Origin of the sequence: Noviherbaspirillum aerium, assembly GCF_008929045.1 — a bacterium.
GTDB classification, from domain to species: Bacteria; Pseudomonadota; Gammaproteobacteria; order Burkholderiales; family Burkholderiaceae_D; genus Noviherbaspirillum; species Noviherbaspirillum aerium.
The window spans coordinates 57,284-113,845 of sequence record NZ_VFAH01000016.1 but is presented as its reverse complement, the minus strand read 5'-3'; the positions used below and the strand labels follow the sequence as shown (position 1 = coordinate 113,845).

Here is a 56,562-nt window from a genome sequence, read left to right as displayed (position 1 = left end):
TGCAGGATGCGGCCGGTGCTGCCCTTCTTGCGCGCGCCGGTGAAGGCGCCGTCTTCGTAGCCGAACAGTTCGGATTCGATCAGGGTCTCGGGAATCGATGCGCAGTTGACCGCGACGAAAGGCCCGTGCGCACGCGGCGAATCATTGTGCACCGCCTGCGCCAGCAGCTCCTTGCCGGTGCCTGTCTCGCCGGTGATCAGGATGGGTATGTCCCGTCCGTTCACCTTGTTGAGCTTGGTGATGATGGCGGCGACCTGCGGATCGCCGGTGTTGAGATAACGCAGGCTGGAGAGCCTGTGCGATGCATCGCCGTCGATCGCGGTCTGCTGTCCCGCCGGCGCGTTCCTATCGGCAGGAACCGCTCCTGCGGGCGGCATGGAAGGAACATGATCGGCGCCGTGGATCATGCTGTTGCTCAGTCTGACCGATGCGCGCGCATAGACGCGCACGCCGCTCGGCAGGCACATGTTGAGCAGGCCGGGCGCGGCGGTCCGGTAATGGTCGAACAGCGCCGAGACGCCGAGGCCGAACAGGGAATTGAGCGTATGCACGCTAAGCGCCTGCGGCGACAGGCCAAGCTGGAACATGGCGCTGCGGTTGGCGGAAATGAAGCGGCCTCCCGGCGTGAAGGAAGCGATGCCCTCCATCAGCGTGCCGATGAATTCCGGACGGCTGTGGAAATGCAGCGTGATGCCGTCCTGGTAGGCGGCGGCGAACAGCTGGTTCTCGATCATCTGCGCGGACATGCGCACCAGCGCCATCGTGTGGCGATGAAAGGTATTGCAGTCGCCGGTGACATCGAGCACGCCGATCACGGCGCCGCGCGGATCGAAGATGGGCGCGGCCGAACAGGTGAGGATGTGATTGGCGCGCAGGTAATGTTCATCGGCATTGACCAGCGTCGGCACGCCTTCGGCGATCGCGGTGCCGATCGCATTGGTGCCGCGCCGCTGTTCCGACCAGGCCACGCCCGGCGTCAGCGCGACGCGGTTGGCCTTTTCCAGAAAGTCGTCGTCGCCCAGCGTGTGCATGATGACGCCCTGCGCATCGGTCAGGATCACCATGTTATGGGTATTGACGATCTGCTCGTACAGCGTTTCCATGACCGGCAGCGCATAGGTATGCAATGCCTGGTTCTGCTCGATCACGACCGACAGATCGGATTTGTTCAGTGGATTGAAGTCGGGCTTGTCTACCGTGCTTAGTCCGTACGCAGCGGAACGCTCGTGTGATTTTTCTACCATGATGCCGTGGTCTTCAGCAGGAAGCATGCCAATTCCCGCTGCTGTGCCCCCGACGCGACGCGCCGGTCGCGCACCGTGTCCGGGGTGCGCAACGATATCGCCGGCCGCCATCGGCATTTCCGCATTTTTGTATTCCACCGTTGTCTCCTTCGCAGGATCGCATGCGCTGGTGTCTGCTTACCCGTTGTTCCAAATTGTGACGCTGTGCCAATTTGGAGCAGTCTTGCTGTTACACAATCCGCTGCCGGATGCAGACGTTTCTCATTAATACGCATGCGAAATAGATCATACACCGCACATTGCCGTTGAAACCGTCGAATTGTGCTCGCTGATTACGGTCTTCGGCCGATTGCGGGTGCGAATCATCCTTGTCTCTCTACCTGATGGTGTCGCAGCGGCAGATACGCGCCATGGATCATTGGAAAGCGTATCGTCCGTATCCGCTTGTGGAGCAAAACCCGTTCCTTCCTGGTTCCCCGGTTAAATCTTGCAAGAATGAAAATGCGGTCCGCTGTCCGTTGCTGCGGCTTGCGTTATGATCAAGCTCCCTTGCCAGCTGGCCTGCAGGACGATCGGCGGCTGGCTCGTGCTTTCACCATCCACGCCAGCGTGGCGGGTGGATCCAGATTCACTTCAAATCGTTCGTCATGGAAGACCAAACAATCCGATGCTGAGCTTTACCAAGACCATCCAGACCATCGACGCGCACACCGGCGGAGAGCCGCTGCGCATCCTGACCACGCCGATGCCGCCGGTGCCCGGCACTACCATTCTCGAAAAGCGCGCCTGGCTCAAGGCGCAGCGCGACGACCTGCGCCAGTTCCTGATGAACGAGCCGCGCGGGCACGCCGACATGTACGGCGCCTACCTGCTGCCGCCGGTCAGCGCGGGGGCAGACTTCGGCGTGATCTTCATTCACAACGAAGGCTACAGCGACATGTGCGGGCACGGCATCATCGCGCTCGGCAAGGTGCTGGTCGAGATGGGCTATGTGGAAAGGCAGGCGCCGCTGACCCGCATCGGCTTCGATGCGCCGGCCGGCTTCATCGAAGCCTTCGTGGAATGGGACGGCAGGCGCGCCGGCAAGGTCACCTTCAGGAACGTGCCTTCCTTCATCTATCGGCGCGATGTCGAAGTGGACACGCCATCCTTCGGCAGGCTGACTGGCGACATCGTGTTCGGCGGCGCTTTCTATTACTACATCAATGCCGCGCAGACCGGATTGCGCATCGTGCCCGAGCAGGTGCGTTCACTGATCCAGCTCGGCGCGGAAAGCAAGGCGGCGGTCAAGGCCGCCGTCGACATCGTCCATCCGCTCAACCCGGGCCTGAATGAACTTTACGGCACCATCATCGATGGCGAACCCAACCGCGCGGGCGTCGACCAGTCGAATGTCTGCATCTTCGCCGACCGCGAAGTCGACCGCTCGCCGACCGGCACCGGCACCTCGGGACGCGCCGCCCAGCTGTTCCTGCGCGGCAGGCTGGCGCTGAACCAGCCCTATGTCAACGGCAGCATCGTCGGCAGCAGCTTCACGGTGCGCGTCGTGGATACGCTGAAAGTCGGCGAGCTCGATGCGTTGCATACCGAAGTGTCGGGGTCGGCACACATCATGGGCATCAACCAGTGGGTGCTCGAAGAAGATGATCCTTTTCCCGCCGGTTTTTTCCTGCGATAGATACGGTAGACACCATGAAGATATTCGATGCAACCCGGACCGCGCAGGCCTTGCCTTATGCGCAACTTGTTCCCGCCGTCGCCCGCGCCGCCCGCGAGCTGGCCGCCGGCCTGATCCGCGCGCCGGAGCGGCAGGTGGTGCCGATCGACGGCGACAGCGTGCTGCTCAGCATGCCTGCCATTGGCAGCGATCTCGGCGTGACCAAGCTGATCACCGTTCATGCCCGCAACGGCGCGCATGGACTGCCGGCAATACAGGGCGAGGTGATCGTGTTCGATACCGCGACCGGCCTCAGGCGCGCCTTGCTGCATGGCCCCACCGTTACCGCCCGCCGTACCGCCGCCGTGACATTGCTTGGAATCGAGACGCTGGCGCCGCGCAAACCGGCGTCGGCCGTCATCATCGGCAGCGGCATCCAGGCCGAGGCGCATATTGAAGCCTTGTCCGATTACTTCGGCATCCGGGATTTCCGGGTAGCCGGGCGCAACCAGGAGCGTACGTCGGAATTCTGCAAGCGCCTGAGCGGCCGACTGCCCGGCATCAGCGCGTTGCCGATCGACATGGCCGCAGTGTTGCCGGCGGCCGAGCAAGCCGGCCTGGTGATTGCCCTGACCACCTCCCGCAGCCCGGTGATTCCGGCCGATCTGCCGCCGGATGTGCTGGCGGTCGGCGTCGGCGCGTTCAAGCCCGACATGGCCGAATTCCCGCCGGAGCTGCTGCACCGGCGCCGCATCGTCGTCGATGACATCGACGGCGCGCGGCACGAGGCGGGCGACCTGCTGCAGGCAGGCATTGACTGGAATCGGGTAACGCCTATTGCCGGCAATCTGGAACGCAAGGACGCGACAGAAGGGAGCGTGCCGGTGTTCAAGACCGTGGGGCAGGCGGCCTGGGATCTTGCAGCGGCACGTGTTGCCTCCATATTGTTCTGAACGAACCGGTTGCAACATCCGAAAGGCAATGTCCGGCCAAGTGTTGAAAAAGCCATCGTCGGGCAGGGAATTCGCTCCGCCAAACATGGACTAAATGCACACCGCGGCCAGGCATGGCTGCCGGCGGCCCGATTAGGCAAGTGGTACCATGGCGAGCCAATTTGGCAATATAGCTTGCCTATCAGTCTGATTCAGACTATTAATTTCACGCCGTGATTGATTCCGGCTATCATACAGCTACCTTAACTTCTTCAACCAAGAGAGAAAAACCATGTCTCTGATCAATACACAAGTCAAACCGTTCAACGCGACTGCTTACCACAATGGCAAGTTCGTACCGGTTTCCGATGCAGATCTGAAGGGCAAATGGTCCGTGGTGGTGTTCTATCCGGCCGACTTCACTTTCGTCTGCCCGACCGAACTCGGCGACCTGGCCGACAACTATGACACCTTCAAGTCCCTGGGCGTGGAAGTTTACGGCGTGTCCACCGACACCCACTTCACCCACAAGGCATGGCACGACACTTCGGAAACCATCGCCAAGATCCGCTATCCGCTGATCGGCGACCCGACCGGCGCCATCACCCGCAACTTCGACGTCATGATCGAGGAAGAAGGCCTGGCACTGCGCGGCACTTTCGTCATCAATCCGGAAGGCCAGATCAAGCTGTGCGAAATCCATGACAACGGCATCGGCCGCGACGCCAAGGAACTGCTGCGCAAGGTTCAGGCAGCCCAGTACGTTGCATCCCACCCGGGCGAAGTCTGCCCCGCCAAGTGGACACCGGGCGCAGAAACGCTGGCACCGTCGCTCGACCTCGTCGGCAAGATCTAAATTGTCACCGGCTGCGTCGAACCGGCGCAGCTTCTTCCGGGGCGCAGAGCACCGCGCCCCGCGGCAGTACCACTCCCCGATCAGCCTGATTGATCCGGAAAGCCCCAGGCTGATCCGGCGGTGGGACTGCACCCGAAAAAATCTACGTACTCACAAAGTACCTACGTAACGTACATACAAAGTACAAACACCCTGAGAGGCCAAGATGCTGGACACCAATCTGAAAAATCAACTGAAGGCATATCTCGAAAAAGTCACGCAGCCGATCGACATCACCGCGTCGCTGGACGACAGCGACAAGTCGCGCGAAATGCAGGAGCTGCTCAAGGAGATAGCGGAACTGTCGCCCCGCATCACGCTGACCGAGCGCCGCGGCGACGGCGAGCGTGCACCCTCGTTCGCGCTCAACCGCACCGGCAGCGACATGGGCATCCGTTTCGCCGGCATCCCGATGGGCCATGAATTCACCTCGCTGGTGCTGGCGCTGCTGCAGGTTGGCGGCCATCCGCCGAAGGCCGACGCCGACGTGCTGGAGCAGATCCGCAATCTCGACGGCGAATACCTGTTCGAAACCTATATCTCGCTGTCTTGCCAGAACTGCCCGGAAGTCGTGCAGTCGCTGAACCTGATGGCGGTGATCAACCCGAAGATCCGCCACGTGATGATCGACGGCGCGCTGTTCCAGGATGAAGTCAATGCCCGCCAGATCATGGCGGTGCCGACTGTCTTCCTCAATGGCGAAACCTTCGGCCAGGGCCGCATGGGCCTGGAAGAAATCCTGGCCAAGCTCGACACCGGCGCCGCCGAACGCGAAGCCGCCAAGATCGGCCAGAAGGACGTGTTCGACCTGCTGGTGGTCGGCGGCGGCCCTGCCGGCGCATCGGCCGCGATCTACTCGGCGCGCAAGGGCATTCGCACCGGCGTGGTCGCCGAGCGTTTCGGCGGCCAGGTGCTGGACACCATGGGCATCGAAAACTTCATCTCGGTGAAGGAAACCGAAGGACCGAAGCTGGCTGCGGCACTGGAGCAGCACGTCAAGACCTATGACGTCGACGTGATGAACCTGCAGCGCGCTGCGGCGCTGGTGCCTGGCGACATCATCGAAATCAAGCTGGCCAGCGGCGCAAGCCTGAAGGCCAGGAGCGTGGTGCTGGCGACCGGCGCGCGCTGGCGTGAAATGAACGTGCCCGGCGAGAAGGAATACCGGAACAAGGGCGTGGCTTACTGCCCGCACTGCGACGGCCCGCTGTTCAAGGGCAAGCGCGTGGCGGTCATCGGCGGTGGCAACTCGGGTGTGGAAGCGGCAATCGACCTGGCCGGCATCGTCGCCCATGTGACGCTGCTGGAATTCGACAGCAAGCTGCGCGCCGACGCGGTGCTGCAGCGCAAGCTGCACAGCCTGCCCAACGTCAAGGTCATCCTGAATGCGCAGACCACCGAAGTGACCGGCGACAGCGCCAAGGTCAACGGCCTGCGCTACAAGGACCGCAACAGCGGCGAAGAGCAGAAGGTCGAGCTCGAGGGCATCTTCGTGCAGATCGGCCTGCTGCCGAACACCGACTGGCTCAAGGGCACGGTCGCGCTGAGCAGCCGCGGCGAAATCGAAGTCGATGCGCGCGGCCAGACTTCGGTGCCGGGCGTGTTCGCAGCCGGCGACGTGACCACGGTGCCGTACAAGCAGATCGTGATCGCGATGGGTGAGGGTTCCAAGGCGGCACTGAGCGCCTTCGATCACCTGATCCGCAGTTCGGCGCCGGTTGAGGACGCAGTCGCGGTAGCGGCCTGATCGAGTTTGCCCTGTCACGCAAGTGGCATGGCAGGCAGCCGCGCCGCAGCAGATAAAGCGTGCAACAAAAAACGCCCCGTACCTTGTACGGGGCGTTTTTATTTTCGGAGCGCATTCATCCTGACCGGGCTCGGCGGGACCGGGAAGATCTGTCCGTGGGCGAAGGCATGGTCATGCGACATGGCAGGCGCGGTGTCCCCTGGCCATGGCAAGGAAAACGCCGGCGTCCCCACACACGCAGACCTGTGCGCTACTTTTCCGGCATCGTCAATAGAGTCTGGACGACAACGGCCTGGCACTACGGTATGACGAACCTGGGCTTGTCTGAAGGCGCATGAAAAATCATGGTTGATGGTTTCAAAGTGACTTGCGCAGTTGTTCAGTCCACCAGTTTGTAATCAAACCTGATGCGTACCACTCCGCTCGCCCTTTTAGCAAGCAGCCTTGCCACAATTCAATCGAAATGCCATGTCGGCATCATGCATCCCGACACGGCATTTCTTAATTCGTGCCCCTGCCGGCACGTCATTTGCGACTCGTATGTCAGCCACATGACATTAAGCAAAGCAAGATCAACATCGGGCAACAAAGAGTGGCCTTTCGTTGTCAGCATCGAAATACTCCTGCTCGTGAACAGCAAGCAGGGACGTTATTTCCATTGCCCAGAACACGCTTGCAGTATCACGAAGGAGAGCCGGATGAATCGCCGCTGGGACCTCGACATGCTCCGAGGCCTGATGTTGATCCTGATGTTCGTCACACACCTGCCGACACGATTTTCCAGCATGCTGAGCCAGCCGTTCGGCTTCGTTTCAGCGGCGGAAGGTTTTGTCATGCTATCGGCCTTCATGGCGGGCATGATCTATACCGGCAAGGGCTTGCGTGACGGCATTCCCTCGATGCGCAACGCGTTCATCGCGCGGGCGCTCAAAATTTATGCATGCCACGCCGCCTTGCTGCTGTTCCTGTTTACGGTAATTGCGGCGGTCGGCATCTTGCGGGACCAGCATGCGCTGACCGACCTGCTCGGTTTCTACCTGAGCCAGCCGCTGGCCGGACTCTGGGGCGGGCTGCTGCTGATCTACAACCCGCCGCTGCTTGACATCCTGCCGCTGTACATCATGTTCATGCTGCTCAGTCCCCTGATACTGGAGGTCGGACTGCGCCGCGGCTGGCAGGGTATTTTTGCCATCAGCATCGCGCTGTGGATCATGGCGCAGACAAAAATTTCCGAGACGCTCTACGATCTTTTCGTCATCCTCACGGACTTCCAGGTGCCATACCGCGAAACCGGCTCCTTCGAAACCTATGCATGGCAATTCCTCTGGGTGCTCGGCCTGTGGATGGGCGCGCTGACGGCCAAGGGGGAATTGAAGAACCGCAAGCCTTTCCCGAAAGCCTTGGTGGCGTTCTGCCTGATCTATGCGGCCGTCATGCTGGTTTGGCGCTATGTTGCGGGACAGGTGCCGATCCACGGCGAGAGCGTGATCAATCATCTGTTCGACAAATGGCATCTCGGCCCATTCCGGCTGATCAACTTCTTCGCCATGGTCATTCTGCTCATGCATTTCAGCGAATGGCTGAAGGCGCGCATACCGCGCATCGGTGTGCTGGAAACACTTGGCGCCGCATCCCTGCCGGTGTTTTGTGTCCACCTCGTGCTGGTGCTGCTGGCGCTCTCCATCTATGGGCAGAGTACGCCCGAGCGCAGCCTCATGACCGACGTGATGCTGATGGCCGTCGGACTGGCGCTGCTTTATGTCACCGCGGTGATCACCTTGATGATCGACAAGGAAAGCAATCCGAAGCGCCGTCCCGAAACGGATGCGCCGAAAGTGCCGAAGCCCAAGCCCAATCCTTTAGCGTAAATGCGCGGGCAGATGGGCGGAGATCACTGTGCGCCACAGTGCATAGCCGGTAGCGTTGAGATGCAGCGCATCTTCGCGGAACAGTTCCTCGCGCGGAGTGCCGGCCGTGCTGAGCATCGGTGAAAAGATATCGATGTAATCGGCATTGTCGGTATTGTCGACGTAATCCTTGATCAGCGAATTGGCTTCGCGAATGCTTGGAAGCAAGGCGGCGCGCGAGGGACTTGGCTTGATGGAAATATAGGCAATGCGCGTATCAGGCAATTCCTGGCGGACGCCCTTGACGAAAGACTTGAAACTGTCGAGCACCTGCTGCGGCGTGCGGCCTTCGGCAAGATCGTTGTCGCCGGCATAGACCAGCACCATGCGCGGCTTGTAAGGCACCACCAGGCGGCTCAGGTAAGTCTTGCAGTCTTCCATGCGCGACCCGCCGAAGCCGCGCTTGACGACCACAGGCAGGGCTTCAAACTGCGTTTCCAATCCATCCCACATGCGAATCGATGAACTGCCGACAAACAGGACTCCTCCCGGAGCCGGGGCCTGCAGCTTGTCGGCCTCATCGAAGGCCGCGAAGCTGGATGCCCATTTGGCATCGACAGCCGCGAGGGTGGCGGGAGCACTTGCGAGAGTTTGGCTGAACACGGGAGCGGCCGCTACGCAAAGCAAACCGGAAAGCAGGACGGAGTGGATTTTTTTCACTGGATGCAAGCTCGGTAAGTGCAGCGGCGCAAAGGTGCAGGGGTGCAAAGATGCAGTGGCGCAAGGGCTTGGAAGCTCAAGCGCTGAAGGCGCTGCTGGATGTAATCGGGATGTGCCTATGATAGGGGCGGACTATGCGGATGAAAAGCCCCTGCATGTAAATTGGCCAAAAAAATGCATGTATTCGGTCCGCAAACAACATCACGGCCGAATAACATTGCCCGCGATAAAAGCTTTGTATTAATTTGCGAAATCCATTACCGGGCTGCTTATGGACTTGGCTTGCCGCAACGTTTGCCGCCGAGTACCGAGCGCAAATTCCTGCCATGTGTTTTAATGCACGCCAGCAATCCCTTCGAGGTTCTTTCCATGCCCGTATTTTCGGCGTGCGAGCATACAGCAATGCGAGAAAGCCGCATCATGACGCAGTTAATCCAAAGCACCATACCGGTATTGGCATCGCTCGATCTCGACGCCACCATCGCGTTCTATGCCGAGCGCCTGGGCTTCGCCACTGCGGCTCGCCACGATGACTATGCGATCGTGCGGCGCGACGGTTGCGAAATTCATTTCTGGGCATGCAAGGAGAGACGCATTGCGGAACATACTTCCTGCTATGTGCGCGTGGCCGATGCGCAGAAGCTGTATGAAGAATTCTCGCGCAACGGCGTGCAGATGCCGCCGCCGGTGGCACAGCCCTGGGGCATGAAGGAATGCCATGTCATCGACCTGCATGGCAACTTGCTGAAGTTTGGCGAAGACATCTCGCAACCATCATCAATGACAGTTCTGGAATAGAAACAGCATGCAGATCCGCAAAGCCATGGAATCCGACTTCACTTCAATGTGGGCCATCTTTCATGCTGTCGTGTCGGAAGGAAGCACCTATGTGTTTGCCGCCGACGCCAGCCGCCAGACAGCATTCGATTACTGGTTCGGCAAGGACATCAAATCCTATGTCGCCGAAGACGGCGGCAAGATCATCGGCATGTACAAGCTCGTCGCCAACCAGCGTGATCGGGGAGCGCATGTCGCCAATGCGTCTTTCATGGTCGATCCGGCCGCAGCGGGCAAGGGCGCGGGCAGGGCGATGGGCGAACATTGCCTGCGCGAGGCGAAGGCGGCAGGATTTCTGGCAATGCAGTTCAATTTCGTCGTCAGCACCAATGAACGCGCGGTCCGCCTGTGGCAAGGCCTCGGTTTTCAAATTGCCGGTACCCTGCCGAAGGCTTTCAGGCATCCATCGCTCGGGTATGTCGACGCTTATGTGATGCATCGGTTTCTCGATGATATCGCCAGCTAGCAGGCAAGAAATTTTCACGCCTCGGTGAATTCGGCTACTCTTGTGCATTGAGCGCCGCACGGCAGCATGCGGAGAACACGCATGTTGCAGGGCCCTCGTTATTCTTTCCGGATTTCAATGCCGATGCCGCAAACGATCTGTCCTCTCGAAGAACTCAGCCTGTTCCTGCAACGCCATGACCGCCTCTACATCCTGACCGGAGCAGGCATGAGCACGGCTTCCGGCATTCCCGATTATCGCGACAGGGACGGCGTGCGTAGAGGACGGGCACCGATACAGGGCCCCGAGTTCCGCAACTACGATGCGATGCGCCGGCGCTACTGGGCGCGCAGCATGATAGGCTGGCCGGTGTTATCGAAGGCGCAGCCGAATGCGGGGCACGGCAGCATCGCGCGGCTGGAAGCCGCCGGCCGACTGGCCGGCCTCGTCACCCAGAATGTGGATGGCCTGCACCAGCGCGCGGGCAGCCGCGATGTGGTCGAGCTGCATGGCAGCATTCATCGGGTACGCTGCCTCGCATGCGATGCGCGCTTCGAGCGCGCTGCCATCCAGACCGCGCTCGAAGCGCTCAACCCCTACATGTCGGAAGCCACGGCGGTGGCGGCGCCCGATGGCGATGCGCACCTGGAACCGCATTGTCTGGAGAATTTCACCGTGCCCGCATGCATGCGTTGCGGCGGCATGCTGATGCCCGACGTCGTGTTCTTCGGCGACGGCGTTCCCCGTACTTGCGCGGAGCAGGCCGAAGCCCGTTTGCGGGAAGCCGACGGCATGCTGATCATCGGCTCGTCGCTGATGGTCCTGTCAAGCTTTCGGCTTTGCAGAATGGCGGCGGAAGCGGGCATGCCGATCGCGGCAATCAATCTTGGCAGGACGCGTGCCGATCATATGCTGTCATTGAAGGTGGATGCACAGGCCGAACAGATATTGCCGGGGCTTGTCGATCAACTGCAATGACATCGGTGGCACGCCATGCGGCGTTCCTTCCGCCTTGCCCTGCAGCGCGCTGTCGGCCGATTCCTCCATGCATCCGCCGGGGCTCCAATCTATGCGAGCAGCGCGATCGCGGGATACAGTTCGATGTTCTCCTGCTGTATGCGCTGATGCAATGCCTTGAACACGATATTGGCTTCGGCGCGAAATCCTTCCGGGTCGGAATGAATTTCTCTCGCGGTATTCCACTTGCGGGAGAAGTCCATATAGGCGCCGGCGATACCACCCATCTCATGCTGATAGCGCGAGCCGAGTGCGGCAAGCTGCTGCCCGCCCGACGCCAGCGCCGGATAGAGATGGGAGTCCTCGCGCGCCAGGTGCAGCTTGATGATCCCGCTGATCGAGATCACCAGCCGGGAAATCGTTTCGGCATTCTCGGCAATGCCGCTCCTGACCAGCTTGCGCATCTGAGACACTGCACCGAGTATTTCCACATGCTGGTCTCTCAGCTTGTCGATGTTCATGGTGATTCCTCCCTTGATTTATTAACGCAAAACCCGGATGGCTCGCTCTCTGCGAGGCGGCCTGTCAGCTCTATATTTAATCGGTGTTCAATGACGGTGAAGCTTTAACGCAGGTATTTCACCGAATTCTTTTCCATCCTACATAAGATGCATTTCAAATGCAACTTATATGCTTTGAATAAACAAGACGCATTGTCCGCACGTGTCTGCATGTGTCTGCATGTGCGCCTCGAGCGGAATGCATGTTGTGTTTTGCAGTGCAGTGCAGTGCAGAGCCCAAGCGTCTGAAATCGATTTTCAGTTCAAGAGACAAAGGGGCGGGGCAGGGATGCGACTGGCAGCGTCCGTCAGACGAAATACCAGGCAAGAGTGCAGGCCAGGAGCGCCGTCGTCATGCCTGTTGCGCCGAACACGATCTTGGCTTTGCGCCTGCGTGCATTGTCCTCTTCGATGCGCCGCGACTCTGCAGCGGCCCGGCGGGCGGCCAATTCGGCCTGCTTGCGGTCCCAGAGCTGGCGCTTGTCGTCAACGCCTCTCTGGGGCTTGCGGCGTGCCTGTGGGTGCTGCGTTGACGTTTCCTTTTGCTGGGATCTTGTTCCTTGCTGGTCTCCCGCCTGTCCGGAACCTGCCCGCGCTGTTTTCTGTTCGGTCTTGCGAGGCGCCTGCCCCATTCGATCCGCCTGCCCGTTTCCCTGCTGACGGCGGTTTTTTCCACCGCTGGACTTCTTCTGTTTTTTCATAAAGCGAATTTCCGGATCGGCCGCACGCATGGCCGGTTTTGAAAGAAACGCTTATGACCGCCGATGCGACCGGACAGTTCCTCCTGGCAAGGCGATTTTGCTCCCGCCGCGATGAGCAAATGCGCAACTCCGCAACGCCGCTGCTCCGGGCATGCCGGAAGCTCAATTCAGATAAACGTTGTCCTGCTTGGCGCGGGCCTGGTGGACAAAGGACTTGGGCGGCTGGCCGAGAGTCCTGATGAAGGCGCGCCGCATGCGTTCTTCATCGCCGAATCCGGTGATGGCGGCGATTTTCGCGATCGAGGAATGCCCGTCCTCGATCATCGCCCGCGCCGTTTCGAGGCGCAGCTTTTCAATCGCCTTGGCCGGGGCCATGCCGGTCTGTGCCTGGAACATGCGGCTGAAATGCCGTGGACTCCAGTGCACATGCTCGGCAAGCTGCTCCACGCTCAGGCTTTCATGCAGATGCTCTCTCGCAAATCTCAGCGCCTCGCGGACGCGATCGGAATTCGGCTCCAGTTCCGACAATGCGGAAAACTGCGACTGCCCGCCGGAGCGGCGATGATAAATCACCAGCTTGCGTGCCACCGCCTTCGCGAGTTCAATGCCCAGATCGGCTTCCACCAGGGCGACAGCGAGGTCCAGGCAGGCCGTCATGCCGGCGGAAGTCCATACCGGCCCATCCTTGATGAAGATCTTGTCTTCGTCGACCTTGATCCTGGGATAACGCGATTGCAGTTCCCTTGCCAGAGCCCAATGGGTGGTGGCGCGGCGCTCGTCGAGCAGGCCGGCTTCGGCAAGGATGAAGGCGCCGGTGCAGGTGCTGGCGATGCGGCGCGTCGCCGGCGACGCTTTGCGAAGCGACTCGATCAGGGCCGGCTCGGGATCTTCGAGGATGGTGGCGCCGGCAATGACCAGGGTGTCGCACTGCCCCTCGCACATCGCCCGGGTCGCCACGTCGATGCCCGACGAACTCCTTACCATGCCGCCCGAATGCGATATCACGGCAACTTCATAATGCGCGGGCTGATGGATCAGGTTTGCCGCTTCGAAAACGGTCAGCACCGCCAGGTCAAGCACCTGAAATCCGGGAAAGACGACGAGTCCGATACGTGCGGTCATGATGTCCTGAATCGAGGGTTTTGCTGCAGGTACTGTACCACACGCACGTTCCCGGCTCGTGCGTTACGATGGGCGCGGCTGGCGGGATCGCGTAGTCATGATGCTCGATGAAATGATCTTTAATGCAAGGCTTTGGGTTGTGCCTGCCAAGCGGCGGTGCGGTCCGTGCCGCCACTGGCCGGCAGCGCCCGCAAAAAAGCCGCCCCTGGGGCGGCTTTCGGGATAGGACTCCCGCACGCAATCAGTTGCGGATGATCCACTGCCTGGTCGGCATGGCAATGATCTCGCGCGCCCCGGGCTGCCCCGGCGCGACGCTGAATGCGCTGATGCGCAGATCGATCGGTCCGTTCGGCAGGTTGCGGGTATCGAAGTTGTAATAGCCAATGGCGTATTGCGGCGACCATACCGAGAAGGTGCCGAGGATCGGGGTATAGCCCTGCGCCGGCAGCAATTCGATATTGCGCAGCCCGGCGCCGCGAACCTCGAGGACGACAATGCCAGAGAGGGTCGATCCATGCAGCGGCGCCACAGTCACGGAGCCGTGGAAATCCGCGCCGACGCCGTTGCGGAAGTCCCAGCGCCGCGGCGAAATCGCCACCACTTCCTGCGCGCCGGCCTGTCCCTGCGTCACGTTGAAGACGCTTACCCGGATATCCCGCACGCCGTCAGGGATGGTGCGGGTGTCCAGGTCGAGCCATGCATAGGTACGATCGGCCGACACATTGAACTGGCCGAGACGCGGCGTATAGCCGACGCCGGGCAGCAACTCGGCATTGGCAATGCCGGTACCGCGCAATTCAAGCCGTATCGTGCCGGCCACGACGGCGCCATCGCCCGGCGCCGAGGCTGCCGTCACCGACAATGCCTGCACTGGCGGATTCGTGTTGCTGACCATCCAGGTGCGCGGCGACATCGCGGTCAGTTCGACGGCATCGGGCTGACCTGCCGGCTTATTGAACGCGGCGGCGCGCACGGCAATCGGGCCGTTGGGGAGCTTGGTCGTGTCAAGGTCCAGCCAGGCATGGGTCTTGTCATTGGACAATTGGAACACGCCGTAACGCGGGACATAGCCGGAGGCCGGGACGAGCTCGACATTTTCCAGCGCAAGGCCAGATACCTGGAGCCGGACCATGCCGGAAATGGTTGCGCCATCAGCCGGGAAGCCGACGTTGGCATAGGTACCGCTATGCACATTGAAGGGTGCATAGGGATTATTCGAGCAACGTGGATCGTAGGAACAGGAATTGGTGCCCCGGCCGTCCGACGTCCAAACGGTCGGCGCGAGTTTTGTGCCCGAACCTGCCATGTCCATGTCCGCGCCACCGCCGCATGCCGCGAGCATGGCCGCGAGGGCACAGGCGCCGAGCGTCTTCAAAGCTTGAAACTTCATTTTCTTCTGCTCCAATGGCGCCCAACCAAAACGTCATCCGGGATGCCGCGCAGTAGAGGGTTTTCGCGAGGCATGGTCGGGCAAGTGAACGCGCATCATCCCGTCACGTTTCGACCGGCCGCTATTCGGGACGGTTGCGCCGGCCTCATTGGGACTGCTGATCAAGATCAAGAACGAAATGTCTTGTGCTCGGCTCGGCATCGCGCTTCAGCATGACCGTTGCGCGCAATCTCATTGCGATTGCATCGCTCTCATCGGCAAGGTGACCGGGCCGCATGCTTTCCGGAGATGACGGCGGCCAGCATGAAACACCTGCGCTGATCGGCTGGTCATCCTTTTTTCAGGCGGGCAGACGGTGACGACTGGGAAATACGCGGCGATTCGGCGTTGCTGCCGATGGCTCGGTCGGGCGGTTGGAATTCACTGCGACAGGCTTGTCAGGCAGCTATGCGAACGCTGCCGGTGCGCGCCATGGGCACGGTAACGTCGCGAGCCTTTCCGACGTTGAAACTTGGGGATGCCGCCGGCAAGAATGATCGTGCCGGTGGCGTGAGCTGGAAGTGTGTTGATCAAATGATGGACGAGTATCATCTGATACCGCGCCTTCAACGAATGAAGCGTCCGTCCTTCCCGATCATGGTCAGCTCGACGAATTCGCTGCCGGTATGGTCGTTCGGACCATAGGTCACCATCAGGCCGCCCAGGTCCACCCGCTGCATGGTTTCCAGCGCGCGTACGAACCCCTCCCGCGTCAAACGCGGGCCGGCACGCTTGAGTCCTTCCACCAGCACCTTGGCGTTGACATATCCTTCCATCGCCGCATAGGAAATGGTCGCGCCGGCCGCCTTCGCAGCGACATTGAATTCCTGTCCGAGCGGCGTGGAGATCAGGTGCGGAGCCGGCGTGACCTGCGATACGATGACTCCGGTTCCCGCCGCGCCCAGCTCCTTGACGAACGCCTGGGAGGAATTGTTCGACAGCGTCATGATCTGCGTCTGGCTGCCGGCCGCGCGGATAGCCTTGATGACATCGATTGTGTTCTTGGCGGAACTGACGACGATCAGCGCGGCCGGATTGGCCTTGACGACCTCGGCCGCGGCGGCCTTGTTGTCGGGACTGACGCGCGCAAACTTGATGACAGCGGCAGGCGCAAGCTTGCGCGCTTCCATTGCCTTCATGAAGCCCTCCAGCCCATCCTGGCCAAAGGCATCGTCGACATGCAGAATGCCGATCGCCCGTATCCCGACGGTCGTGAAGTGCTCGACCGCACGCACCACCTCATCCTGATATTTGGCGCGAATATTGAACAGCATGCGATGCACCGGCTGGTGGAATGCCGCCGCGCCCGTGCTGGGCGCGATCAGCGGAATATTGTTGCCCTCGAGCAGAGGCAGGATGCCCTGGGTATGCGGCGTGCCGCGCCCCTGGAACAAGGCGAAGACGCGTTCCTTCCTGATCAGCGTCTCCGCATTGGCACGGGTGAGCGCCGGATCGAACTTGTCGTCGAGGACGCGCATTTCGATCTTGCGCCCGTGAATGCCGCCCTGCTTGTTGACCTGCCTGAAATAGGCTTCCGCGCCTTCGTTCATTTCCTTGACCGGTCCCGCGACCGTGCCGGTTATCCCCACCGTCTGTCCGATCAGGATGGCGGTGTCGGTAACGCCATCTTCCGCCGCCGCGGGAAGCACGCATACGCCAGACAGCGCCGCAAGCAGGGTGAGGCGCAGACTTGCGCGTCGCATTGGGTTCATCATGTCATCCTCCGACTTCATTCCGGGTATGAGCGCTTGTCAACCTGTCGTCTCCAGGGTTGCGCCAGCATGGGCATGCCGCGTCTCTGCGACATGTGTTCCGTGTTATCGAGCTTATCGGTGTCATTGTGCTGGAGGCTGCGGACCGATGTAGTTGCCCTGAGGCAAATAAAAGAGTATTTGTTGCTTTTGCGTAACAAATCGAGGGAAGGCACCCGCAGTGGCGCATCAAGATCTTTCATTCCGAGGGATGCGGGATGAATCTTTGTCAACCTCCGACCCGCAATGCGCAAGCTTGTCTTGAAAGCCTGATCAAGCAAAAAGCCCGCACGGCATACTCCGGTGCGGGCTTTTTCGGTCTACAGTCTACAGCGAGGACTTCCGGCGAGCGCCGGCTCCCTGCTGGTTATCGCGGCGTCTCGGGAGGCTCGGCCTCGGTATTGGGAATGCGTGAGACGAGCAGTCGATCGATACGCTGGCGATCCATGTCCATCACTTCAAAGCGAAACTCGTCCCATTCGAAATGTTCCGATGCCTCCGGAATATGTCCCAGCTGCGTGAGGACGAAGCCCGCGAGCGTGTGATACATGCCGTTCGCCTCTTCCGGGAAACGGACGTCGGTTTCCAGGATGTCGCGGAAGCGGTCAAGCGATACGCCGCCGTCGACCAGCCACGAACCATCTTCCCGCTGCACGGCATCGGATTCATGGCCGCCATCGTCGATCACCGCGACGTCGCCGACGAGCGCTCCCATCACGTCGCTCATTGTCACCATGCCGCCGAGTTCGCCGTACTCGTCAACGATGAGGGCAACTTCCGTACGATGCTTCTTGAGCGTTTCCAGCAAATCCATTGCGCTTAGCGATTCAGGCACATAGAGAGGCGACTTTACCGCCTCTTGGAAATCGATCTGGGAAACGGAGTTTCTGCGGATGGCCTGTTCGAACAAGTCGCCGGCGTGGATGATGCCGAGCACTTCCGAACGGTTGCCGCGGCAAACCGGGAAGCGGCTGAAAGGGCTCTCCGCAATCTTTGCCAGGATCTGTTCGACAGGATCGTTCAGGTCAATGAACTCCAGGTCCGTGCGTGGCGTCATCACGGCGCCCAGGCGCAGGTCATCAAGGCGCAGCGCCCGCGTGACAATGTCATGCTCGGTCTTTTCGAAGACCCCCGCGTGCGTTCCTTCCTTGATCAGGCCGGTGATTTCTTCTTCCGTCATGGTCGCCTCCTGGTGCTTGTGCAGACCAAGCAAGCGCATGAGGGCTTCGGTCGCCACCGAAAGAATCTTCACGAAAGGCGAAACGATGCGGGAAAGCCATTGCATGGGCGTCGCAATCATGGTTGCGACGGTTTCCGGATACTGCATCGCGATCCGCTTGGGCACCAGTTCGCCCAGCACGATCGAGGCAAAGGTAATTCCCACCACGACGATTGCCAAAGCGACTTCCCGTGCATACTCGGCAAACAGTGCAAGGCTTTCGATCTGGGGTGTCAGCCGGGCGACAAGTGAAGCTTCGCCAAAGGCGCCGTTGAAGATGCCGATCAGCGTGATGCCGACTTGTACTGTTGAAAGGAAGCTGCTCGGGTTATCGGCAAGATGCAGTGCCGCTCTTGCTCCACGGCTGCCGTTTTCAGAAAGCTTTTCCAGGCGGATGCGCTTGGAGGAGACGACAGCTAGTTCAGACATGGCAAAAACGCCATTGAGAAGAATAAGTCCAAGGATAATCAATATATCCACTGAGGTAGGACTGCACGGTTATCCCGTTGGTCCCGGCTGTTAAGGAACCGCTATTGTACAGGCGCCAATAACAATGGGCAGGTCATCTGCCGTACCGAAAGCCAAGGCATGTCGTGCCAGCGGCCGGTTTCCGTGAAATTCAGTCCTCAAGCTTCTGTTCGCGGCCAGCTAAACCTGTTTGGCCGAAAAAGAGGGTTTCCTGTCATACAGGACAATCCAGGTCGGCGCACAATGCATCTCCGTCACCACCGCGTTTCAAGCAGCAGGCAGCCTGATCGCTTAACTCACCGCGTACTTAAAGGAGATTCCTCATGCGCATGACAGACAACACCATTTTCATCACGGGCGGCACTTCCGGCATCGGCAGGGCACTGGCTGAAGCTTTCCACAAGCTGGGCAATACGGTCATCATCGGCGGCCGCCGCAAGGCGCTGCTCGACGAAGTCACCGCCGGCAGGCCGGGCATGCATGGCGTGGAACTGGACATTACCGACCCCTTGCATGTCGACAATGTGGCCAGGCAGCTTGTCAGGGACTTTCCCCGATTGAACGTGCTCATCAATAACGCCGGCATCATGCCCTTCGATGATGCCGCCGGCCGGATCGATGAAGGCGTGATGCACGCCACGATCGCAACCAACCTGCTCGGGCCCATCCGCATGACGTCTGCGCTGATCGAACACCTGAAGGCGCAGCCCGATGCGGTGATCATCAACAATACCTCGGTGCTGGCGTTCGTGCCGCTGGCGTCGACCGCAGTCTATTCCGCCACCAAGGCGGCGCTGCATTCCTATTCGCTGTCGCAGCGTTTCATGCTGCGCGATACCAGCGTGCGCGTGCGCGAAATCGCCCCGCCGTGGGTGAACACCGACCTGATCTACAAGAGCGGCGACCCGCGCGCCATGCCGCTGGATGCCTTCATCGCGGAAACCATGGCCGGGCTGGCTACGGATGCGGATGAAGTGGTGGTGGAAAGCATCAAGCCCATGCGCGACAACCCGGGCGCGGGCGAACATGCGCTGGTGCACGGCTTCAATCAGGCGCTGGTGGAAAATCCCATTCCCGTCGGCTGACGAGTGATGCGGCGGCGGAGCAGGGCTATCGCCGCCACCGCCGCCGCCACCACAGGGCAAGGCATCACGGCACGTTCAGCCATCGGCTCCCAAGCTGCAGCGAAACCTCGATCAGCTCATCGATCGAGGGGCTATAGCCTTGCTGTATCCATTGCAGCGCTATCAGGCTGATGCCGCCCACCACGCCCAGCGCAAACAGATCGTGCACCGTTTCGCCATCGGTCGAAAAGATATTGCCGACCATGCGCGCGATGCCGCGCAGGGTTTCGGTATAGGCGTCGGCCGCCGCCTGGCTGACGCCGCGAATTTCCACCAGGATCAGCCGGGCCGAGGCAGGGTTGCGCTTGAGGGCGGAAAAGTAGGCATGCAGCATCGCATGCGCCCGCTTGACCCGATCCTGGCCCGCCGCCCGCGCCGCCTGCGTCATCTCTCCCACCAGTTCCTCGATGGCTGCGGTGTACGCCGCCAGAAGCAGTTCCTCGCTGTTGCCGAAGGATTCATAGAAATAACGCTCTGTCAGGCCGGCTTCCGCACACACGGCTTTCACCGGCGACTGCCGATAGCCTTGCCTTCCATAAATCTCCATTGCCGCCGCGATAAGGCGCCGCCGCCGTTCCGTGCGGCGTTCTTCCTGCGACAGCCCGCGGTAAGGGCGTGATGAAGTCAGTTTCAAAGTCATGCCGCTATTTTGACATGAGCGATTGTCAAATCAAAACTGACAATGTAGAGTGTCAGAATTGACCGGGAGGCCCGATTCCATGCCGCATACTGTTTCCGCTACCGAACACGATATTCTCGACGTACTGATCATCGGCGCCGGCCTTTCCGGTATCGGGGCCGCCTGGCAGTTGCGCAAGCAGTGCCCCGGCAAGCGCTTTGCCATCCTGGAAGCGCGGGATGCCATCGGCGGCACCTGGGACCTGTTCCGCTACCCCGGCATCCGCTCCGACTCGGACATGTACACCCTGGGCTACCGCTTCAGGCCATGGACCAATCCGAAGGCGATTGCCGACGGCCCCTCGATCCGCGCCTACATCAGGGAAACCGCGGAAGAGGGCGGCATCACCCCGCATATCCGTTTCCGACAAAAGGCGGTCAGCGCCGCCTGGTCAAGCAGCGAGGCCTGCTGGAGCGTCGTCGTCGACAAGGCGGATTCCGGCGAACGCGGCATCGTTAAGGCGCGCTTTCTTTACAGCTGCAGCGGCTATTACAGCTACGACGAAGCCTACCGGCCGCTATTCGACGGCGAAGCCGACTTCGGCGGAACCCTGGTGGTGCCGCAGTTCTGGCCGGAAGGGCTGGACTATGCCGGCAAGCGCGTCGTCGTCATCGGCAGCGGCGCCACCGCCGTCACCGTCGTGCCTTCCATGGCGGAAAAAGCGGCCCACGTGACCATGCTGCAGCGTTCGCCTTCCTATGTCGTGACCCGTCCCGCCGAAGACCGGATCGCCCACGGCCTGCGCCGCATCCTGCCAGAGCAGGCCGCCTATGCGCTCACGCGCTGGAAAAACGTCTTCGTCGGCATGTTCTTCTACAAGCTCGCGCGCAGCCGCCCGGAACCGGTCAAGCAGCACATCGTGAGGATGGCGGCGCGGCAGCTGGGCCGGGATGCCGATGTAGATGCCGCCACCCATTTCACGCCGAACTACAAGCCATGGGACCAGCGCGTGTGCGCGGTGCCGGACGGCGACCTGTTCCGCGCCATCCGCAAGGGCCAGGCATCGGTGGTGACCGATACCATAGACCGCTTCACCGCCGGCGGCATCCGCCTCGCTTCGGGCAAGGAACTGCCGGCCGACATCGTGGTGGTCGCGACCGGATTGAAACTCAATGTGATGGGCGGCATGACGCTCACGGTCGACGGCCGTCCGGTGGAACCCAATGCGCACATGGCCTACAAGGGCATGATGCTCAGCGACGTGCCCAACCTGGCGATGGCCTTCGGCTACACCAATGCTTCCTGGACGCTGAAGGCGGACCTGACGGCCGAGTATGTCTGCCGGCTGCTGCGCTACATGGACCGCCACGGCAAGCCGATCGCGGTGCCGAGGCGCGAGCCGGGGGTGGAGCCCGTGCCGTTCCTCAGTTTCACCTCGGGCTATGTGCAGCGCGCGCAGCATCTGCTGCCGCAGCAGGGCGCACGCGCGCCATGGCAGGTGTACCAGAATTATCTGAAGGACTTGCTCACCATACGCTTCGGCCGCATTGCCGACGGCGTGATGCGCTTCGGCGCCAAGGGAGCGCTGCCATGATCCTGGCGAGCCGGGTGGCTGTCGTCACGGGAGCTGGCAGCGGCATCGGGCGTGCGATCGCCGTAGCCCTCGCACGGCGCGGCTGCCATCTTGCGCTGGCCGACATCAACGAGGCAGGGCTTGAGCAGACGGCCGTCATGGCAAGGGCGCTGCACGTGCGGGTCAGCTGCCACCGCCTGGATGTGGCCGACAGGGCGATGGTGCAGGCCTTGCCGGCACAGGTGAACGCAAGCCATGGCCGCATCGACCTGCTGATCAACAATGCCGGCGTGGCGCTCGGCGGCAGTTTCGAACAGGTCAGCGAAGCCGACTTCGACTGGCTGATGGACATCAATTTCCATGGCGTGGTGCGGATGACGCGCGCCTTCCTGCCTTACCTGCGTGCCGGCGACGATGCGCGCCTGGTCAACGTTTCCAGTCTTTACGGACTGGTTTCCCCCGCGGGCCAGGCCGCCTATTCCGCCAGCAAGTTCGCGGTGCGCGGCTTTTCCAACGCCCTGCGCCATGAATTGCAGGGCTCGAACGTGAGCGTGACGGTGGTGCATCCCGGAGGCATCGCGACATCGATCGCGAGGAATGCCCGCGCACCCGCCGGCATTCCCGAGGAAGAGGTCCTGCGCCGCAAGGCGCTCAGCGAAAAGCTGCTGCGCATGCCGGCCGAGAGGGCGGGAGAAATCATCGTGCGCGGCATCGAGCGGCGCAAGGCAAGAATTCTGGTCGGCATGGATGCGAAGATCGTGTCCATCATCGAGCGTATCGCTCCCGTGCGGTACTGGTCACTGCTCAAGAAGGGAGTACAACAATGATGGCAATACGAATCGCGGTGGCGGCGATGCTTTTTCTCCTGGTTGCCGGCGCGATGCTGGCCATGTTCGCCTGGTGGACGTCGCGCGGTATCAGGGCGGCGCTGCCGCCGCAGGGGCGGTTCATCATTGCCGGCGACGTGCGTTTCCATGTCCACGAGGAAGGCGAGGGACCCACGCTGCTGCTGATCCACGGTCTGGCCGGGCAGATGCGGCATTACACCTATGGCGTGAGCAGGCGCCTGTCGTCGCAATTCCGCGTGGTGAGCATCGACCGCCCCGGCTCGGGCTATTCGTCTCGACCCGCGTCCATGTCCGCCGATCTGTCGGCGCAGGCGGCTGCCGTCGCCAGCCTCATCGATGCAATGCAGCTCGGACCGGTGTTCGTGGCCGGCCATTCGCTGGGCGGTGCGCTGGCCCTGACGCTGGCGGTCGAGCATCCGCGCTGCGTATCCGGCCTGGCGCTGATCGCGCCGCTGACCCACCTGCCCGAGGGCGGCGAGGTGCCCCCGGCATTCCGCGCGCTGACCATATCCTCCTCCTGGATCCGTACGCTGTTCGCCTGGACCGTGGCGGTTCCCGCCTCCATTGCCGGAAGCCGCGCCGTGCTCGAACAGGTGTTCGGGCCGGAACCCGTGCCGAAGGATTTCGGCACCCGCGGCGGCGGCCTCATGTCGCTGTTCCCGCACCAGTTCATCGCCGCCTCGCGCGACATGCAGGCGGTGCCCGGGCGGCTGCCCGCCATCGCCGCGCGCTATGAAGAGCTGCGCCTTCCGGTCCGCATCCTGTTCGGCCGCGGCGACCGCATCCTTGACTGGAAAATCAATGGCCAGGCACTGGCGGACAAGGTGGCGGATGCCAGGCTTGAACTGGTGGACGGCGGACATATGCTGCCGGTCACCAGGCCGGAACTCACCGCGGGATTCATCCGGGAGTCGGCGCTGGAGACGCATGCTCGCCAGGCGATGTGAGGACCATCCGGCAATGCTCTGTCGTGGCTAGAGCGCTTTCACCCTGACCGGCCTGCCGGTCGCGGACAGACTGCCGCCGGTTACCCCGGCATCATCAGGCGATCGAGGCTTGCCGGGTGTTCGCGATTGACCTTATCAGACACAACCTGGTCATGGAAGGGTGATCTTTATGCCCCTTGCAGTGAGATGCTCAACCTGATTCCGTATTTCAGGGACAAATCTTTCTGCGCCGGTCACGCCGGAGAAATCGAGTTCTTTCAGCGGAGAATCATTGTTACCTGCCACATCCAGGAGCGGTTCTGCGTCAACCGTTCCCCATGGTCCATCCAGCTGAATCCTTTTCACGGGACTTGCCGGATTTTCCAGCATGGGCGTCAAATTCGCGATACCTGGACTCCAATAATCGTTTGCTTTCTTTCCCAGATTCAGGGTATTCAATTTACAGCCAGGCGCGAGCAAGACTTCACTCAAGCCCTGCAGATCTTCAGTAGATACGCGTTGAAGCGTAAGCTCATTGATGGAAGACGAAGGCAGAAACGAGAAAAATTGAGCGGGGCTTGCACCATGAGAGTGAAGAAGACGAAATATCTTTAGTCCCTTGATATTCTCGTTTTCCGAGAGCGCGGCCGCCAGGTCTGGAGGCGGAAGCACAGATCCCGGCTCGGTTCTCTCAGGGAATGCGACGTGAATTGCCAAGTCCGGATTTGCCTGATGAATCTGTGCGATCTTCTCTTTGACTTTATCCCATTCGTTTGACTTGCTGATATGAAGAATCGCCGTTTTCAGATTGCTGGCCGACGTAGCCGCCAGCTGCTCGATAATGAATGCCAATCTTTCCGAAGACAGGGTAAATGCAACAGAGCGATGCGACAGGTCAATGTACGAGGCACTTTTGAGAAAGTGTTTCATGACATCCTCAAATGCTTTCGGAGTGCGCTTTCGCAGAATGGAATTGAGCGCTACCGCAGTCAAGGATTGTGTGATTTTCGGGTCGGGGTTCCTGCGCAAATCATTCAGCACCAGAGTCATGAATTCGGTATTGACATTCATCAGGGTGAACAGCCGGCTACTCTGATTTCTTAGTATCTCCTTAGACGACAGACTGTTCGATGTGGTCGAGGTCTGCGGAGCTCCCTGCGAACCCTTGTCCGAAGAAGTGATTGCATTCACCGTTTCGTGAATAATCTTCTCTTTTATTTCAAGGGGAAGGTGTGGATAGTTGGTCGGACCCGCTGGAAAGGAAATCGATGGCATGGTGTGCGCCTCATCATAACGTATTAAAGATTGCTACATGTATAACCGCGCGATTGAGTGAAATTGTTCAGACGATAGTTCCATCTTTAAATAATTAATTGCGTGCGGCCTTCGCCAACACGGCGCTGAAGGTGCTGCAGCGATGGCACCGGTACATGACCTTCTTCATGAATGGATCAAATGTGGCAAGCAAGCCTCTGGAATTCAGACGCTCGAGATCGACGCGGTGGTGGTGCGCAGCACGCGCCGGGCAGACGTGCTGATCTCATGGCCGGCCTCAGTGCCGGCCTCAGTGCTGCTCCCGGCACGCTCACCGGGAATGGGAGCAGGAGGAATCGGAATGGCATACGCAGGCAGGGCATACAGGCAAGGCGGAAACAATGCCGGCGTAAATGATGACCAGGAATGACTGCTGCCTTCCTCCCCGATACCCCGAGAATCGGTTGGCCGCGCAATCAGAAATTTAAAGAACCACGTTCACAAGCCCCGCTGCCAGGGCCAGGAATGCTGCGACATTGATAAGCACGGTGCCCCAGAACGTTGCCCTGAAAGCCGCCTTCACCGTTTTATGCCTCAGGAACTGTTGCGCAAGGAGAGCTCCGGGCCAGCCGCCCAGCAGGCCAAGCATGTGCAGCGTGCCTTCGGAGGTTCGCCAGGCGCCTTTTTGAGCTGCGGCCTTGTCCCAGGCGTAGGCAAGGAAGGTGATGATGCTGGCGACAAAGTAGAATGCGAAACTCCAGCGTGGCGGATTGCCGAGGAAATGGGCAAGCAGGACAACGGCAGAGAATACCGGAATGACAAATAGCGTTGCGGTGCCCCACTGGGCGGGAGAATCCCTGCGCGGGACGGACGCTGCCGAGCGCGTCCGAACGAGCTCGACCCTGGTTGCGCGCTTCTTGCCCTCAGGCCCCGATTCCACTTCGAAGGTGACTCGCTGTTCAGCCTGAGGACGTTCTCGGAGCTTGCTGAATGCCTTGATGTGGACGAAAATTTCCTGCCCGCCGCGGGCCGGCTCGATAAAGCCGAAACCTCGCTCGTCGTTCCAGGTCTTGATGATGCCGTCGTAGCGCATGATGGGAATGGGTTGCCTGATGAAGTGCTTGCACGGACGACGGAAGTTCGGTACGCACCGAAACGATCCGCATCCGCGAGCTTTAAATGGTCTGAAGTATGTCGAACCTGGCCGTGATTATACGGGGCCGACTTCAATGGCAGCGCATCGCATCAAAAAATTTCGCCGGCTGCCGGTGTTGCGGGAGGCGGCTTTCAAGCGCGTTGACATGCTCGTCAGCGACGAAGCCCGAGCGGCCCGCGACGCGAGGGCAGGGAGCCGGCATCAACCCGGCGGCGCCGGCATGGTGCGCATGTTGTCCGGCACTTCGCCGCACCACACGCCCAGCGCGGTGTAGTTGTCCGAACCGCGGTGCACCCGCGGCGTGATCAGTTCCTCCAGGTACACCAGCCATTCTTCCGATGACGCCGCGCGACCGAGGCTCTGTTCGAAGGCGATGTCTTCCAGCAGGCCCCAGACGCCGTCGCTGCAGAGCAGGAAGGCATCGCCGTCGTTGAGCTTGCAGGGCGCGCCGAGCACGCTCGGCTGGAAGGCTTCGGCCGAGCCGATGGAGGCCACCAGCACATTGCGCTCGGCATGGGTCTGCGCCTCTTCCTCGGTCAGCAGGCCGCCATCGATCATGGTCTGCACCAGGCTGTGGTCGCGCGTGCGGGCGGCGATCGCCCCGTTGCGGAAATAATAGAGCCGGCTGTCGCCGACATGGCCCCATACCGCCGCCTGCGAGAGCGGATCGAATACCAGCACCACCAGCGTCGAACGCATGTCGCCCACGGCGGGATCGCGCTCCTGCTCGCGCAGCACCGCCTCGTTGGCCAGATGCAGCAGCGTGCCCAGGGCGATGGTGGAAACTTCCGGCGCCCGGCCGAATTCCTCCAGCACGGTCTGTATGCAGATGCGCGAGGCCACATCGCCGCCGCGATGGCCGCCCGCGCCGTCGGCCAGGGCGCAGCAAATGATGCCGTCCTTCTCGATGTAGGCGCAGGCATCCTCGTTGCGTTCGCGTCCGCCTACGCGGGAGAATGCGGAGACTCGACATTCCATGGAATTCACCTTTCGCCGGGATTGTCCGTGTTATCCAAATTGCCGATGTTGCCTGTGGTGCCCGTGGTGCCTGTGGTGCCTATGGTGCCCGTGGTGCCTGTGCCGGCCGTACTGCCCGCAGCGGCGGGCCGGTTCTTCAATGCCGCGGTCCGCTCCTGGTAGGCGCGCACGAAGGCTTCGCTGAACAAGGATTCGAAGTCGTCTTCGGTTTCCCTGGCCAGCGCGTCGTACTGCGCCTCGAACTGTTCCCAGAGCCTGGCCTTGCGGTTCATCGGCAGCAAGCCGCCCAGCAGGGACTTCGGCCCGAGCCGCGTTTCCAGTTGCTGCGGTTCGAAGCGCAGCAGCACGCTGGCCATCGCCGCCCGCATGCCGTCGAGCACGCCGGCCTCGTGGGCAAGCAGATCGCGCATCGCGTCCTCGACTGCCGCCTCGGGCGCCATGAAGCCGCGCGGCGTATCGGCCGCCAGCAGGAAAGCGAGCGCGGCGCTGGCGTCCGGCGAAAACTTGAGCGGATTGTTGCCTTGCGCGGCAATGAACGTGACGGGCGCATGCATTTCCGACTTCATCATGCTGCGCGCCGCCAGCAGATCGATCACGCCCTGGGCCAACAGCCGCAACAGGCTGCCGAGACGTTCCATGGTCTGCTCATCGAGCTCGAAGCGCTTGCCGCTGAGGGGATCGCATGGCGCGTCCCGCAGTCCGGCGCCGGACAGGAGGGCTGCGAGGAAGGGGGATGAGGAGGCGGGCCGGTTTTCGGATGGCTCGGCCGGACTTGCCGGTGCCTGTGCCTGCGACGTGCGCGGGGGAGTTTCCCGATGGCGGCCGGGATTGATCGCGGTGCTGGCCACGCCGTCCGAACTCTCCCAGGAACGGAAGGCGACATCGCCTTCGGCATTCGCGGTTTTGCCGGGTTCAAGCCGAACTGACGGCAAGGGCACCGGCGCGGGTATTTCCGGCGGGTGGTCGAGCATTGCGGTATCGCTGTGCCGCGGCGCGGGCTGCAGCGGAACTGACGGATCGAAGGAGGCGGCGGTATTCGGCGGCGCGGCGGGCGAGCCCGGGCCGGACAGCGCACCGATGCCTTCCCCGGAATGCGCCGGCGGCAGGCGGGATTTTCCGACGGCATCGAAATCATGCGGCATCACTCCATCGTTGCGGCCCGCCGCCGGGCCGCCGTCCTGCGCCAGCAGCAGATTGCGCGCGGTCGGGCCCAGTTCCGGGAAGGGGCCGGTGCGATCGCCGCGCGGCGCCGGCAGTTCCACCCGCAGCACATAGTCGCCGATGTGCAGTTCGTCGCCATCGGCCAGGGGCACCGTATGGCCCCTGCCTATTGCCTCGCCATTGTGAAGGGTGGGGTTGCCGCTGCCCAGGTCGGTCAGCATGAAGGCAGTGCCGGTCCAGCCGATTTCCGCCTGGACGCGCGAGATATGGCGGTCCGCATCAGGCAGCGGCAGCGTGCACTGGCTGCTGCGGCCGATGGTGCCCCCGGCTTCGTTGAATACCGCCTCGGCGGCGATATCCGGCGTGCGTCCCTTGCAGCGCATGACCCGAACCAGCACTTCATCCCCCTATCTGCACGATGAGTGCGCCGGTCGCCTGGTCGGCCATGCGCGCGGCGTTGGGCATGTTGCATTCTCCTTGTGGCCTGGCTCCGACGCTTGAGCTTGGCCACGTCCGCGACAGGGTTGTGTGCCGAAGCACCGCAGGCCGATGCTTCAATGCTTCGCTGCATCAGCGCCCGAGCGCCATGCCCGCCTGTGTCCGAGCTTGAGCATCTCAATAAATGCCTGCTTAGGCCATACGACTGAAGTACAGCGCTGCATGCGCCCGCCGGTGGCTTGTGACGGCCGGTGGCGCCTGGCGATGTCAGGCCTGGTCCGTTGATGGCTATTGACCATGCGCAAGATGATATCGCGCGCTTAAGGCTTAATAGGCACTCGACGCCGCACGCAAGCACGGCCTGGCGCGCACGGGCCAGGCGGATGACGATGAGCGCATCGAATATCGAAGATACGAACGTACCCCCATCACCCCTGCCATGTCCAATACGAAGCACGACCTTCCCTCTGCGCAAGAAGAAACATGTCAGTCAACATCGCAAGGCCGGCGCAGGCTTCCCGCGCCGGGCAGGTGCGCAGCATGGCGCCGTCGGTAAGCGCAATCCGCTGTTACCACATCATCCTCAACGCCCGTTCCGGCAGGAGGGATGCGGACGGCAAGTGCGCGGTCATACGCGAGGTGCTCGAGGCGGCCGGCCGCAAGTATTTTCTGCATGTGGTGCAGGATGCGCGCAAGCTGCGCGATACCGCCGTGAGCGTCGTGCAGGAAGCGCTGCGCGATGGCGGCGCGGTGGTGATCGCCGGCGGCGACGGCAGCATCAATACCGTGGCGCAGGCGGTACTGGGCAGCGGCTGCCCGTTTGGCGTCTTGCCGCAAGGCACATTCAACTATTTCGGCCGCACCCACGGCATACCCGAGGATCTTGAGGAAGCGACGCGGGCCTTGCTGCGCGCCGAGATTTCCCCGGTGCAGGTCGGCACGCTCAACAACCGCATCTTTCTCGTCAACGCCAGCCTCGGCCTCTATCCGAAGCTGCTCGAAGACCGCGAATTCTACAAGCGGCAGCTTGGCCGCAGCCGGCTCGTGGCGCTATGGTCGGCGCTGGTGACCCTGTGGCGCAGCCATCGCATCCTGCGGGTGCGCATCGAAGGCGACAGCGGCAGCGGCAGCCGCGACCTGCTCACGCAAACGGTGTTCGTCGGCAACAACGCCCTGCAGCTGGAACAGGTCGGCATACCGCTCGCCTCCCATCTCGACAAGGGATGTCTCGCGGTGGTGACCCTCAAGCCGGTCGGCCCGGTCGCCATGATCGGCCTGATGCTGCGCGGCGCCTTCGGCAGGCTTGACGACGCCGACAGCGTGGTCAGCTTCGCGGCAAGGGAACTGACGGTCAAACCGAAGTTCGTACTGTCGGCATGGACCAAGGTGGCGACCGACGGCGAAATCTTCTGGTTGCGCGCCCCGCTGCGGTTCAAGGTCGCATCCGAACCGCTGTACCTGCTCAAGCCGCCCGCATGAGCGGAACGAAAGATGGAGGACTGACACGCTGATGGCACTGAAGGCAGAGACATTCCGGAAATTGCTGCGCTATCTGAGCCTGGTGCCGCGCCGCCGCTGGCTCGACACGCTTCTCCTGTTCGTCGGCGTGCTCGGGCCGCTCTACCTGTTCGGCGAACTGGCGGAAGAGGTATTGGAAAAGGAGCCCTTCGCGATTGACCAGCCCATTCTGCTGTTCATGAAGGAAAACGCCACGCCGCTGCTCGACCGCGCCATGGTGTTCATGTCGGAGATAGGCTCCATCCGCGTGCTCGGACCGTGCGCACTGCTGATTGCGGTCGTCTTCATCATCCGCCAGCAATGGGCGCGGCTGGTGTACTGGGTCCTGGGTTTCGGCGGCGCCATCCTCCTCAACATGGGAGCGAAACAGCTCTTCAGCCGCACCCGCCCCGACTTGTGGATATCGATCGCGCCTGAAACCTCGTACAGCTTTCCGAGCGGCCATTCAATGCAATCCATGGCCTTCGTCGCCGCCCTGCTCATGCTGGCCTGGCATAGGCCATCGATGCGGCCATGGATTCTTCCCGGCGCGCTGTTCGTGGCCCTGGTCGGCACTTCGCGCGTGTATCTCGGCGTGCACTTTCCCACCGACGTGCTGGCCGGCTGGACAGCCGCGCTTGCCTGGTGCGTCGGGCTTGCCTTCGTATTGCGGAGGCGGCTGTCGTCGGAACGCGGCATGGGCAGCCTGAAAAGACCGCGCTGACGGCGCGGCCCGCTTCCTGTCGCTCCCTGCCGCTCTTTCCCGCTTGTTGCGCTTGCCTTACTTTACTGCCCGCCCGTATTTCCCGTATTGCCTGCACTGGCCGCATCGCGTCCGCCGCTCGCGCCGCCTCCGGTCAGCGCGGTGCCCGAGCCGGAAGACGTTCCTGTTCCGGTGCGCGTGTCATCCGCGCTTGCGGCCGAACCCAGGCCTGTGCCGCCGGCCGCGTCGGCTCCCGCAGCGGGGCTCACCTGTTCTCCGCCCAGCGAGCCTCCCGCCGTACCCGGCACGCCCGAGGCATCCGATAAATCCCGCGCTCCGTCGCCGCCCGGACCGCCGCTTTTACTGCCGGCAAGACGAGCGCCCGCCGCCGCATCGGTTCCGCCGCCGGCGCCGACGACAGCAGCGTTGCCGCCATGGTGCACCTGGTCCGCGGGAGACGAATGGCGTTCCTCCTGCCTGGCCGCCCTGGCGGTGCCGGTTTCCGTCACCGGCACCGGGTTGTCCGGCGGCAGGCGGCTTTCGGATTGCCGGCTCGCATCGCCGTTCAATGCATTCGGGACGGCGCTTCCCGGATTGCCTGGAGTTGACTGGTTGGTTTGATTGGGATTCATGGATCTCTGGCTCCGAATCGATGGAATGGACCGGTTCGATTCCGTCATCGCGGCAAAGTTGCCGTTCATGCCGTCATGTCGCGCAAGGCTCCGGCCGACTGAACTTCATGATGCAGGCGCCCCTCTTGTCTTGTTTGTCTTGTTTGTCTTGTTTGTCTTGTTCATGTGGCGATGCCGGTAAGATCGCCGCATCATCATCATCATCGAAGAAGGAGCAATGCCGTCGTGCAATCCCAGGCCAGTATCGCCACACCGGCAAATACAATGCAGGCGCCTGTCCGCCATGCGCATATCGATGTCTTGCGCGGCGTGGCCGTGTTCGGCATTCTCGTGGTCAATATCTGGTCGTTTGCATGGGGTTTCGGCAGCCTGCGCTACGGCGTGCTGCCCGATGCGGCGACGCTGGCGGACCGGGCCACGGTGTTCGGCATTGCCTTCCTCGCGGAGCAGAAGTTCTATCCGATCTTCGCTTTCCTGTTCGGCGCGAGCTTCGCATTGCAGACCGCCTCGTTCAGAAGCCGTCTGCCCGACTGGAGCAGCGTGCGCGGCCGCTATCGCCGCCGGCTTGCAGCCCTGCTCCTGCTCGGCATCATGCACGGCACTCTTGTCTGGGCCGGCGATATCCTCACCATCTACGGCAGTGTCGGCTTCCTGATTGTCGGCCTGGCCGGTGCCCGGCGGAGCAGTGTCGGCATCCATCTGTGGAACTGGTCGGTGGTGTGGCTGGTGCTGATTGCCTGCAACGCCGCCATGGCGCTCACCGCCTATGCCGACAGCGATCCCTATACCCTGGGCGCGCGGCTGGCCGGCGAAGCGCGTTCGGCGCATGTTGCGTATGCCTATGGTTCGCTGGGCCAGCATTTCATTCAGCGGCTCATCGACTATCTCGCCGTCAGCATGAATTCCCTGTTCATGGTGCCGCATGTGCTGGTGCTTTTCCTGCTCGGCATCTTCGCGGTCCGCGCCGGCTGGCTGACCGAACCGCTGCGCCATGCAGACCTGTGGCGCAGGGTGCGCGCAAGCGGCTATGCCGTCGGCATTCCGTTCAACCTGCTATGGGCCTGGGTTGTATTGACCGAGACCGCCAATCCCTTCAATGCCGATGCATTCGGCCTGACGGTGTACTCCCTGCTGCCGCTCGGCGGCTCCTTTCTCGCCGCAGCTTATGTGGCAAGCATCATGCTGGCGGCCGCTGGCCGGCCCGCATGGCCGCAGCGCTGGCTCGCACCGGTGGGCCGCATGGCGCTGACCAGTTATCTGACGCAGTCGGTGATCGGCGTGGTGCTCCTGCAAGGCATCGGGCTCGGCTGGGCAAGGCATGTCGCCGCCGCGCCGGCGCTGCTGCTGCCGGTGCTTGCGCTCATCATGCTGTGCCAGGTGCTGTTCAGCCGCTGGTGGCTGTCGGGGCATGCGCAAGGACCGGTGGAATCGATGATGTCGCGGTATGTGGGACGCGGGCCGTCCTGAGTATGGGAACTTGTTTCGGACCGCCGGACCGCCGGCGGGTAAGGACATTGAAAGGAACATTGAGAGGAACGAAGGCGCTCATCCAGGCGGAGACGCCTGCGCCTCGCCCGTCGTGCCGCTGAATTTCGTATGTTCCGTCGCCCAGTCGATCAGCGCCTTGGCCGGGCCGGCAAACGACTTTCCATGGTCGGTCAGTGCATACGTCACCTTGACGGGCTTGCCGGCATCCACGGTTCTCACCACCAGCCCCTCGCGCTCCAGCGCCCGCAGGGAGACGGCAAGCATGCGCTGCGAGATGCCATCGATAGTGCGCTTGAGTTCCGTGAAACGCATCGGTCCGCCGTCCAGATTGCCGATAACGAAAATGCACCACGGCGTACCGATCTCGCCAAGAATGTCGCGGGGCGTCATGCCGGCTCCGTGGCCGGCATCCTGAAGTAGTTCGGCTGCGTTCATGCTGTCCATGTTCTTTCCACTCCTGTTCTTTGCCCGGCGCATTCGGACCGGCCTTCCCGGTAACTTCCCGGTAACTTCGCGGACCGCCATCAGGGCGGCACTTGCGCCGCCGTCTTATATAAGTGACATCGTGGCGGCGCAGGTTCCTGCGCCTGTCGCCGATTTCCATCCGAGCCCTTTCGTCCTGACCGGACTGACGATCCCGCAGGATTTGCCGGCGGCGCCGCGAAAGCGCGCTAACGCGTAATCCTCAGGATCTCCGCCCGCATGTTGGCAAAGCACGGCTGCAAGTCGTCCGCCGTGCGGGCGTGGCAATAGACGCCCACCGGCTGGTCCGCGCCGGCCGCGCGGCAGCGCGGCAAGGCGTCCGGCGTATTGGCCATGCACTTCATGATGTTCTCGCCGGTGTCGTCGGACGACAGCTCGGGGCCGATGGCCTGCTGCAGCAGCGGACCGAGGCCGAGCGTAAAGACGTGGATGCCTTCGGCGCGGGCGCGCGCCGCCAGCGCCTCGACCATGTTCCTGGCCGCGTGATTGATGTTGACGAACGCCCGCTCCGGCGTGCTCGTATCGTTCTGAACGAGGCGCGGACCGCCGCCCACGATGGGAAACTCGCGGTCATTGATGCCATGGGCGTTGTACCAGTCGGGCAGGGCGTTGGGCGTGAGGATGGATGCCAGGTTGCGGTTCTGCCCGCATCCGCCGCCCACCAGTTCCTGCGTCCTGTCCTGATCCCAGAGGCCGCGCGGCGCTTCCCGCATGAGCACATCGTCGGTGGTGCTGATCACGCCGGAAGCGGTGCAGTTGGCCCAGGGCTGGAACTTGAAGACCGAGGCCAGCGAATTGGGCGTGCCGTCGGAGAACAGGACGATCACCCGCAGGCTGGAGCGGTCGGGCGCCGTCACCCGGTTGAGCTGCTGGCGCGCATGCCACAAGCCTTCCACGGAATTGGTCGCTCCCTTGAATTGCAGGCCGGCGATCTGCTGCACGATGCGGCGCTTGTCGAAGCCGCGCATCGGGCCGGTGCGGATCGGTTCGTCGACCTCGGCGCCGTTGGAGAAGTGGATCAGCGACATCCTGTCGGTGCTGCTGCTGAAGCCGCTCATGAAGGTGGCCGCATGCTGCCGGATTTCGGCCGCAACCGGGACGAGGGAACTCGAGGTATCCATGACGAAGGCCATGTCGATATCGCGCCGGGTGGTATGCGCCGTGGCCTCGATATCGAGCGTATTGAATCCGAAGACGCGCATGAAGCTGACCGCGGTATTGGCGTGCGCCTGCACCTTCACGGTGATCTGCCCGCGTGCCGGCGAGTTGAACTCCACCTGCGTGCCGGTGATCCCGGCGGTCGAGCCGAGATAGCCGGCCGGGTAGTTCGCCGCGAAGAAATTGCGGGCCGCCGTCTCCGCCTGCTGGCGCTGCTCCGCTTCATTGTCGCCGTGCACGACGGCGCGGGCGCCCGCGACCGCCGCCGCATCGACCGCCGCATTGAGCCTGGCCTTGATCAGGTAGCCCAGGCCGGAATCGACCGCCAGTCCGAGCGCGCCGACCAGCACCACCAGGGACAGCGCGAGAATGATGAAGACCTGCCCGCCCTGTGCTTTTCGTGTGAACTTGTTCATGCTGTTTTTCCGTGCGAAAGAGTCAAAACACCGTCATTGCGTAAAGGTCGGGATTCAGTGCGGGCAAGCGGAAATCGCCCAGGTCGAGGCTGCCGAACAGCAGCGGGAAGCGATAGAACACTTCAACCTGATAGACCACATCGCCGTCGTTCAGGCTTCCGGACAGGACATCGGTTTCCGGGGCGCCGGACAGTGGCGGAAATCCGGCGCAGTTGCCTTCCGCATCCCAGTAGGTGCCGGCGCCGCCGCAGGACCAGGCGCCTGCCGACGGCGCATGCGTGCCGCCGTTCCAGCGGACCTGTCCGATCACCGCATTGCTGCTGACGCCGTTCTTGCGCGAAGCGAGAATCCTGGTGATGTGGATCATGCCGTTGGCGCGCATGTCGAGCGGCTGCGCGGTGGCGGCCAGCGCGTCCATCAGTTCCTGCGGATTCATCGCGGTGCGCGATGCCAGGTTGGCGCCCTCGCGCGACAGGTTGGTGATGATCATGTTGGCCTGGATCACACGGGCGAAATCGACCACCGGGATCAGCAGCAGAAGCAGCAGCGGCAGGCAGAACATGAACTCGATGGCGGCGCCGCCGCGAATGAAATGGCGTGGTAGATGGCGTCGATCGCGTTTCATCGGAATTCCTCGTTTCGCATGGTGGCGGCGACGGTGAAGCGGTAGATCCCGTCGTCGAAGAAGGGCTGCACGACCGGACTCATCAGCGGCCAGGCGCCTTCGAGCCGCAGAACGAAGACCTGGCCGGGTGCGCCGAACATGCCGGCGTGGTACTGGCTGTCGTTGCCGGCATAGTTCACGCCGTTGATCCGCGGCGATATCCGGTCGTACAAACCCATCGAGCTGTCCTTGATCTTTTCAATCACGGCCAGGTGACGCTGCGGGTTGCCTTGCGGACCGAGATCGCTGAGGCCCGTGACGGCGTAGCGGGCGCCTTCGCGCACCGCATACTGCATGGTCAGGTTGACCCAGAACATGACGCACAGGTCGATCACGGCAAACAACAGGAAAAACACCAGCGGCGCGACGATGGCGAACTCAACCGCCGAGGCGCCGCGCTGGCGACGCTTGTATCTGTTCCGAAAGGCTGCTTGCATGCTTGTCTCCTGCCTTCCCGTGTCTTAGCGCGCCGCCAGCTGCATCTCGGACGAACGGATGCTTGCCAGGACAGACCTCTTGCCGAGGACTAGGCGCACCGCGGAATGGTCGCCGGCGTCGCGGGTACGGGTGTTGTTGACGACGGCCGGCGGCACCGCGAACATGCTGCTCAGCTGCAGGGCCTGCTTGCGATAACCGTCGCGGTAGAGAATGACGGTGCGCTGCTGCGTATAGGGAGCAAGGGCGGTCGTGCGGCTTACGACGATGCCATTGCCGCCAAGGCCGCTTGCGATCCTGTCTGCCAGCGCATCATCGCGCGTGCCGTTGGCGATCTCGATGACGATGCCTTTTGCGCCCGCCGCTGCCGATACCGCCGCGACTTGCAACTCCTTCATCGGGACCGCTTGCGCCTTGCCTGCCGGCGGCTGATCGGCGAGAGTCGTTTCCATGGCAAGCTCGGCTGCCGGCGCCGGCGCCGGTGCATGTGCATGTACCGTTGTCTCTGTCTGTGCCGGTGCCGGTTCGGCGACGCCTGCGGGTGCATCCGCAAGTTCAGGTGCAGGTGCAGGTGCAGGTGCGAAGGCCGATGCCGGTGCGGCTTCCGCCGAAGGTTCGGCCACCGCTTGCGCGCGCCTGTCGTTGACGATGGCGCCCACGCGCTCGTAGGCGAGGGTGAGATTGCCGAATGCGCGCGTGTTCGACGGATCGAGCATGATGGCCTGCACCAGTTCGGGCATGGCGGCGGAGTAGTTTTCTTCCAGCATGTAGGCGTATCCCAGGTTGCTGCGCACATGGGAAAGTGCCGGCTGCTGCTGCAGGATGGTCTTGAATTCCGCCATGGCCGAGATCATGTCCTTTTGCGCGAAGTAGATGGTGGCCAGGCCATTGCGGGCTTCGAGATGGTTTTCATTCTTTGCCAGCGCCGCGCGGTAGGCGCTGGCGGCTTCATCCAGGCGGTTTTCCTGCTGGTGATGGCGTCCGAGCTGATACAGCGACTCGGCGCTGTCGTCCGAATGGCGGATGGCGACGATCGGCTGAATGCGCAGTTCGTTCTGTTCGTTGAGTTCATGCTGTTCGCTGCTGCCGGCATGCGCCGGCGCAGCCATGGAAAGCGCGGCGAGAGTGGAAAGGGCGCATGCGAGCGGGACGGAGAGCTTGGCGAATTTCATGGCGGTCATCCTTGGATTGAGTGTGTCGTTACGGTGTCTGCTGGGTTGGATATGTCTGCTGCATCTACTGCGCGCCGAGGGAAGGCATCAGCACGCGGGTGATCTGGATGAAGGACGGGCCCACCATGATCAGGATCAGCGCCGGGAAGATGCAGAAGATCAGCGGCATCAGCAGCTTCAGCGCGATCTTGGCCGCGCGCTCCTCGGCCTGCTGGCGCCGCTTGGTGCGCAGGTGGTCGGCATGCACGCGCAGCGAGTCGGCGATGCTGGTGCCGAACTGCTCGGCCTGGATCAGCATGGTCACCAGCGAATCGACTTCGCCCACGCCGGAACGCAGCGCCAGGTTGCGCAGCGCCATTTCCTTGCTGCTGCCTGCGCGCAGTTCCAGCGTCGTGAGGTGCAGCTCGCTGCTCAGCACCGGCGAAGCCGAAGTCATTTCGGCGGCGATGCGGCCGATGGCCATGTCGGTGTTCAGGCCGGCTTCCACGCAGACCGTCATCAGGTCGAGCGCATTGGGCAGGTTCTCGAAGATCTCGCGCTGGCGGCGGGCAATCGCAAGCTTCAGGAACAGGTTCGGAAGAACATAGCCGACCGCGGCGGCGGCCGCGATGGCCACCAGCAGGCCAGTCGTCTTGAGGCTGGCGCCGGCCAGGGTGAACGAGAGCCATGCCAGCACCGGCAGCGCGACGGCCAGCACTACCTTGAGCGCGAAATAAATCGTCGGCGCATGCTCGCTGCGATAGCCGGCCTGCATGAAACGGCTGCGCAGAGCGGAAATCTTTTCCTGCTGCTCCGGCGCGGAGAGGCGGGCCAGCGGGCCGGACATGCGGACCACCTGGGCCACCCATTCGGCGGCGGCGGGTGACGCCGGGGAAGCGTCTTCCGTGGCGAGGGCGCGCACGCGCCTGCGCGCCTTGACGGTGGAGACCGCCTGGGCCAGCAGCATGCAGCCGGCAAACACCGCCAGGAATACGATGGCGAGAATCAGTGTGGATTTGGTAATCATGTGGTTTTCCTTCCTGCGCTCATACACGAATGCGGATGACCGAACGCATCCAGAGAACGCCGACCCCCATCAGGGCGGCGACGATGACCAGCATCTTCGCGCCGGCGGGATCATTCCACAGCGGTTCCATGAAGGTCGGATTGACCAGGTACAGCACCGCGCCCAGGGCGAACGGCAGCAGGCCGAGGATCCAGGCGGAGAGGCGTCCTTCCGCCGAATACACCTTGATCTGGCTGGCGAGCTTGAGACGTTCGCGGATGATCCTGGCGATGACATCGAGAAGCTGCGTCAGGTTGCCGCCCACTTCGCGCTGGATCAGGGTGGCGACCACGAAGTAACCGACGTCGCTGCCGGGGATGCGGGAGGACAGGCCCTTGAGCGCTTCCTGCATGGGGATGCCGTAGGTCACCTCGTCGTGCACGATGCGGAATTGTCCGGCCAGCGGCTCCGGCATTTCATCGGCCACGATCTTGATCGCCGTCGGCAGCGCATGACCGGCGCGCAAGGCCCGGCTCATCAGTTCCAGCGCCTCGGGCAGCTGCTGCTCCATGGTCGCCAGGCGGCTGGTGCGGCGGCGCAGCAGCAGGACCAGCGGAACGGCGCCCGCGGCCAGGCCGGCCGGGATGCTCGCCAGCGGCGAGGCGCCCCTGAGGCCGAGCAAGGCGAGCACGGCAAGGAAGACGCCGCCGCACAGCAGGAGGAAACGCGCCACCGTCATCGGCGAGCCGGCCTGTTCCAGCAGGCGCGCCAGGACGTCGGCCATCTTGAAAGCGCCGAGGAACCGTTCCACGCGCGCATTGCCGCTGAGGCGGCGGCGTTTCTGCAGCGTGACTTCGGCCGGGGCTTCCATGCGGTCTTCGCGCAGGCGGCGGGCGAGGCGGCGCGCGCCCTTGCTGTAGAAGGCGTTCCACCAGAGATAGAGACCTTCCACCAGCAAGGCCGCCGACACGAAGACGGCGAATGCCACGGCAATATGCAGGATATCCATGTCGCTTCCCTATGCTTTCACGTCATACTGGCGCTGCGGATCGAAGATTCCCTCCGGCAGCGTGATGCCCTTCAGCTGCAGGCGTTCGCAGAAACGCGGACGCGTGCCGGTGGCGCAGAAATGGCCGCGCACGCCGCCGTCCGGCGCCACGCCGGTCTGGCGGAAGGAAAAGATTTCCTGCATGGTGATGACATCGCCCTCCATGCCCGTCACTTCCTGCACGCTGAGCACGCGGCGCCTGCCGTCCGACAGGCGGCCGACCTGCAGCACGACAGATACCGCCGAAGCGATCATCTGGCGCGTGGTGCGCGCCGGCAGCGACATGCCGGTCAGCGCGATCATGTTTTCCAGGCGCAGCAGGGCGTCGCGCGGCGTGTTGGCATGCAGCGTCGCCAGCGAGCCGTCGTGGCCGGTGTTCATCGCCTGCAGCATGTCGATCGCTTCGGCGCCGCGCACTTCGCCCACCACGATGCGGTCGGGGCGCATGCGCAGCGCATTCTTGACCAGCGCGCGCTGCGAGATTTCGCCCTTGCCTTCGATATTGGCCGGGCGCGATTCCAGGCGCACCACGTGCGGCTGCTGCAGCCGCAGCTCGGCGGTGTCTTCGATGGTGACCACCCGCTCGTCGGCGCCGATGCAGCCGGAAAGAATGTTCAGCATGGTGGTCTTGCCGCTGCCGGTGCCGCCCGAAACGAGGATGTTCAGGCGCGCCTTCACCATGCCTTCGAGCAGATGGGCCATCGGCGGCGTCAGGCTTTGCAGGCCGATCAGGTCCTGCATGCCGAGGGCCTTGGCGCCGAAGCGGCGGATCGACATGACCGGCCCGTCGACGGCCAGTGGCGGAATGATCACATTGACGCGCGAACCGTCGGCGAGACGGGCGTCGACCATGGGGCTGGATTCGTCCACGCGGCGTCCGGCGCCGGACACGATCTTGTCGATGATCTTCATCAGGTGGCCGTTGCTGCTGAAGCGGATTCCGGTTTCCTCCAGCTTGCCCATGCGCTCCACATAGACATGGTCGCAGGTATTGACCAGGATGTCGGACACCGCGGGATCGGCCAGCAGCGGCTCGAGCGGGCCGAGGCCGAGGACTTCGTCGAGGACATCGCGCACGACGTTCCTGCGCTCGGTATCGTTGAGCGCGACGTTCTCGGCGACGAGCACCTTTTCCGCCAGGGATTTCAGCTCGTCGCGGCGTTGCGTCGGCGGCAGCTTCTCGACCAGCTTCAGGTCGATCTGGTCCAGCAGGGCCAGGTGGGCGCGCAGCTTGATATCCTGGTAGACCTGCTGGTCACGCGTGTTCCTGTGCGATGCGGCCGGTTCTTCCTGTACGGCGGCTTCTTCATAATGCATCTGCAGGCGGTTTCGTAGCGACATGTTGTTCCCCTTATCCGATGATGTTCCCGATACCGCGTTCAGGCGCGCTTCAGGATCCGATTGAACCAGCTGGTTTCTTCCGCGGGCGCCTTGCCGAGCAGGTCGGCGGCCCAGGCCTCCAGGCTCCTGGCGATGGGGCTGCCTCCCGCCAGCTTCATCACCGCGATCCCCTGGTTGGCCGCCGCCTCGGCGGCTTCCGCGTGGTGCGCCACGGTACGGCGGATCGCGGTCTTGCATGCCGCTTCCAGATCCTTGATGCCCAGTGCGCCGTCCTTCTGGAAACGGTTGACCACGAGTTCGATTTTCTGCGCCGGATATTCCAGCGAGCCGAAGATGCCGAGCATGCGCTTGGCGCCGCGCACGAAGGGCAGGGATGCCTGCATGACCGCGAAGATCGTGTCGGCATGGTCCAGCGCGCGGATCGTCAAAGCGTCGAGATTGCGGCCGGTGTCGAGGATCACGTAGTCGTAATGGCGGCTGGCCAGCGTGATCAGCGCATCGACATGTTCCGGCTTGATCTCCAGGCCGAACGCCGGGTCGGCCGGCGCCGCGAGGATGTCGAAGCCGGGGCGAGCCTGCATCATGTTCGCCTTCAGAAAGGCTTCGTCAAGGCGGGAGATGTTCTGCACCACGTCGGCGATGGTGGCGGCCGGCTTGTCATCCGAGAGGTACAGGGCCGCATCGCCGAACTGCAGGTTGAGGTCGAACAGCGCTACCCGCGCATTGCCCTGAGCGGCGAGCGCATAGCCGAGATTGGCCGCGAGGAAGGTTGCGCCGCTTCCGCCCTTGCAGGAGGCGAAGGCAAGCACCTTGCCGGAGTTGCCGTTCTGCGTTCCCGTCTTGCCGGCCTTGGCGGCAATGCGCCCGATGGCCGCGTCGAGCGCCGCGATGTCGGCGTCCGGCGCCAGCACTTCGCGCACGCCGGCACGCATGGCCCGGATCAGGAAGTCGGGCGACTGGCCATGATGGAGGAGGACGATGGCCATGCCCGGATGCTGCATGCCGATCTGTTCCAGCGCCAGGAGCGCCGCCGACAGCGCGGCCTCGTCGTTATCCTGGCAGTCGACGATCAGAATGTCGGCCGACAGTTGCGTAGTGATGGCGCCGAGGCGTTGCGGCGCGCACTCGATCGCCGTCACTTGCAGGCGGCGGTTGGTCGATGCCAGGATGCGTCCGAAGGCATCGAGGCGATGCTTGCCGGCGGACACGATGGCGAGGTTCAGGTCGTTCATGCTTTCCCCTGTTTCAAATCTGGTCGCTGTCTGTTGTCGCCGCCCTTAGCGGGCGCTGCCCGTGCCGGTGCCGAGCACGCTCTGGTGCGGTGTCGGCGCGGCAAAGGATTTCACATAGCGGCTGGTGGCTTCCATCGCGGACTTGCCGTCCTGCGCCGGGTTGTCGGTCCTGGCCGACGCGGCGCGATTGATGGTCTGGGCATCCTTGAGCGTGCCGAGCGCGTTGCCGAACTGGCTGTCCAGGTTCGGCGTGAGCGGCGTGCAGCTTGCGGATGCCGTGACCGCGATGGCGACTGCGGCGGCGAGTGCGATCGGGCGAGCCGTGTTTCTTGCGGATTTCATGGTCTTCTCCTGACTTGCTTGGGTGCTTACTTGATTTCAAAACCGGTGGGGTGCGATTGGGCCTTTGCCGGTCGTGCCGCCGGCGCCTGGGCTTTTTGTCCTTCCATCTTTCCCTGAATGAAAAACTCTTCGCGGCTGGGTTCGACCAGATGGTCGGTGGGCAGCGGGAAGGTCTGCGGCAGGGGCTTGACCAGGCGCGGGGTGACGATGAAGACCAGTTCGGTCTTGTCGGTCTGGAAGTCGCTGCTGCGGAACAGCGGGCCGAGCACCGGCAGTTCGCCCAGCACCGGCAGGGCCTTCATGCTGGTGACCATGTTGCTCTTGATCAGGCCGCCGATCGCAAAGCTTTGGCCGTCGAACAATTGCACCGTGGTGGCGGCGCGGCGGGTGGTGATCAGCGGCAGGACGGCATTGCCGCCGGTGCCGGAAGAAGAGATGCCGACGCCTTCGCGCGACAGCTCGGAAACTTCCGGTGACACCTTCAGGTTGATGCGGCCGCCTTCCAGCACGGTCGGCGTGAAGCGCAGGCCGACGCCGAACTCCTTCTCTTCCAGCGTCACCTTGCCGTTCGCGTCCTGCGCCACCGGGATGAAGATGCGGCCGCCGGCGAGGAAGCTGCCGTCCTGGCCGCTGATGGCCATCACGGTCGGCTCGGCGAGAATCTTCACCAGGCCGTTCCTGCGTTCGGCATCGATCTGCAGGAAGCCGTCGCCGCCCTTGTCCAGGCGTACGCCGCCGTTGCCGTTGCCGCCGAATTTCGACAGCAGGCCGAGCGTCCAGCTGCCCTTGTTCGCGGTGGCGTTCAGGCCGACGCCCATGTGGTCGAGCAGGGTCTTGGAAATCTCCGCGACCTTCACTTCCAGCATCACCTGCTGCGGCGCGCCCACCGACATCATGTTGACGATGCGCTCGTAGCCGGTGCCTGCCGCGCCGGCGCCGCTCCCGCCGGCACCGCCCTTGCGCACGAAGGCGCTGGCGATCGTCAGGATGCGCTCGACTGCCGCCGCGTCGCTGGCGGTTCCGCTGATGACCAGGGAATCGGCGGCGGCGCTGACCTTGATATCCTTCTCGGCCGGCATCAGTTCGCGCAGGCTGTCGCGCACGGCGGCGGTGTCCACACCCACGGCGACTTCCACCATCGCGCAGCGGCCGTCCTTGTCCTGGAACATCAGGTTGGTGGAGCCGACCTTCTTGCCGAACACGAAGAACATGCCGCGCGGCTTTGCGGAAGTCAGCGGTTCGATCTGGACGATCTCGGGATCGGCCACGGCGCGCAGCCAGGCCGGCGACGGCAGCTTCAGCGAGGAAAGATCGATGCGGGCGGACTTGCCTTCGGCCACGCGCAGGTTGGCGGCGTGCGGAAATTCGCCGGTGCATACCGGCACCGCCGCGGCCTTGGCGGGAGCGGACTCCGCGCGTTTTGCCTTGTCGTTGTCGGCGGCAGCCTGGGTTGGCGCGGCATGGGCCAGGCCGGCGATGGCGGTGGCGGCGACGGCCGCGATGCAGTGCCTGAGCAGCCTGCCACCCTGATGCGGCAGCGGCCGCGCGAGCATGTGGTTGGTATTCATGATGTTCCCCTTGTCGAATCCTTGAATTCCTGAAATCCGCGTTGAACCGGCCCGGCTCAGCGGCACTGTGTGATCTGTCCGGAGCCGGTCAATATCGACTGGCATTCCTGCCTGGCCGCCGGCTGCGTGTTGGCGGTGTTTTTCCTGGCGGGCCTGGGTGCTTCGGCGGCAGATGCGGCGGGCGCGGCAGGCTTGGCCTTGGCAGTCTCCGGCTTGGCCTGCGACAGCAGCGTGGCCTTGGTGGCGCCGGCGGTCTCGGCCGGTTGCTGGTCGATCTGGTTGCGCAGTACCAGGGAGAGCTGGCCGACGCTGCGCGCCAGGTCCAGCTTTTCAGCCTGTTCCGGAGTCACTTCGAGCGTGACGGCATTGACGACCTTGGGCTTGGTGTCGTTCTGGCTGGCTTCCTGCGCCACGGCCAGCACCAGGATCCGCTCCAGGACCAGCTTGGAAATGTTCTGGTCGCTGATGTCGGACGGCTTGCGCTCGCCCTGGGTGCTGACCAGGATGTCGACATAGTTTCCCGGCAGGGCGAAGCCGGCGACGCCGATGACGTCATTGACGCGCACGGTCATCGCGCGCTTGCCTTCGGCCACCACCGCGGAAAGTCCGCCGGTCGCGCCGGGCAGGGCGAGCTTCGATTCCAGGATGGGTTCGCCGCGCTGCACCGCCACGCGCGTGACGCGGCTGTCGATCTGCTTGCTGTCGCTGAAGGCGCCGGCGGGCACGCTGTCGGCCGGCCAGTCGGCCAGGCGTACCACATCGCCGTTGAGGCGCGTGCCAAGATTGATATCCGTCGACGCGACCATGACCTTGCGCGTATTGCCGCCGGCCTCCTGGTTCATCCACTGCGACGAGAGCGCGACGGCGCCCGCGGCTGCGGCGAAGGACACGCCGATCATTACCATGGCTTTTGAGCCTTTCATACTTCCTCCCTTGTTCATCTAAAGATTGCCCTGAACCGCTTGTGCGCCGCCAGATGGCCGGCTGTCATTGAAATACGCTTGCAAACCACGGAAGCTCGACGCCGCCGCGCCTGATGGCGATGCAGATCAGCGTTCCCGCCGCAATCGCCACGCCGTAGGGCATCTTTCCCGCCGGCTCGGGCATCGCGGAAAACGCCGGCATCTCATTCATCGCCAGCTTGAAATAACTGGCCAGCAGCATCGTGCGCAGGTTGTCCGCGAGACGGCGCAGCCTGTCGGCGTGGATGGCCACGACCAGCGACAGCGCGCCGCCCGCGATCAGGGTCGCCAGCACGACGGGCAGCATGGCCTCGGCGCCCAGGAACGCGCCTGTCATCGCGAAGAGTTTTACGTCCCCGGCTCCGAGTGCGCGCAGCAGATACATCGGCAGCATGAGACAGAATCCGGTAGCCAGTCCCGCCAGCGCGGCGCCGATGCCAGCCGCGCCCGGCAGGGCGCTGAGGAAGCCGTTCCCCTCGGGCAGGACGCTGTTGAGCGCGCATCCGGCGCCGATGCCGGCGAGGACAAGCTTGTTGGGAATGCGGCGGGACTTCAGATCGCTGCACACCGCAGCGACCAGGAATGCGCCCAGCAGAAACAGCACACCGTCGGCGATCAGCGCTGGGGTAAGTTGATGCATCGTTTGCCTCCGGCGGATTGATTAAAGTGACTTGCTTGCCACCGCCCGGCATGGCACCGCCATGCCGGATCGGGGACTGGGTTTTAAGACAGGATCGCCGCGCACGTGGTACCGGTGCCGCCGAGCTTGGTGGCGATGGTGTTGAAGGTGTTGCAGAGTCTGCTGCCCACGCTCGACACCGCGATGACGATGACCACCGCGATGAGCGCGGCCAGCAGGCCGTACTCGACGGCGGCAGCGCCCTCTTCGTCACGCAGAAAACGCACTGCACCGGAGAAAAATTGGTTCTTCATACAAGCTTCCTTTCATCACAAATGACAAGTTTGAATTTGACGGAGAGGCCGGAAGCGACGCATGCTTACGAGGCACTTGCCAACTTCCGGTGCGGCCCCTGAACGACGCCGCTCCCCTGGTTCGACCCAAGTAACCGTCTGCGAATGGGCCTCGGCTTCGAAGCGTCATGCAGTTCAGATCGATTACTTAGTTATGTGTGGTAACTGCAAGAAACATGGTTCAGCCCGCCGGGGACTGTTGAGGTTTGTTGAGAATCGGGGGTGAACCGAGGACGCGGGAAGAGATTGTCGTATTTGCCACGGGCATGAGGATGCCGTTCCCGACACCCGCGAGGGCATGGAGCGTACGCGATGGGCAAGGGATGGAAAGGAAAGCAGGGAGCGAATGCCAGGCATGGCGACGCGCCATCGCCAACACGCGTTATGATGCGAACGCATCTCCCGAACGAAGTGGGAACAGGCCCTGGCGTTGCTTGTTTTTCATCACTGTTCCGAAGTGCGGCCACCGTGGCTCATGCCCGTGGCAATCGGGGGCTTTCCGATGGATGGAAGCACGACCGCCGCGGCGGCTTATCCTTTCAGGAAAGGCTCCATCAGGATTTTGTCCCGGACGCCATCGTCCCGATGCCGGCAAGAATCGCAACGAGTTTCTGGGTATCGACCGGCTTGACGAGAAGATGATCGAAGCCGGCCGCCAGCGCGCTTTCCCGGTCGTTCTGCTGGCCGTATCCCGTCACGGCAATCAGCACGGCGTCCCTGGTTTCCGGCATGTCGTGCAGGCGCCTGGCGAGTTCATTGCCGTCCATTTCGGGCAGGCCGATATCGAGCAGGCATACCTGCGGCCTGCTTTCCCTGGCCCGTTGCAGCGCCCGATGCGGGCCATGTTCGACCAGCACCTGGTGGCCCAGTGCTTCCAGCAGCATCGCCAGCATGGCGGCGGCGTCCATGTTGTCGTCGACGATCAGGATGCGCAACGAATCCGCGCAGATCCGCGGATCGGTTTCGGCGATGCCGCGGTCGCCGGGCTGCTGGTTGTCTTTCAGGCGCGGCAGGCACACACGGAAGGTGCTGCCCTTGCCGACGCCGTCGCTTGAGCAGGTCACGGCGCCGCCGTGCAATTCCACCAGGCTCTTGACCAGCGCCAGGCCCAGCCCGAGTCCCCCCGAGGATCGGTCCGATGTGCGTTCCGCCTGAGCGAAGAGGTCGAATACCCGCGTGACCAGGTCGGCCGCCATGCCGATGCCGTCATCGCTCACCTCGATGATCACCTGCGCTTCCGTCAGCTCGGTCTTGATCGCGATATGGCCGCCGTCGCGAGTGTACTTGGCGGCATTGTTGAGGATGTTTACGACCACCTGCACCAGCCGCTTGCGGTCTCCTTCCACCCTCAGGGGGCGCGGCGCCAGGTGCAGGACAAGCTGATGTCCGCGCGCCTGTATCAGGGGACCGACCTGCTACATCGCATCCGAAACGATATCGCGTACGTCCAGCGGCATGTTGTCCAGCTTGACCAGGCCGCGCGTCACCCGCGACACATCCAGCAGGTCATCGATCAGGCCGGTCATGTGATGTACCTGGCGGCCGATCACCTCGCTGGTTTGCCGCAGGCGATGTTCATCGAGCTTGACCAGCTGCAGCAGCTCTGCGGCGGCGCCGATGGGCGCAAGCGGATTTCTCAGTTCGTGCGCGAGCATGGCCAGGAATTCATCCTTGCGTCTGTCGCTGTCGCGCAGCGCGAGCAGGGCGCGCGCGCGTTCCACCGCTTCCCAGGTCCGGTCCGCGGTCTGGTACATCAGCTCCACGTCATCGTTCGACCAGCGCCGCGCCGTATCATCATGCGCAAACATGAACGCAACGGACCTGCCATGCCGGCGTATCGGGACCGCCAGCGACGCCCTGGCGCCAATGGCGGCATGCGCCCGCGCGGCGGCCCCCGCTGTGCGCGGGTCATTCTCTATGTCGTCGACGATGATGGTGCGGCCGGCCCTGAGTTCATTCATCACCGACTGACCGTATTCATCCGGCTCCTCTACAACGGAAGGCAGGGGCGGCACGCGGCTGAGGTCCGCAAAGGTATTGATCACGACCGCCTTGCTGGAATGTTCTTCGAACGTGACATAGCCGGCACGCGGCACATTCAGGAACGTGGCAAGCTCCTGATTGGCTGCCGTCATCATCGCTTCCGGGTTGTCGGCAACGCCGCGCAGCCGGTCTCCCAGCCGCAGCAGCATCGTCTGCCGCGCCTTGGCCTGTTCAAGCTGGCGGATCTTTTCCTCGAGCGTCAGGCTGGCGGAGTATGCTCTCGTCACATCATGGCCTTGCATCAGGATGCCCGACACGACGCCATCGGCATCCACGATAGGCTGAAACACCAGCTCAACATAGCGCTCGGACAGCGGTCCATGCGGTTCCTGCTGCACCGCCAGCTTCCGGTTGCGCAGCACGATTGGCCTGCCGGATCGGTAAGCGTCGTCGAGCGTGCGCTCGAATCCCTGTTCGGCCACATCGGGCAGTGCCTCCCGAATGGCCCTGCCAATCAGGTCGCGTTGTCCGACCAATTGGTAGAACGCATCGTTTGCCATTTCGAAAGTATGCTGTTCACCCGTCAGCACGGCGATGAAACCGGGCGCCTGGTCAAACAGGGTCTGCAGCTGGGTACGCTGCGCATTCAGGATGCGCGTCATGGCCTCGTGCAGCTGCGGGCGGGTGCGTTCCGTGATGTCGGGCACGGCAATGAGGTTTTGCTTCAGGAAATAACGCTTCGTCGGCTCGTCGAAGCGGTACAGGTCCGTCACATCGATGGCGTTCTGCGCAACGAACATGACCTTGCCCTGCTTGTCGAGCACCGGCGTATGAATCGCGCTCCAGAAGCGCTCCTCGAAAATGGTGCCTTCCGGCGATTGCCGGGGCACGGCGTAGCGCAGGAGCGCGCTGGTATGCGGTTTGCGCGTGGCAATGGCGTTCTCGATCGAGGTGCGTATTTCGTTGAGATTCGTGGATTCGGGGGCCGTGGGACTTGCGGGAAAGGCGTCAAAGATATGTCTCCCCAGGATGGCCCCGGCCGTTGTGCCGGTTACCTTCAGATAAGCCGGATTTGCGCCGATCAGGGTCAGATCGGGCGCGATGAGCAGATAGGGATAGGGAGACGCTTCGAACAGCGCGGCAAAGTCGGGCTCTTTGGTCATGACGCAATTTTTACCGATATCGGAGAAATGCGGGTCGTTCCGTTTGCCTGTGCGGCTGCTTTTTCGCGACAGGGCCATTCCCGATTTACCTGCAGAAACATGCGAGCCCCTTTACCGCGCTTACTGCCTTTGCCACGGTTGCGGCGGGGTGGAAGTGGAACCAGTGTTCCCTCCGCTTCCACTCATCATTGCAAGCTAAAAACTTGGTCCGGCATGCTGCGCAATGCCTGGCAGCTCCGGTTTGTTCTGTCGTTTCGAGGAGGCTGCAATGTGTCGCAAAACCAGAGTGACGATACGCAATGAACGCCGCGAAATGCAGCGGCTGATGCAGGAGCGTGCAATGCGCAACCCGGTAAGGCAGGAGCCGGCCTGGATTCTCGACTTCTGGGCCGAGCGCAGGAGGATGCTGACATGAGCGCCGAACATGACAGGATGCGCCGCATCCTTGGCATCGAGCTTGCGGAAGCCGGGCGCATGGCCGGGGTGACCGGTCCGATAGCGCGCAAGCCGCCGCAGAAAGAGAGCGATGCCGAATCCGGCGCTGAAGACCTGCTCAACTTCACGAGCTTCGAGCAATACCTGACGTGGCTGGCTGCGGGGAAGCGCGACTCGTAGAATGAGCATGCACCGGGAACCGGCCGGTTCCCGGAGATTGAAGCAATGCGCCTCGGTCGGGCAAACACGCCAGCATGATCCCGCAGAGCCGCGCCGGCAAACGGCCGCGCCATCACGCTTATTACGCCATCACGCCGTATCACCGCCGCCGGATTGCGGCTTGCACTCATGCTGCATCCAGTGCGCGAAGGATCGCCATCCTGGCCAATGCCGATCGACGGCCTGACCGTGTCTTCGGTCGCACCGGCCTTGCCCCTTCTTCCTTGTTCGCCTGCCGGTCCCGCACGATATTGCGCCTGGGGATGAATGGCTCCAGCGCTTCTTGAAGGCTGCCGTGTCTCCGCCATGGACTGCGTTCTCCCGGGCAATCGCTTTCATGCATGCACCGGATGGGATTGAGATCCCATTGTGGGCTTCCCCGGCAAGTTCATACATTGTTGACACCGTCTTTAGGCGGCAAAGTCTCGGCCCTGCATCGCCTGCCACGGTGAAAATTCCAACATCAACGGGCCATATTGCCGATATGCATGATTGTTTTGTTTCGTTCGCTTTCGTTTCGGTAAATAAGCGGGTTAATATGACAACAAGAGAACAGTTTCGAAACCAGCAATGGCCAGTCATTGCGGTAAAACAAGAAACGGGCTCTTTACCGTCGCGATACTTTTGCAGTTCCAGACATGCATTTCCCGTTCGGAAAAAGCCGGCTCCGGAAGGAATCCAAGGTCTGCAGACTGTACGAGAATCGCGGCGCGGCGCTTACCCGATGCAGGCATGCACGGGTCCTTTACTACTACGGAGACAGTAACGATGAAACTTCCCATGAAGCGGACAACCAGCCTCGCAGTGCTCAGCGCGCTCCTGCTCGCCGCCTGCGGCGGCAGCGACGACGGGGATGACCGCGGCAACCTGCTCGAAACACCCCAGCTTCTCACGACATTGACCGCAACGCAGATCAATGCGGGAGCGTCGGCGAGCGGGCTGCAGGCGATCGCCGGCCCCGCGAGATGCGATGTACAGGTGGTGGCGCTGAACTATTCCACCGTCGGCGTCAATGCCGAGAAGACCAATGCCTCGGGCGTCATGCTGGTGCCCGCGGGAAGCTGCCCGAACAGCAACCTGCCGCTGGTCGCCTATGCCAAGGGCACCGATGTGCAGAAACCGCGCACGCTGGCCAATCCCACCGATGGCGAAACCTTCCTGCTGGCGGCCATGTATGCCGCCCAAGGCTATGCGGTGGTGGCCACCGACTACCTGGGCTTCGCCAAGTCCACCTATGCCTATCATCCCTACCTGCACGCCGATTCCGAAGCCACGTCCGTCATCGACTCGATCCGTGCCGCACGCAAGGCGGCGGCGGCGCGCAACGTCAACCTGTCCGGCAAGGTCATGCTGACCGGGTATTCCCAGGGCGGGCATTCCTCGGCCGCGGCGCATCGCGCAATCGAGCGCGACCTGTCCAATGAGATCGGCGTGGCGGCCGCCGCGCACCTTGCCGGACCCTACAACCTGTCGGGCTCCTTCAAGCTGACCGAGGCGATCGCCGGCTACCAGTTCTTCGTGCCTTACCTTGTCACCTCATGGCAGAAGGTCTACGGCAACATCTACAGCAACGTCAACCAGGCCTTCAAGGCGCCGTATGCGGGCTATGTCGAGAACCTGCTGCCGAATGCGACGCTCAATTACACCACCCTGGTCACTTCCGGCTTGCTGCCCGGCGGACCGGGCGTCACGCCGAACCAGGCGCGCGACGCGGTCTTCCAGCCGGCGTTCATCAGCGATTCGCAGACCAATCCGAACAACGCCCTGTTCCTGGCCGCGAAGCGCAATGACCTGCTCGGCTGGAATCCGAGGGCGCGCACGCTGCTCTGCGGAGGCGCGGGCGACCCCACCGTGCCGCCGGCCGTACACCGCGACGTGGCGCAGGCCGACTTCGCAAGCCGCGGCCTGACCAATGTGACTTCGGTGGATGTCGATCCGCAGGTGCAGGCCGCGTTCGGCATCGGAGGGCGCGCGCCGACCGATCCGGCCAGCGCCGCCTTTGCCACTTACTACGGCAACTACCACGGAACCTACGAACCGCCGTTCTGCCATGCGGCAGCCCGCGCGCTGTTCGATGCGTTCAAGTAATTCATCCCTGTAGGCGAAGCAGGTACGACAAGGGCCCGTTCGGGCCCTTGTCGTTTTCAGCCGCCGTTAGGACGAAGCCGTTCTCCTTGCCCGGGCCTGTGGCTAGTGCTAGTGCTAGTGCTAGTGTCTATCCCAGTCACGACGCACCATCGGATCGACGGGTTTTTTGAATGGCGAGGCCGAAGTGCACTATCGGCAATCCATGGCGAGGCTTGTCCAATGCTGGCGAAAACAACGCAGGCAGGCGGAAAAAGATGCACTCCCATGGAATGGTTTGGGATCGGTATTACATTCCGGCCTGGCATCGAGAATGCGGGACAGGGAGGCTTGTCTTATTTGTTTAACGCACTTTCATTGCATTGAACTTGGCACCCTGCTGCCTCAGCATAGGTGCGACGGCAGGGACCTTTTCGGATAGGTGATGAAGGATGAAGCCGGCATCGCAAGCATCTGGAACCTTTTCATTGCAGATTCCACATAAAAGAACGCGGGCCTCTTAAGCTTGCGGAATTAAGCTCCTGTCCGTGCGTAGAGCAAGCCGGCAGGATTGAATTTAAAACCAAGGTGCCTTGCCGGCTTAAACAGGAGGCAAGCGGAATAAATCATCCGGCCAATATTCATTAAGGAAATTTGAAATGCGACCCATATCCCTTCACCAATCCGTTCCACTTCAGTCCCAAGCGTCCGCTCCTGGTGGAATTGATCAACCTCGGAACCAGAACCCACCCCCTAATGAAGAACTTCATGACGCCAAAAAATCCATGCTCGAGATGTTCAAGCGCCTCGATACCGATAAGGCAAATTCAATGGGCTTTAATGACGAATTCCTCAGGAGCTTGGCAAAAAATCCGGGCTGGGAAGTGAAAGACGACGATGGCAAGAAGCATACCGTCTCTCCTGAATTGAGCAAGGCGGCGCAGACCATCCTGAACAATGGTGGAACGTCTTCAATTAATCCAGGTGGGGAGCAGTTTTCGATGGAACATTTGCAGCGTTCTATTGATTCTGATCCTGCCCCCCTTCATCATAGCGGTCTTAAGCCCGTCCAGCCAGGCGAGCCCGTCCAGCCAAGCGAGCCTGGCCGGCCGGCCGAGTCTGGTGAAATCAGGAATTAACATCGGTAATGGGGCGATCTGTCTTATGACACATGCATTCCGTTCGTGCCAGGTTGAAGTCAGCATAGGCTGCTTCGGCGTGGCACCTCGTTAACATTCATCTCGCGGTCGCCCGTTCAGGCGCTGATCAGCGTAAGCGAGGATACAGCTTGCGGGGTAATCCATGACATGAGACCGCAGGAGTTATCGCGTTGCGGCTCGAGGCCGGGATTGCGCTGAAGCTTCGGCCAGCCACAAGCCGTAAATACATCAGGCAGGGTTCGACGGCGAGGCCTTCGGTGTCTTCCCGGAGGGTTCGCACCATAACGTGCCAGCGCCAACATGCGTTGTGATGCGAACGTATATCCCAAATCAAGTGTGAATAGGCCCTAGACTTCGTCCTTTTTTCGATGAGGCTCGCCCTCTTTCGACATATCGAGGTCGGTCCCGAGCATATTCTCCAATTTCTTCTGCCGGCCGGGGCTGAGGGATTGGTCAAAATAATCTTCGAGCAGATTAGTCAGTTCCTTTTTTGTATTGTTCTTATCTGGTTCCCGCTGTAGATTTTCCATGACATTCTGCAGAAATTCTCTTTTTTCCTCCGGCGTCACATTCTTGGCCTTGAGCGGTTGTCTTACATCAGTGTCCAAGTTCATTTTGGAACCGTCCGGAGGATTCCGTATTGGCAGATCTACCGGCACGCTTGGGGGCTGCGCCTCTATTGGTGGCTTTAAGGGAACGGGCATTGCCATAGGATTCTCCAATCAAGTGTTTAAGAAATTTCGGGCGTTACACTGGTGAGTAAAAACCGCATGCGGTTGGTTCCTGCCGGGCCGCAATTTGAAATGCACGGATCTGGTCGGAATTTCTCAGGCGGGATCGAATATCGCGGATATCTCAAGCTACCCGAACCGCGATGCGTCGAGGCGGCGTGCTCCATATCCTGGTCCGTTCTTACACTCTTAAATTAGCCACTGAACGAAGTGCTATTGAAAACGGCAGATGCAAAAAGAGGGAAACAAGGTTTGTGCTTGCCGATGCATCAAGCTTCGGATCCAACTCTGGCAGGCTGTTGGAAAACTCCTTTGTCTCCCTTTTTTGCGTTCCTATGGATGCCTAAATCATTGAAGCGGTTTGAACTTCATGGCTGCGCGGACCTGCCCTGGCACCGGGTGTATCCTGCGGTGCATCAGTATTACATTCGTCCTGCGGGAGATGAATTTCTCCCCAGCTTACTGTGCTGGCCAATCGACTTACTTTTGTCCTGGCGACAGAAACTTTCGGGTGTTGGTCTTTCATCTCGCCATTCAAATTGCCTGGCAAAGCTCCGCCGCTGTCCTCTTCCTTGAACGCACGCGACGGGCGTCGCTTTTAACTTCAGTTGAAATAATTCGCCCGCAAGCGAACTTTCATCTTGGTGCCGTTACGTACTAAACGGAACTTCAGTTTTTATCCATCCGATGCTCTTTCGGGCAAAGCGGAAAAGGAGAATAGTTCACTTTTCATGGGGAATAATATGGCCACTACCAGCGTCGCAGGTTCAAATCAAACCGATTTCGTTTCACTTCTGGATTCCGACGCTTCCCGGAGAATGACAAAAGAAGAATTAATCAAAAAATCGTCATCGGTTCTTGGCGATACGATGGGGCGCCTTGCCCCCGAAGGCAATTACACGCTCAACGATAAGAACCTGAAATACATGTCTGAACATGGCAAGTTTACAAATAGAGGCGGTGAGCTCGTTCAACTCACGCAGGAGGAGCAGCACGCGGCCCGCGATCTTTTGTCGGCCGGCGGTATAACGAATATTGATGACGACAAAGATGGCTGGATCGGTGAAGGGGATTTTCGCCGTGTCGCTGAAAACGGCGCTTCAAATCAAACCAATGCCGTGCAAGATTTTGCAAAATGGATGAACATTTAGAATTGGATTCTGCGAAGGGAAATCAGAATGAATACTGCACTATCCTCCTCTCAGAAACAAGGAAGCTCTGTGTGAAGGAGATGTGTGTTCCGACCTTCCAATCCCTTTGATACGCATGTAGGCAAAAGCCCGGGCTCCAGTTCACCAACGGCATCAGAGCCTGTTCGGTATCTTTTGGCATGGTTGCAGCTCCGAAGCCCCGCAACACCGCAGGCGACCGGTTTGCGGGGCTCCCCGGAGGGTTCGGGCGGGAAGGAAGCGGCCTCGACTGGGCCGCTGCCGGTCAAGGCGAAAACGCTCCGATAAAATTCCGAACAGCCACTCAGGAAGACGGAATGGACTCCGCGCTGCGAAAATCCGGGCAATCCGTCCAGGCCTCGAAATGCCGGGTCTCTGTTCGTGCGACTCACTTCACCGCAAAGCAATACAGCAATCCATCGCCGCCGGTGCTCTTGATTCCTTCAGGATGGCAGCCGCGTGTGGGATGAGCGGAATTCCAGGAAGTGGCCCATGGGGTATTGATCGGACCCACTCGGTCATGATGTCCCGTCATGGCCGAGCCTTCGGTGCCGCTCCTGGTCCAGTTGCCGCAAGTCATGTCCCCGAAAGGCGCGCCGGGAAATGCCGTACCGTCGGGACGGGAACCGGTGAGGATGTCATGCTTGTTGGGTTTGTCCGTGCGGCCGTTGACAGGCTGGCCCTTCTCATCGATCGCAGTGTCTTTCGTCAGGTTATTCGCAGGCGAATGCAGGTGCTCGACATTCTTTGCAATGACCTCGCCCTTCGCATTCTGCCAGGGACCGGAACCAATGCGGTCGCGCGCATTGACGAAATTCGGGTCATTCAGCGCCGACGCCTGCGTGCTCAGATAGGCGCGCCATGTGCGCTGGCCGGCGCCGGCGGCTGTCGCTAGCGACTGGCAATGCCGATCGGCTCCTTCCAGTCCACCCAGATCGGCTCCCTTGCCCGGGCCGGTGCTGGTGACGAAGAAGCTCATATCGCCGGGTCCCTGCCTCGATCCCTGCATGCCCGCGCATCCCGCCAGCAGAATCGCGCAGGCAGCCGCCGCGCAGCTCGTCTTTAATCCATGGTTCATCGCTGTCTCCTTGTTATTGATTGTTGATTTTGCTTGTTGGTCGATGCAGCCTTCCTACCTTTAAATTATCTCGGCAAGTTTAAATAAATCTCCTTCCTTAATATCCAGCCTTTCACGCAGGCGAGCCCTCGGCCAGATCCGGTCATCACAGGAATCGGCATGGTTCCGCCGCGCCGCTTCAACCCGGCTTGTTGATGACGCTCAGCGCATGATGCCAATTGGCATTCAGCGCCCACCAGACCGTCTCGACATACTCGGGATCTTCATTGTCTGCCGTCACTTCCGGACGCCAGTCCAGATAGGAACCGCTGCCCGCATGCTTGAACAATTCCATGACGCCCATGACCCGCTCCTTGTCCTTGTTCTCGAGCGCGGCAAGGCAATCGCCGAGCTTTTCCACGAACAGGGGATTGTGCCGGTGATCACGGCAGAATTTCATCAGTGCCCGCGTCGCCCTCAATTGCCCCGCGGTTCCGATCGTCGATATGTTTCCCATGTCGCCGCCTTGTCTTGTCCGGCGTGAGCGGATGCGCGTTGCGCGGCACGCTGCCCGGATCATGCATGCATACTAGCATTCATGACCTGAACGGCCATGCGGGGAGGGCATGGAACCTGCTCCATTTTTTGATTCGCCTCAGATATTGCGGAAGTCGGACCGGCGATGGATAACGCATGGAAAGCATCGCGCCGGGTAATGCAAAGCCGCTATGGCGTCTTCCGCCGCGAGCGCGGAACAGGTCCTCGATTCGTTGCGACGGACTGGCGATGCTGCCGTCCGGCTTGAAGGTCATCGCCTATTTGATGACGTCATGCTCGGGACGCCGTTGCGTGCGGCGCCGCTTCCCGCGGCCGCA

At 62.0% G+C, this 56,562-nt stretch carries 53 protein-coding genes (1 of these 53 running past the window's edge); 20 read left to right on the top strand and 33 right to left on the bottom strand.

The features are described 5' to 3' along the window. Positions 1-1,271 carry the 5' portion of a sigma-54-dependent Fis family transcriptional regulator gene (locus tag FH061_RS20705; protein ID WP_225984773.1) on the bottom strand. It extends 664 nt beyond the left edge of the window, so only the first 1,271 of its 1,935 coding nucleotides appear in the window; the start codon lies at positions 1,269-1,271; its stop codon lies off the left edge, out of view. A 640-nt stretch (positions 1,272-1,911) separates the two neighbouring features. Here FH061_RS20705 and lhpH point away from each other — a divergent pair. From lhpH to opgC, 5 genes are all read left to right on the top strand, one after another. After that, the gene (lhpH, locus tag FH061_RS20700; protein WP_151637731.1) at positions 1,912-2,922 is read left to right on the top strand and encodes a trans-3-hydroxy-L-proline dehydratase; all 1,011 of its coding nucleotides are present in this window, start codon (positions 1,912-1,914) and stop codon (positions 2,920-2,922) included. 14 nt (positions 2,923-2,936) lie between these two features. Beyond that, entirely contained in the window at positions 2,937-3,854 is a 918-nt protein-coding gene (locus FH061_RS20695; protein WP_151637730.1) for a delta(1)-pyrroline-2-carboxylate reductase family protein, read from the top strand. A 271-nt stretch (positions 3,855-4,125) separates the two neighbouring features. Further along, positions 4,126-4,689 (top strand): alkyl hydroperoxide reductase subunit C, encoded by a 564-nt coding sequence (gene ahpC, locus FH061_RS20690; protein WP_151637729.1) that lies wholly within the window; start codon positions 4,126-4,128, stop codon positions 4,687-4,689. A gap of 205 nt (positions 4,690-4,894) precedes the next feature. After that, positions 4,895-6,475 carry an alkyl hydroperoxide reductase subunit F gene (ahpF, locus tag FH061_RS20685; protein WP_151637728.1) on the top strand — a complete coding sequence of 527 codons (1,581 nt, stop codon included), beginning with the start codon at positions 4,895-4,897 and terminating at the stop codon, positions 6,473-6,475. A gap of 698 nt (positions 6,476-7,173) precedes the next feature. Further along, a complete protein-coding gene (opgC, locus tag FH061_RS20680) occupies positions 7,174-8,343 on the top strand; it encodes an OpgC domain-containing protein (protein WP_151637727.1) in 1,170 nt (389 codons plus the stop codon). On the opposite strand, the gene FH061_RS20675 is transcribed toward opgC, so the two are convergent. Continuing rightward, positions 8,335-8,985: an SGNH/GDSL hydrolase family protein gene (locus FH061_RS20675; RefSeq protein WP_225984768.1), complete on the bottom strand. Its 651-nt coding sequence runs from the start codon at positions 8,983-8,985 to the stop codon at positions 8,335-8,337. The two genes, opgC and FH061_RS20675, sit on opposite strands and share 9 nt — an antisense overlap. 477 nt (positions 8,986-9,462) lie before the next feature. Between FH061_RS20675 and FH061_RS20670 the strand changes: the two genes are divergently transcribed. From FH061_RS20670 to FH061_RS20660, 3 genes are all read left to right on the top strand, one after another. Beyond that, on the top strand, positions 9,463-9,840 hold the full coding sequence (locus FH061_RS20670; RefSeq protein ID WP_151637726.1) for a bleomycin resistance protein: 378 nt from the start codon (positions 9,463-9,465) through the stop codon (positions 9,838-9,840). A 7-nt stretch (positions 9,841-9,847) separates the two neighbouring features. Further along, complete coding sequence (locus FH061_RS20665) at positions 9,848-10,345, top strand: GNAT family N-acetyltransferase (RefSeq protein ID WP_151637725.1); 498 nt, start codon at positions 9,848-9,850, stop codon at positions 10,343-10,345. 117 nt (positions 10,346-10,462) lie between these two features. Beyond that, positions 10,463-11,302, top strand: a complete 840-nt coding sequence (locus FH061_RS20660) for an NAD-dependent protein deacetylase (protein WP_151637724.1) — start codon at positions 10,463-10,465, stop codon at positions 11,300-11,302. 89 nt (positions 11,303-11,391) lie between these two features. Here FH061_RS20660 and FH061_RS20655 read toward each other — a convergent pair whose 3' ends face one another. The 6 genes from FH061_RS20655 to FH061_RS20630 form a co-directional block, all read right to left on the bottom strand. Further along, on the bottom strand, positions 11,392-11,802 hold the full coding sequence (locus FH061_RS20655; RefSeq protein WP_151637723.1) for a hemerythrin domain-containing protein: 411 nt from the start codon (positions 11,800-11,802) through the stop codon (positions 11,392-11,394). Between the two features lie 347 nt (positions 11,803-12,149). Next, entirely contained in the window at positions 12,150-12,542 is a 393-nt protein-coding gene (locus FH061_RS20650) for a hypothetical protein (protein WP_151637722.1), read from the bottom strand. A gap of 162 nt (positions 12,543-12,704) precedes the next feature. Further along, on the bottom strand, positions 12,705-13,664 hold the full coding sequence (locus tag FH061_RS20645; RefSeq protein ID WP_151637721.1) for a GlxA family transcriptional regulator: 960 nt from the start codon (positions 13,662-13,664) through the stop codon (positions 12,705-12,707). A 241-nt stretch (positions 13,665-13,905) separates the two neighbouring features. Further along, on the bottom strand, positions 13,906-15,054 hold the full coding sequence (locus tag FH061_RS20640; protein ID WP_151637720.1) for a hypothetical protein: 1,149 nt from the start codon (positions 15,052-15,054) through the stop codon (positions 13,906-13,908). Between the two features lie 605 nt (positions 15,055-15,659). Beyond that, entirely contained in the window at positions 15,660-16,808 is a 1,149-nt protein-coding gene (locus tag FH061_RS20635; RefSeq protein WP_225984767.1) for an ABC transporter substrate-binding protein, read from the bottom strand. Between the two features lie 403 nt (positions 16,809-17,211). Continuing rightward, a complete protein-coding gene (locus tag FH061_RS20630) occupies positions 17,212-18,543 on the bottom strand; it encodes a hemolysin family protein (protein ID WP_151637719.1) in 1,332 nt (443 codons plus the stop codon). A 311-nt stretch (positions 18,544-18,854) separates the two neighbouring features. Here FH061_RS20630 and FH061_RS20625 point away from each other — a divergent pair, with 311 nt between their 5' ends. Then, complete coding sequence (locus FH061_RS20625) at positions 18,855-19,616, top strand: SDR family oxidoreductase (RefSeq protein WP_151637718.1); 762 nt, start codon at positions 18,855-18,857, stop codon at positions 19,614-19,616. A gap of 64 nt (positions 19,617-19,680) precedes the next feature. Here the strand turns inward: FH061_RS20625 and FH061_RS20620 are convergent, their stop codons facing one another. Then, positions 19,681-20,295, bottom strand: a complete 615-nt coding sequence (locus FH061_RS20620; protein ID WP_151637717.1) for a TetR/AcrR family transcriptional regulator — start codon at positions 20,293-20,295, stop codon at positions 19,681-19,683. Between the two features lie 79 nt (positions 20,296-20,374). On the opposite strand from FH061_RS20620, the gene FH061_RS20615 reads away from it, so the two are divergent. From FH061_RS20615 to FH061_RS20605, 3 genes are read left to right on the top strand one after another with little or no spacing between them, the layout of a single operon-like run. Further along, positions 20,375-21,868, top strand: coding sequence for a flavin-containing monooxygenase (locus tag FH061_RS20615; protein WP_151637716.1), 1,494 nt, complete (start codon positions 20,375-20,377; stop codon positions 21,866-21,868). Continuing rightward, positions 21,865-22,674 carry an SDR family NAD(P)-dependent oxidoreductase gene (locus tag FH061_RS20610; protein WP_151637715.1) on the top strand — a complete coding sequence of 270 codons (810 nt, stop codon included), beginning with the start codon at positions 21,865-21,867 and terminating at the stop codon, positions 22,672-22,674. The genes FH061_RS20615 and FH061_RS20610 overlap by 4 nt, the downstream gene beginning before the upstream one ends. Further along, positions 22,671-23,642 (top strand): alpha/beta fold hydrolase, encoded by a 972-nt coding sequence (locus tag FH061_RS20605; RefSeq protein WP_151637714.1) that lies wholly within the window; start codon positions 22,671-22,673, stop codon positions 23,640-23,642. The genes FH061_RS20610 and FH061_RS20605 overlap by 4 nt, the downstream gene beginning before the upstream one ends. Before the next feature lie 150 nt (positions 23,643-23,792). Here FH061_RS20605 and FH061_RS20600 read toward each other — a convergent pair whose 3' ends face one another. The 4 genes from FH061_RS20600 to tagH form a co-directional block, all read right to left on the bottom strand. Continuing rightward, the gene (locus tag FH061_RS20600) at positions 23,793-24,896 is read right to left on the bottom strand and encodes a hypothetical protein (RefSeq protein WP_151637713.1); all 1,104 of its coding nucleotides are present in this window, start codon (positions 24,894-24,896) and stop codon (positions 23,793-23,795) included. Positions 24,897-25,359: 463 nt separating this feature from the next. After that, positions 25,360-25,968 (bottom strand): DUF1294 domain-containing protein, encoded by a 609-nt coding sequence (locus FH061_RS20595; RefSeq protein ID WP_151637712.1) that lies wholly within the window; start codon positions 25,966-25,968, stop codon positions 25,360-25,362. A gap of 264 nt (positions 25,969-26,232) precedes the next feature. Next, positions 26,233-27,009, bottom strand: a complete 777-nt coding sequence (locus FH061_RS20590; RefSeq protein WP_151637711.1) for a PP2C family protein-serine/threonine phosphatase — start codon at positions 27,007-27,009, stop codon at positions 26,233-26,235. 5 nt (positions 27,010-27,014) lie between these two features. After that, entirely contained in the window at positions 27,015-28,568 is a 1,554-nt protein-coding gene (tagH, locus tag FH061_RS20585) for a type VI secretion system-associated FHA domain protein TagH (RefSeq protein ID WP_151637710.1), read from the bottom strand. A 580-nt stretch (positions 28,569-29,148) separates the two neighbouring features. Here tagH and FH061_RS20580 point away from each other — a divergent pair. Further along, positions 29,149-30,087 carry a diacylglycerol/lipid kinase family protein gene (locus FH061_RS20580; protein WP_151637745.1) on the top strand — a complete coding sequence of 313 codons (939 nt, stop codon included), beginning with the start codon at positions 29,149-29,151 and terminating at the stop codon, positions 30,085-30,087. Positions 30,088-30,118: 31 nt separating this feature from the next. Continuing rightward, entirely contained in the window at positions 30,119-30,829 is a 711-nt protein-coding gene (locus FH061_RS20575) for a phosphatase PAP2 family protein (RefSeq protein WP_151637709.1), read from the top strand. A gap of 62 nt (positions 30,830-30,891) precedes the next feature. Here the strand turns inward: FH061_RS20575 and FH061_RS20570 are convergent, their stop codons facing one another. Beyond that, on the bottom strand, positions 30,892-31,440 hold the full coding sequence (locus tag FH061_RS20570; protein WP_151637708.1) for a hypothetical protein: 549 nt from the start codon (positions 31,438-31,440) through the stop codon (positions 30,892-30,894). Positions 31,441-31,704: 264 nt separating this feature from the next. On the opposite strand from FH061_RS20570, the gene FH061_RS20565 reads away from it, so the two are divergent. Continuing rightward, positions 31,705-32,907: a DUF418 domain-containing protein gene (locus FH061_RS20565; protein ID WP_151637707.1), complete on the top strand. Its 1,203-nt coding sequence runs from the start codon at positions 31,705-31,707 to the stop codon at positions 32,905-32,907. Positions 32,908-32,985: 78 nt separating this feature from the next. Here the strand turns inward: FH061_RS20565 and FH061_RS20560 are convergent, their stop codons facing one another. The 16 genes from FH061_RS20560 to FH061_RS20485 all read right to left on the bottom strand — a co-directional run bounded on the left by FH061_RS20560 (position 32,986) and on the right by FH061_RS20485 (position 48,852). Further along, complete coding sequence (locus FH061_RS20560; protein ID WP_225984765.1) at positions 32,986-33,372, bottom strand: winged helix-turn-helix transcriptional regulator; 387 nt, start codon at positions 33,370-33,372, stop codon at positions 32,986-32,988. Between the two features lie 227 nt (positions 33,373-33,599). Beyond that, the gene (locus FH061_RS20555) at positions 33,600-34,985 is read right to left on the bottom strand and encodes a VWA domain-containing protein (RefSeq protein ID WP_151637706.1); all 1,386 of its coding nucleotides are present in this window, start codon (positions 34,983-34,985) and stop codon (positions 33,600-33,602) included. Between the two features lie 22 nt (positions 34,986-35,007). Beyond that, the gene (locus FH061_RS20550) at positions 35,008-35,610 is read right to left on the bottom strand and encodes a TadE/TadG family type IV pilus assembly protein (RefSeq protein ID WP_151637705.1); all 603 of its coding nucleotides are present in this window, start codon (positions 35,608-35,610) and stop codon (positions 35,008-35,010) included. Further along, positions 35,607-36,086, bottom strand: coding sequence for a TadE/TadG family type IV pilus assembly protein (locus tag FH061_RS20545; protein ID WP_151637704.1), 480 nt, complete (start codon positions 36,084-36,086; stop codon positions 35,607-35,609). Before FH061_RS20545 ends, FH061_RS20550 begins: the two co-directional genes overlap by 4 nt. A 24-nt stretch (positions 36,087-36,110) precedes the next feature. Next, complete coding sequence (locus FH061_RS20540) at positions 36,111-37,256, bottom strand: LytR C-terminal domain-containing protein (protein ID WP_192805167.1); 1,146 nt, start codon at positions 37,254-37,256, stop codon at positions 36,111-36,113. Between the two features lie 64 nt (positions 37,257-37,320). After that, positions 37,321-38,262, bottom strand: coding sequence for a type II secretion system F family protein (locus tag FH061_RS20535; RefSeq protein ID WP_151637702.1), 942 nt, complete (start codon positions 38,260-38,262; stop codon positions 37,321-37,323). 19 nt (positions 38,263-38,281) lie between these two features. Further along, positions 38,282-39,250 carry a type II secretion system F family protein gene (locus FH061_RS20530; RefSeq protein WP_151637701.1) on the bottom strand — a complete coding sequence of 323 codons (969 nt, stop codon included), beginning with the start codon at positions 39,248-39,250 and terminating at the stop codon, positions 38,282-38,284. A 9-nt stretch (positions 39,251-39,259) separates the two neighbouring features. Continuing rightward, complete coding sequence (locus FH061_RS20525) at positions 39,260-40,630, bottom strand: CpaF family protein (RefSeq protein WP_151637700.1); 1,371 nt, start codon at positions 40,628-40,630, stop codon at positions 39,260-39,262. Between the two features lie 38 nt (positions 40,631-40,668). Further along, positions 40,669-41,862: an AAA family ATPase gene (locus FH061_RS20520; protein WP_151637699.1), complete on the bottom strand. Its 1,194-nt coding sequence runs from the start codon at positions 41,860-41,862 to the stop codon at positions 40,669-40,671. Positions 41,863-41,907: 45 nt separating this feature from the next. Next, a complete protein-coding gene (locus FH061_RS20515) occupies positions 41,908-42,204 on the bottom strand; it encodes a hypothetical protein (RefSeq protein ID WP_151637698.1) in 297 nt (98 codons plus the stop codon). 26 nt (positions 42,205-42,230) lie between these two features. Beyond that, positions 42,231-43,772 carry a type II and III secretion system protein family protein gene (locus FH061_RS20510; RefSeq protein ID WP_225984764.1) on the bottom strand — a complete coding sequence of 514 codons (1,542 nt, stop codon included), beginning with the start codon at positions 43,770-43,772 and terminating at the stop codon, positions 42,231-42,233. 56 nt (positions 43,773-43,828) lie between these two features. Then, positions 43,829-44,695 (bottom strand): Flp pilus assembly protein CpaB, encoded by an 867-nt coding sequence (gene cpaB, locus FH061_RS20505; RefSeq protein ID WP_151637697.1) that lies wholly within the window; start codon positions 44,693-44,695, stop codon positions 43,829-43,831. Between the two features lie 64 nt (positions 44,696-44,759). Further along, positions 44,760-45,374, bottom strand: a complete 615-nt coding sequence (locus FH061_RS20500; RefSeq protein ID WP_151637696.1) for an A24 family peptidase — start codon at positions 45,372-45,374, stop codon at positions 44,760-44,762. 83 nt (positions 45,375-45,457) lie between these two features. Continuing rightward, complete coding sequence (locus FH061_RS20495; RefSeq protein WP_151637695.1) at positions 45,458-45,667, bottom strand: Flp family type IVb pilin; 210 nt, start codon at positions 45,665-45,667, stop codon at positions 45,458-45,460. Positions 45,668-46,260: 593 nt separating this feature from the next. Next, positions 46,261-47,052, bottom strand: coding sequence for an ATP-binding protein (locus tag FH061_RS20490; protein WP_225984763.1), 792 nt, complete (start codon positions 47,050-47,052; stop codon positions 46,261-46,263). 69 nt (positions 47,053-47,121) lie between these two features. Next, a complete protein-coding gene (locus FH061_RS20485) occupies positions 47,122-48,852 on the bottom strand; it encodes a PAS domain-containing protein (protein WP_192805165.1) in 1,731 nt (576 codons plus the stop codon). 268 nt (positions 48,853-49,120) lie between these two features. Here FH061_RS20485 and FH061_RS30605 point away from each other — a divergent pair, with 268 nt between their 5' ends. The 4 genes from FH061_RS30605 (at position 49,121) to FH061_RS20470 (ending at position 52,709) form a co-directional block, all read left to right on the top strand. Continuing rightward, entirely contained in the window at positions 49,121-49,267 is a 147-nt protein-coding gene (locus FH061_RS30605) for a hypothetical protein (protein ID WP_192805164.1), read from the top strand. After that, complete coding sequence (locus tag FH061_RS20480) at positions 49,264-49,467, top strand: hypothetical protein (RefSeq protein WP_151637692.1); 204 nt, start codon at positions 49,264-49,266, stop codon at positions 49,465-49,467. The genes FH061_RS30605 and FH061_RS20480 overlap by 4 nt, the downstream gene beginning before the upstream one ends. An 807-nt stretch (positions 49,468-50,274) precedes the next feature. Further along, entirely contained in the window at positions 50,275-51,594 is a 1,320-nt protein-coding gene (locus FH061_RS20475) for a lipase family protein (RefSeq protein ID WP_225984762.1), read from the top strand. A 635-nt stretch (positions 51,595-52,229) separates the two neighbouring features. Next, on the top strand, positions 52,230-52,709 hold the full coding sequence (locus FH061_RS20470) for a hypothetical protein (protein WP_151637690.1): 480 nt from the start codon (positions 52,230-52,232) through the stop codon (positions 52,707-52,709). Between the two features lie 368 nt (positions 52,710-53,077). Here the strand turns inward: FH061_RS20470 and FH061_RS20465 are convergent, their stop codons facing one another. Further along, complete coding sequence (locus FH061_RS20465) at positions 53,078-53,440, bottom strand: hypothetical protein (protein WP_151637689.1); 363 nt, start codon at positions 53,438-53,440, stop codon at positions 53,078-53,080. Between the two features lie 764 nt (positions 53,441-54,204). On the opposite strand from FH061_RS20465, the gene FH061_RS20460 reads away from it, so the two are divergent. Further along, a complete protein-coding gene (locus tag FH061_RS20460) occupies positions 54,205-54,612 on the top strand; it encodes a hypothetical protein (protein ID WP_151637688.1) in 408 nt (135 codons plus the stop codon). 406 nt (positions 54,613-55,018) lie between these two features. Here FH061_RS20460 and FH061_RS20455 read toward each other — a convergent pair whose 3' ends face one another. Together FH061_RS20455 and FH061_RS20450 are read right to left on the bottom strand one after the other, a co-directional pair. Continuing rightward, a complete protein-coding gene (locus FH061_RS20455; RefSeq protein WP_151637687.1) occupies positions 55,019-55,708 on the bottom strand; it encodes a hypothetical protein in 690 nt (229 codons plus the stop codon). Between the two features lie 178 nt (positions 55,709-55,886). After that, positions 55,887-56,204, bottom strand: a complete 318-nt coding sequence (locus FH061_RS20450; RefSeq protein WP_151637686.1) for a hypothetical protein — start codon at positions 56,202-56,204, stop codon at positions 55,887-55,889. Between the last annotated feature and the right edge of the window lie 358 nt (positions 56,205-56,562).

What these genes read in the sequence shown, in the direction of transcription:
- FH061_RS20605 (WP_151637714.1), top strand. Translation starts at nt 22,671, where the DNA reads ATGATGGCAATACGAATCGCGGTGGCGGCGATGCTTTTTCTCCTGGTT.
- FH061_RS20590 (WP_151637711.1), bottom strand. Translation starts at nt 27,009, where the DNA reads ATGGAATGTCGAGTCTCCGCATTCTCCCGCGTAGGCGGACGCGAACGC.
- FH061_RS20655 (WP_151637723.1), bottom strand. Translation starts at nt 11,802, where the DNA reads ATGAACATCGACAAGCTGAGAGACCAGCATGTGGAAATACTCGGTGCA.
- FH061_RS20545 (WP_151637704.1), bottom strand. Translation starts at nt 36,086, where the DNA reads ATGCAAGCAGCCTTTCGGAACAGATACAAGCGTCGCCAGCGCGGCGCC.
- FH061_RS20640 (WP_151637720.1), bottom strand. Translation starts at nt 15,054, where the DNA reads ATGAAGTTTCAAGCTTTGAAGACGCTCGGCGCCTGTGCCCTCGCGGCC.
- FH061_RS20665 (WP_151637725.1), top strand. Translation starts at nt 9,848, where the DNA reads ATGCAGATCCGCAAAGCCATGGAATCCGACTTCACTTCAATGTGGGCC.
- FH061_RS20560 (WP_225984765.1), bottom strand. Translation starts at nt 33,372, where the DNA reads ATGGACAGCATGAACGCAGCCGAACTACTTCAGGATGCCGGCCACGGA.
- FH061_RS20660 (WP_151637724.1), top strand. Translation starts at nt 10,463, where the DNA reads ATGCCGATGCCGCAAACGATCTGTCCTCTCGAAGAACTCAGCCTGTTC.
- FH061_RS20575 (WP_151637709.1), top strand. Translation starts at nt 30,119, where the DNA reads ATGGCACTGAAGGCAGAGACATTCCGGAAATTGCTGCGCTATCTGAGC.
- FH061_RS20465 (WP_151637689.1), bottom strand. Translation starts at nt 53,440, where the DNA reads ATGGCAATGCCCGTTCCCTTAAAGCCACCAATAGAGGCGCAGCCCCCA.
- FH061_RS20455 (WP_151637687.1), bottom strand. Translation starts at nt 55,708, where the DNA reads ATGAACCATGGATTAAAGACGAGCTGCGCGGCGGCTGCCTGCGCGATT.
- FH061_RS20570 (WP_151637708.1), bottom strand. Translation starts at nt 31,440, where the DNA reads ATGAATCCCAATCAAACCAACCAGTCAACTCCAGGCAATCCGGGAAGC.
- FH061_RS20500 (WP_151637696.1), bottom strand. Translation starts at nt 45,374, where the DNA reads ATGCATCAACTTACCCCAGCGCTGATCGCCGACGGTGTGCTGTTTCTG.
- FH061_RS20450 (WP_151637686.1), bottom strand. Translation starts at nt 56,204, where the DNA reads ATGGGAAACATATCGACGATCGGAACCGCGGGGCAATTGAGGGCGACG.
- FH061_RS20670 (WP_151637726.1), top strand. Translation starts at nt 9,463, where the DNA reads ATGACGCAGTTAATCCAAAGCACCATACCGGTATTGGCATCGCTCGAT.
- FH061_RS20595 (WP_151637712.1), bottom strand. Translation starts at nt 25,968, where the DNA reads ATGCGCTACGACGGCATCATCAAGACCTGGAACGACGAGCGAGGTTTC.
- FH061_RS20520 (WP_151637699.1), bottom strand. Translation starts at nt 41,862, where the DNA reads ATGAACGACCTGAACCTCGCCATCGTGTCCGCCGGCAAGCATCGCCTC.
- lhpH (WP_151637731.1), top strand. Translation starts at nt 1,912, where the DNA reads ATGCTGAGCTTTACCAAGACCATCCAGACCATCGACGCGCACACCGGC.
- FH061_RS20610 (WP_151637715.1), top strand. Translation starts at nt 21,865, where the DNA reads ATGATCCTGGCGAGCCGGGTGGCTGTCGTCACGGGAGCTGGCAGCGGC.
- FH061_RS20635 (WP_225984767.1), bottom strand. Translation starts at nt 16,808, where the DNA reads ATGATGAACCCAATGCGACGCGCAAGTCTGCGCCTCACCCTGCTTGCG.
- FH061_RS20615 (WP_151637716.1), top strand. Translation starts at nt 20,375, where the DNA reads ATGCCGCATACTGTTTCCGCTACCGAACACGATATTCTCGACGTACTG.
- FH061_RS20555 (WP_151637706.1), bottom strand. Translation starts at nt 34,985, where the DNA reads ATGAACAAGTTCACACGAAAAGCACAGGGCGGGCAGGTCTTCATCATT.
- FH061_RS20535 (WP_151637702.1), bottom strand. Translation starts at nt 38,262, where the DNA reads ATGATTACCAAATCCACACTGATTCTCGCCATCGTATTCCTGGCGGTG.
- FH061_RS20510 (WP_225984764.1), bottom strand. Translation starts at nt 43,772, where the DNA reads ATGAATACCAACCACATGCTCGCGCGGCCGCTGCCGCATCAGGGTGGC.
- FH061_RS20470 (WP_151637690.1), top strand. Translation starts at nt 52,230, where the DNA reads ATGCGACCCATATCCCTTCACCAATCCGTTCCACTTCAGTCCCAAGCG.
- FH061_RS20475 (WP_225984762.1), top strand. Translation starts at nt 50,275, where the DNA reads ATGAAACTTCCCATGAAGCGGACAACCAGCCTCGCAGTGCTCAGCGCG.
- FH061_RS20480 (WP_151637692.1), top strand. Translation starts at nt 49,264, where the DNA reads ATGAGCGCCGAACATGACAGGATGCGCCGCATCCTTGGCATCGAGCTT.
- ahpF (WP_151637728.1), top strand. Translation starts at nt 4,895, where the DNA reads ATGCTGGACACCAATCTGAAAAATCAACTGAAGGCATATCTCGAAAAA.
- FH061_RS20650 (WP_151637722.1), bottom strand. Translation starts at nt 12,542, where the DNA reads ATGAAAAAACAGAAGAAGTCCAGCGGTGGAAAAAACCGCCGTCAGCAG.
- FH061_RS20460 (WP_151637688.1), top strand. Translation starts at nt 54,205, where the DNA reads ATGGCCACTACCAGCGTCGCAGGTTCAAATCAAACCGATTTCGTTTCA.
- FH061_RS20580 (WP_151637745.1), top strand. Translation starts at nt 29,149, where the DNA reads ATGGCGCCGTCGGTAAGCGCAATCCGCTGTTACCACATCATCCTCAAC.
- FH061_RS20600 (WP_151637713.1), bottom strand. Translation starts at nt 24,896, where the DNA reads ATGCCATCGATTTCCTTTCCAGCGGGTCCGACCAACTATCCACACCTT.
- opgC (WP_151637727.1), top strand. Translation starts at nt 7,174, where the DNA reads ATGAATCGCCGCTGGGACCTCGACATGCTCCGAGGCCTGATGTTGATC.
- FH061_RS20625 (WP_151637718.1), top strand. Translation starts at nt 18,855, where the DNA reads ATGCGCATGACAGACAACACCATTTTCATCACGGGCGGCACTTCCGGC.
- FH061_RS20550 (WP_151637705.1), bottom strand. Translation starts at nt 35,610, where the DNA reads ATGAAACGCGATCGACGCCATCTACCACGCCATTTCATTCGCGGCGGC.
- FH061_RS20495 (WP_151637695.1), bottom strand. Translation starts at nt 45,667, where the DNA reads ATGAAGAACCAATTTTTCTCCGGTGCAGTGCGTTTTCTGCGTGACGAA.
- FH061_RS20645 (WP_151637721.1), bottom strand. Translation starts at nt 13,664, where the DNA reads ATGACCGCACGTATCGGACTCGTCGTCTTTCCCGGATTTCAGGTGCTT.
- FH061_RS20515 (WP_151637698.1), bottom strand. Translation starts at nt 42,204, where the DNA reads ATGAAATCCGCAAGAAACACGGCTCGCCCGATCGCACTCGCCGCCGCA.
- FH061_RS20620 (WP_151637717.1), bottom strand. Translation starts at nt 20,295, where the DNA reads ATGACTTTGAAACTGACTTCATCACGCCCTTACCGCGGGCTGTCGCAG.
- cpaB (WP_151637697.1), bottom strand. Translation starts at nt 44,695, where the DNA reads ATGAAAGGCTCAAAAGCCATGGTAATGATCGGCGTGTCCTTCGCCGCA.
- ahpC (WP_151637729.1), top strand. Translation starts at nt 4,126, where the DNA reads ATGTCTCTGATCAATACACAAGTCAAACCGTTCAACGCGACTGCTTAC.
- FH061_RS20695 (WP_151637730.1), top strand. Translation starts at nt 2,937, where the DNA reads ATGAAGATATTCGATGCAACCCGGACCGCGCAGGCCTTGCCTTATGCG.
- FH061_RS20565 (WP_151637707.1), top strand. Translation starts at nt 31,705, where the DNA reads ATGCAGGCGCCTGTCCGCCATGCGCATATCGATGTCTTGCGCGGCGTG.
- FH061_RS20485 (WP_192805165.1), bottom strand. Translation starts at nt 48,852, where the DNA reads ATGACCAAAGAGCCCGACTTTGCCGCGCTGTTCGAAGCGTCTCCCTAT.
- FH061_RS20540 (WP_192805167.1), bottom strand. Translation starts at nt 37,256, where the DNA reads ATGAAATTCGCCAAGCTCTCCGTCCCGCTCGCATGCGCCCTTTCCACT.
- FH061_RS20525 (WP_151637700.1), bottom strand. Translation starts at nt 40,630, where the DNA reads ATGTCGCTACGAAACCGCCTGCAGATGCATTATGAAGAAGCCGCCGTA.
- FH061_RS20530 (WP_151637701.1), bottom strand. Translation starts at nt 39,250, where the DNA reads ATGGATATCCTGCATATTGCCGTGGCATTCGCCGTCTTCGTGTCGGCG.
- FH061_RS30605 (WP_192805164.1), top strand. Translation starts at nt 49,121, where the DNA reads ATGTGTCGCAAAACCAGAGTGACGATACGCAATGAACGCCGCGAAATG.